This is a genomic window from Citrobacter sp. UYEF32, assembly GCF_040546205.1.
Classification (GTDB): Bacteria; Pseudomonadota; Gammaproteobacteria; order Enterobacterales; family Enterobacteriaceae; genus Phytobacter; species Phytobacter diazotrophicus.
This window is the reverse complement of the sequence record NZ_JBEPNI010000006.1, coordinates 173015-230685: the sequence shown is the minus strand read 5'-3', so window position 1 is coordinate 230685 and position 57671 is coordinate 173015. Positions and strand designations below refer to the sequence as shown.

General features: G+C 55.5%; 54 protein-coding genes (2 of these 54 running past the window's edge). 31 read left to right on the top strand and 23 right to left on the bottom strand.

Going from position 1 to position 57671, the window contains the following annotated elements:
* On the bottom strand, positions 1–624 hold the 5' portion of the coding sequence (gene glyQ, locus ABIB59_RS18585) for a glycine--tRNA ligase subunit alpha (protein ID WP_004126458.1). 288 nt of this gene lie to the left of the window's left edge; only the first 624 of its 912 coding nucleotides appear in the window; the start codon lies at positions 622–624; its stop codon lies off the left edge, out of view.
* A 105-nt stretch (positions 625–729) separates the two neighbouring features.
* Positions 730–1035, bottom strand: coding sequence for a YsaB family lipoprotein (locus tag ABIB59_RS18580; protein ID WP_178107387.1), 306 nt, complete (start codon positions 1033–1035; stop codon positions 730–732).
* 175 nt (positions 1036–1210) lie between these two features.
* Between ABIB59_RS18580 and ABIB59_RS18575 the strand changes: the two genes are divergently transcribed.
* Positions 1211–2206 (top strand): acyltransferase, encoded by a 996-nt coding sequence (locus tag ABIB59_RS18575; protein WP_354036531.1) that lies wholly within the window; start codon positions 1211–1213, stop codon positions 2204–2206.
* A 36-nt stretch (positions 2207–2242) separates the two neighbouring features.
* Here ABIB59_RS18575 and yiaA read toward each other — a convergent pair whose 3' ends face one another.
* The 5 genes from yiaA to xylA all read right to left on the bottom strand — a co-directional run bounded on the left by yiaA (position 2243) and on the right by xylA (position 7222).
* On the bottom strand, positions 2243–2674 hold the full coding sequence (gene yiaA, locus ABIB59_RS18570; RefSeq protein WP_039080177.1) for an inner membrane protein YiaA: 432 nt from the start codon (positions 2672–2674) through the stop codon (positions 2243–2245).
* Between the two features lie 94 nt (positions 2675–2768).
* On the bottom strand, positions 2769–3689 hold the full coding sequence (locus tag ABIB59_RS18565; protein WP_039080176.1) for a GlxA family transcriptional regulator: 921 nt from the start codon (positions 3687–3689) through the stop codon (positions 2769–2771).
* Entirely contained in the window at positions 3686–4225 is a 540-nt protein-coding gene (locus ABIB59_RS18560) for an isochorismatase family protein (RefSeq protein ID WP_354036529.1), read from the bottom strand. The genes ABIB59_RS18565 and ABIB59_RS18560 overlap by 4 nt, the downstream gene beginning before the upstream one ends.
* Positions 4226–4358: 133 nt before the next feature.
* A complete protein-coding gene (gene xylB / locus ABIB59_RS18555; RefSeq protein ID WP_039080174.1) occupies positions 4359–5813 on the bottom strand; it encodes a xylulokinase in 1455 nt (484 codons plus the stop codon).
* 86 nt (positions 5814–5899) lie between these two features.
* Positions 5900–7222, bottom strand: a complete 1323-nt coding sequence (gene xylA / locus ABIB59_RS18550; protein ID WP_039080173.1) for a xylose isomerase — start codon at positions 7220–7222, stop codon at positions 5900–5902.
* A 360-nt stretch (positions 7223–7582) separates the two neighbouring features.
* On the opposite strand from xylA, the gene xylF reads away from it, so the two are divergent.
* From xylF to xylR, 4 genes are all read left to right on the top strand, one after another.
* Positions 7583–8575: a D-xylose ABC transporter substrate-binding protein gene (xylF, locus tag ABIB59_RS18545; protein ID WP_039080172.1), complete on the top strand. Its 993-nt coding sequence runs from the start codon at positions 7583–7585 to the stop codon at positions 8573–8575.
* 83 nt (positions 8576–8658) lie between these two features.
* A complete protein-coding gene (locus tag ABIB59_RS18540; protein WP_039080171.1) occupies positions 8659–10200 on the top strand; it encodes a xylose ABC transporter ATP-binding protein in 1542 nt (513 codons plus the stop codon).
* Positions 10178–11359 carry a xylose ABC transporter permease XylH gene (xylH, locus tag ABIB59_RS18535; RefSeq protein WP_354036526.1) on the top strand — a complete coding sequence of 394 codons (1182 nt, stop codon included), beginning with the start codon at positions 10178–10180 and terminating at the stop codon, positions 11357–11359. The genes ABIB59_RS18540 and xylH overlap by 23 nt, the downstream gene beginning before the upstream one ends.
* Before the next feature lie 93 nt (positions 11360–11452).
* Positions 11453–12631 carry a D-xylose utilization transcriptional activator XylR gene (gene xylR / locus ABIB59_RS18530; protein ID WP_039080169.1) on the top strand — a complete coding sequence of 393 codons (1179 nt, stop codon included), beginning with the start codon at positions 11453–11455 and terminating at the stop codon, positions 12629–12631.
* A 78-nt stretch (positions 12632–12709) separates the two neighbouring features.
* Here xylR and ABIB59_RS18525 read toward each other — a convergent pair whose 3' ends face one another.
* Positions 12710–13537, bottom strand: a complete 828-nt coding sequence (locus ABIB59_RS18525; RefSeq protein WP_039080168.1) for a protein bax — start codon at positions 13535–13537, stop codon at positions 12710–12712.
* Between the two features lie 317 nt (positions 13538–13854).
* Between ABIB59_RS18525 and ABIB59_RS18520 the strand changes: the two genes are divergently transcribed.
* Positions 13855–15885 carry an alpha-amylase gene (locus ABIB59_RS18520; protein WP_354036523.1) on the top strand — a complete coding sequence of 677 codons (2031 nt, stop codon included), beginning with the start codon at positions 13855–13857 and terminating at the stop codon, positions 15883–15885.
* 220 nt (positions 15886–16105) lie between these two features.
* A complete protein-coding gene (gene avtA, locus ABIB59_RS18515; protein WP_039080166.1) occupies positions 16106–17359 on the top strand; it encodes a valine--pyruvate transaminase in 1254 nt (417 codons plus the stop codon).
* Between the two features lie 65 nt (positions 17360–17424).
* On the opposite strand, the gene ABIB59_RS18510 is transcribed toward avtA, so the two are convergent.
* Positions 17425–17898 (bottom strand): 4Fe-4S dicluster domain-containing protein, encoded by a 474-nt coding sequence (locus tag ABIB59_RS18510; RefSeq protein WP_071195052.1) that lies wholly within the window; start codon positions 17896–17898, stop codon positions 17425–17427.
* 123 nt (positions 17899–18021) lie between these two features.
* Entirely contained in the window at positions 18022–18837 is an 816-nt protein-coding gene (gene yiaJ, locus ABIB59_RS18505; protein ID WP_039080164.1) for an IclR family transcriptional regulator YiaJ, read from the bottom strand.
* Positions 18838–19059: 222 nt separating this feature from the next.
* Here yiaJ and ABIB59_RS18500 point away from each other — a divergent pair, with 222 nt between their 5' ends.
* The 12 genes from ABIB59_RS18500 (at position 19060) to araD (ending at position 31370) form a co-directional block, all read left to right on the top strand.
* The gene (locus tag ABIB59_RS18500; protein WP_039080163.1) at positions 19060–20580 is read left to right on the top strand and encodes a sugar ABC transporter ATP-binding protein; all 1521 of its coding nucleotides are present in this window, start codon (positions 19060–19062) and stop codon (positions 20578–20580) included.
* Positions 20581–20597: 17 nt separating this feature from the next.
* A complete protein-coding gene (locus tag ABIB59_RS18495) occupies positions 20598–21668 on the top strand; it encodes an ABC transporter permease (RefSeq protein WP_071195054.1) in 1071 nt (356 codons plus the stop codon).
* 63 nt (positions 21669–21731) lie between these two features.
* Positions 21732–22799, top strand: coding sequence for an ABC transporter substrate-binding protein (locus tag ABIB59_RS18490; RefSeq protein WP_223878814.1), 1068 nt, complete (start codon positions 21732–21734; stop codon positions 22797–22799).
* Between the two features lies 1 nt (position 22800).
* Positions 22801–23664 (top strand): SMP-30/gluconolactonase/LRE family protein, encoded by an 864-nt coding sequence (locus ABIB59_RS18485; RefSeq protein ID WP_039080161.1) that lies wholly within the window; start codon positions 22801–22803, stop codon positions 23662–23664.
* A gap of 111 nt (positions 23665–23775) precedes the next feature.
* Positions 23776–24774, top strand: coding sequence for a 3-dehydro-L-gulonate 2-dehydrogenase (gene yiaK, locus ABIB59_RS18480; protein WP_039080160.1), 999 nt, complete (start codon positions 23776–23778; stop codon positions 24772–24774).
* A gap of 11 nt (positions 24775–24785) precedes the next feature.
* Complete coding sequence (locus tag ABIB59_RS18475; protein ID WP_039080159.1) at positions 24786–25253, top strand: NanQ anomerase/TabA/YiaL family protein; 468 nt, start codon at positions 24786–24788, stop codon at positions 25251–25253.
* Between the two features lie 45 nt (positions 25254–25298).
* Positions 25299–26234: a DUF4862 family protein gene (locus tag ABIB59_RS18470; RefSeq protein ID WP_079496908.1), complete on the top strand. Its 936-nt coding sequence runs from the start codon at positions 25299–25301 to the stop codon at positions 26232–26234.
* 53 nt (positions 26235–26287) lie between these two features.
* On the top strand, positions 26288–27607 hold the full coding sequence (locus ABIB59_RS18465) for an MFS transporter (protein WP_039080157.1): 1320 nt from the start codon (positions 26288–26290) through the stop codon (positions 27605–27607).
* Between the two features lie 55 nt (positions 27608–27662).
* On the top strand, positions 27663–29168 hold the full coding sequence (locus ABIB59_RS18460) for an FGGY-family carbohydrate kinase (RefSeq protein WP_071195155.1): 1506 nt from the start codon (positions 27663–27665) through the stop codon (positions 29166–29168).
* Entirely contained in the window at positions 29165–29818 is a 654-nt protein-coding gene (gene ulaD / locus ABIB59_RS18455) for a 3-keto-L-gulonate-6-phosphate decarboxylase UlaD (protein ID WP_039080155.1), read from the top strand. The genes ABIB59_RS18460 and ulaD overlap by 4 nt, the downstream gene beginning before the upstream one ends.
* A gap of 2 nt (positions 29819–29820) precedes the next feature.
* On the top strand, positions 29821–30681 hold the full coding sequence (locus ABIB59_RS18450) for an L-ribulose-5-phosphate 3-epimerase (RefSeq protein ID WP_039080154.1): 861 nt from the start codon (positions 29821–29823) through the stop codon (positions 30679–30681).
* Positions 30675–31370 carry an L-ribulose-5-phosphate 4-epimerase gene (araD, locus tag ABIB59_RS18445; protein ID WP_039080153.1) on the top strand — a complete coding sequence of 232 codons (696 nt, stop codon included), beginning with the start codon at positions 30675–30677 and terminating at the stop codon, positions 31368–31370. Before ABIB59_RS18450 ends, araD begins: the two co-directional genes overlap by 7 nt.
* Before the next feature lie 175 nt (positions 31371–31545).
* Here the strand turns inward: araD and ABIB59_RS18440 are convergent, their stop codons facing one another.
* A complete protein-coding gene (locus ABIB59_RS18440; RefSeq protein WP_039080152.1) occupies positions 31546–32364 on the bottom strand; it encodes an AraC family transcriptional regulator in 819 nt (272 codons plus the stop codon).
* 250 nt (positions 32365–32614) lie between these two features.
* Between ABIB59_RS18440 and ABIB59_RS18435 the strand changes: the two genes are divergently transcribed.
* Together ABIB59_RS18435 and ABIB59_RS18430 are read left to right on the top strand one after the other, a co-directional pair.
* Complete coding sequence (locus tag ABIB59_RS18435) at positions 32615–34015, top strand: MFS transporter (protein ID WP_354036517.1); 1401 nt, start codon at positions 32615–32617, stop codon at positions 34013–34015.
* A complete protein-coding gene (locus tag ABIB59_RS18430; protein WP_079496906.1) occupies positions 34002–35975 on the top strand; it encodes a glycoside hydrolase family 127 protein in 1974 nt (657 codons plus the stop codon). Before ABIB59_RS18435 ends, ABIB59_RS18430 begins: the two co-directional genes overlap by 14 nt.
* A 70-nt stretch (positions 35976–36045) precedes the next feature.
* Here ABIB59_RS18430 and dbpA read toward each other — a convergent pair whose 3' ends face one another.
* The 5 genes from dbpA to ABIB59_RS18405 form a co-directional block, all read right to left on the bottom strand.
* Entirely contained in the window at positions 36046–37419 is a 1374-nt protein-coding gene (gene dbpA / locus ABIB59_RS18425; RefSeq protein WP_039080149.1) for an ATP-dependent RNA helicase DbpA, read from the bottom strand.
* Between the two features lie 80 nt (positions 37420–37499).
* Positions 37500–37631, bottom strand: a complete 132-nt coding sequence (locus ABIB59_RS18420; RefSeq protein ID WP_223878750.1) for a hypothetical protein — start codon at positions 37629–37631, stop codon at positions 37500–37502.
* 333 nt (positions 37632–37964) lie between these two features.
* On the bottom strand, positions 37965–39806 hold the full coding sequence (gene selB / locus ABIB59_RS18415) for a selenocysteine-specific translation elongation factor (RefSeq protein ID WP_354036515.1): 1842 nt from the start codon (positions 39804–39806) through the stop codon (positions 37965–37967).
* Positions 39803–41191, bottom strand: a complete 1389-nt coding sequence (selA, locus tag ABIB59_RS18410; protein WP_071195062.1) for an L-seryl-tRNA(Sec) selenium transferase — start codon at positions 41189–41191, stop codon at positions 39803–39805. Before selA ends, selB begins: the two co-directional genes overlap by 4 nt.
* A gap of 97 nt (positions 41192–41288) precedes the next feature.
* On the bottom strand, positions 41289–41897 hold the full coding sequence (locus ABIB59_RS18405) for a glutathione S-transferase (protein ID WP_108700454.1): 609 nt from the start codon (positions 41895–41897) through the stop codon (positions 41289–41291).
* 538 nt (positions 41898–42435) lie between these two features.
* Here ABIB59_RS18405 and ABIB59_RS18400 point away from each other — a divergent pair.
* From ABIB59_RS18400 to mtlR, 3 genes are all read left to right on the top strand, one after another.
* Positions 42436–44346 carry a PTS mannitol transporter subunit IICBA gene (locus tag ABIB59_RS18400; protein WP_039080145.1) on the top strand — a complete coding sequence of 637 codons (1911 nt, stop codon included), beginning with the start codon at positions 42436–42438 and terminating at the stop codon, positions 44344–44346.
* A gap of 136 nt (positions 44347–44482) precedes the next feature.
* On the top strand, positions 44483–45631 hold the full coding sequence (gene mtlD, locus ABIB59_RS18395) for a mannitol-1-phosphate 5-dehydrogenase (protein WP_039080144.1): 1149 nt from the start codon (positions 44483–44485) through the stop codon (positions 45629–45631).
* Positions 45631–46218: a mannitol operon repressor MtlR gene (gene mtlR / locus ABIB59_RS18390; protein ID WP_103245146.1), complete on the top strand. Its 588-nt coding sequence runs from the start codon at positions 45631–45633 to the stop codon at positions 46216–46218. The genes mtlD and mtlR overlap by 1 nt, the downstream gene beginning before the upstream one ends.
* Positions 46219–46220: 2 nt before the next feature.
* Here mtlR and ABIB59_RS18385 read toward each other — a convergent pair whose 3' ends face one another.
* Positions 46221–46439 carry a hypothetical protein gene (locus ABIB59_RS18385; protein ID WP_079496903.1) on the bottom strand — a complete coding sequence of 73 codons (219 nt, stop codon included), beginning with the start codon at positions 46437–46439 and terminating at the stop codon, positions 46221–46223.
* Positions 46440–46576: 137 nt separating this feature from the next.
* On the opposite strand from ABIB59_RS18385, the gene ABIB59_RS18380 reads away from it, so the two are divergent.
* From ABIB59_RS18380 to trmL, 4 genes are all read left to right on the top strand, one after another.
* Positions 46577–46939, top strand: a complete 363-nt coding sequence (locus ABIB59_RS18380) for a YibL family ribosome-associated protein (RefSeq protein WP_354036511.1) — start codon at positions 46577–46579, stop codon at positions 46937–46939.
* Positions 46940–47361: 422 nt separating this feature from the next.
* Positions 47362–48138, top strand: a complete 777-nt coding sequence (lldR, locus tag ABIB59_RS18375; protein WP_107222640.1) for a transcriptional regulator LldR — start codon at positions 47362–47364, stop codon at positions 48136–48138.
* Complete coding sequence (lldD, locus tag ABIB59_RS18370) at positions 48135–49322, top strand: FMN-dependent L-lactate dehydrogenase LldD (protein WP_354036509.1); 1188 nt, start codon at positions 48135–48137, stop codon at positions 49320–49322. The genes lldR and lldD overlap by 4 nt, the downstream gene beginning before the upstream one ends.
* 164 nt (positions 49323–49486) lie before the next feature.
* On the top strand, positions 49487–49960 hold the full coding sequence (trmL, locus tag ABIB59_RS18365) for a tRNA (uridine(34)/cytosine(34)/5-carboxymethylaminomethyluridine(34)-2'-O)-methyltransferase TrmL (protein ID WP_039080138.1): 474 nt from the start codon (positions 49487–49489) through the stop codon (positions 49958–49960).
* Between the two features lie 49 nt (positions 49961–50009).
* On the opposite strand, the gene cysE is transcribed toward trmL, so the two are convergent.
* The 5 genes from cysE to ABIB59_RS18340 all read right to left on the bottom strand — a co-directional run bounded on the left by cysE (position 50010) and on the right by ABIB59_RS18340 (position 53422).
* Entirely contained in the window at positions 50010–50831 is an 822-nt protein-coding gene (cysE, locus tag ABIB59_RS18360; protein WP_047372612.1) for a serine O-acetyltransferase, read from the bottom strand.
* A gap of 181 nt (positions 50832–51012) precedes the next feature.
* The gene (gene gpsA, locus ABIB59_RS18355) at positions 51013–52032 is read right to left on the bottom strand and encodes an NAD(P)H-dependent glycerol-3-phosphate dehydrogenase (RefSeq protein ID WP_039080136.1); all 1020 of its coding nucleotides are present in this window, start codon (positions 52030–52032) and stop codon (positions 51013–51015) included.
* The gene (gene secB / locus ABIB59_RS18350) at positions 52032–52499 is read right to left on the bottom strand and encodes a protein-export chaperone SecB (protein WP_039080135.1); all 468 of its coding nucleotides are present in this window, start codon (positions 52497–52499) and stop codon (positions 52032–52034) included. The genes gpsA and secB overlap by 1 nt, the downstream gene beginning before the upstream one ends.
* A 96-nt stretch (positions 52500–52595) precedes the next feature.
* Positions 52596–52847 carry a glutaredoxin 3 gene (gene grxC / locus ABIB59_RS18345; RefSeq protein ID WP_039080134.1) on the bottom strand — a complete coding sequence of 84 codons (252 nt, stop codon included), beginning with the start codon at positions 52845–52847 and terminating at the stop codon, positions 52596–52598.
* Positions 52848–52990: 143 nt separating this feature from the next.
* Entirely contained in the window at positions 52991–53422 is a 432-nt protein-coding gene (locus ABIB59_RS18340; RefSeq protein ID WP_039080265.1) for a rhodanese-like domain-containing protein, read from the bottom strand.
* 245 nt (positions 53423–53667) lie between these two features.
* On the opposite strand from ABIB59_RS18340, the gene gpmM reads away from it, so the two are divergent.
* The 3 genes from gpmM to ABIB59_RS18325 are packed head-to-tail and all read left to right on the top strand — an operon-like array spanning position 53668 to position 57426.
* Positions 53668–55212 carry a 2,3-bisphosphoglycerate-independent phosphoglycerate mutase gene (gene gpmM, locus ABIB59_RS18335; protein ID WP_039080264.1) on the top strand — a complete coding sequence of 515 codons (1545 nt, stop codon included), beginning with the start codon at positions 53668–53670 and terminating at the stop codon, positions 55210–55212.
* A gap of 9 nt (positions 55213–55221) precedes the next feature.
* Entirely contained in the window at positions 55222–56487 is a 1266-nt protein-coding gene (gene envC / locus ABIB59_RS18330) for a murein hydrolase activator EnvC (protein WP_039080133.1), read from the top strand.
* A 3-nt stretch (positions 56488–56490) separates the two neighbouring features.
* A complete protein-coding gene (locus ABIB59_RS18325; protein WP_354036505.1) occupies positions 56491–57426 on the top strand; it encodes a divergent polysaccharide deacetylase family protein in 936 nt (311 codons plus the stop codon).
* Here ABIB59_RS18325 and ABIB59_RS18320 read toward each other — a convergent pair.
* On the bottom strand, positions 57423–57671 hold the 3' end of the coding sequence (locus tag ABIB59_RS18320) for a glycosyltransferase family 2 protein (protein ID WP_354036503.1). It continues 558 nt past the right edge of the window; the window shows 249 of its 807 coding nt (coding positions 559–807); its start codon lies beyond the right edge, outside the window; it ends in the stop codon at positions 57423–57425. The two genes, ABIB59_RS18325 and ABIB59_RS18320, sit on opposite strands and share 4 nt — an antisense overlap.

Sequence of the window (57671 nt, the reverse complement as noted above, 5' to 3'; positions counted from 1 at the left end):
GGTGGACTGTTCCACTTCGTTCTGATGGAACACGTCGCCGTAGGTGGTTTTACCCAGCGGGCCATCGCTCCAGACCAGGTCGTAAACACTGTCTACGCCCTGAATGTACATCGCCAGACGTTCTAAGCCGTACGTAATCTCACCGGTAACCGGCTTACATTCCAGACCGCCGACCTGCTGGAAGTAAGTGAACTGGGTCACTTCCATACCGTTCAGCCACACTTCCCAACCCAGACCCCAGGCACCCAGCGTCGGGTTTTCCCAGTTGTCTTCCACGAAACGGATGTCGTGGATGGTCGGATCCATACCCAGCTCTTTCAGAGACCCGAGGTACAGCTCCTGGATATTGTCCGGAGACGGTTTAATCACGACCTGGAACTGATAGTAGTGCTGTAAACGGTTCGGGTTTTCGCCATAGCGGCCATCGGTTGGACGACGGGAAGGCTGCACGTAGGCAGTCGCCATCGGTTCTGGCCCCAATGCACGCAGGCAGGTCATTGGGTGAGATGTGCCCGCGCCGACTTCCATGTCCAGAGGTTGAACAATGGTGCAGCCCTGACGAGCCCAGTAATCCTGTAAGGTCAGGATCAGGCCCTGGAAGGTCCTGGTATCAAACTTTTGCATATGATTTCGTGCTGGATACGTGTGGATTTAAAGGAAGGGGCCAGTATACCCGCTGACCGGAAGATATACAGTACGAAACGGGTCTGTTTATGGAAAATTGAAGAACTAGCGCATCGAGAGATGCAAAAACTGGCCTTCCGGGTCAAAAGAGCAGACAAAACCCTCCTTCCGGGGGGTAACACCACGCATTTCATAGCTACTCTGAAACTGTTCGAAGCTGGTAACCGCGATGGCTTGCGAGTCGGTATTATAGCGATGCGCCGCAGATTGCTTGCAGAGCTGTTCCATTTCGAGGGAGTGCGCCGGGCTCACTTTCGCTTTTTGCGCGCGTTGCGCAGGCGTTTCTGGTGGCGCGCTGCATCCTGCCACCAGCAAGACTAACAGGGCTGACGCCATATTTTTGATCATCATTTTTTTACCGTCAGGCTAAGCTGCTGTTATTTTTAGAAGTCAGGAGTGCTAAGCAGTGAATTTTGCAAAACTGCCGTAACATCACAAGTATGGGCAGGAAAACTCAGAATTATCCAGAAAGAAAGTGCGTTAAATCGTAAGTCAGAGGGTATTTAACGGGAAAATTGAGGAACAGATGTCGTCGAAAATTTACTGGATTGATAATCTGCGAGGGATCGCCTGTTTGATGGTCGTGATGATCCATACCACCGCCTGGTACGTGACTAACGCGGCCAGCGTGAGCACTCTCGACTGGGGTGTCGCCAATCTCCTCAATTCTGCTTCTCGCGTCAGCGTGCCGCTCTTTTTTATGATCTCAGGTTATCTCTTTTTTGGCGAACGCAGCGCCCAGCCGCGCCATTTTTTGCGTATCGGTTTATGCCTGCTGTTCTACAGCACGATCGCCTTTCTCTACATCGTCTTATTTACCTCAATTAACAGTGAGTTATCACTACGAAACCTGCTACAAAAACCGGTGTTTTATCATCTGTGGTTTTTCTTTGCGATTATCGTTATCTATCTCGTCTCGCCGCTTATTCAGGTAAAACAGGTGAGCGGGAAGATGCTGCTGGCGCTGATGGTCGTCATTGGCATTGTCGCCAATCCCAATACGGTGGCGCAAAAAATAGGCCATTTCGAATGGCTGCCCATCAATCTGTATATCAATGGCGACACGTTCTATTACGTGTTGTACGGCATGCTGGGCCGTGCGTTAGGGATGAAGGATACGCAGAAAAAGTCACTCACGCTGCTGAGCGCGACTGTTTTTGTCGTCGCCGCATTCGCTATTTCTCGCGGCACCCTGCATGAACTGAAATGGCGGGGTAATTTCGCCGACACCTGGTATGTCTATTGTGGCCCGCTGGTGTTTATCTGCGCCATGTCGCTGTTCACCCTCGTCAAAAACACCCTTAGCGCGCGGGCGCTGCCGGGGCTGGCGATCATCTCCCGCCACTCGCTGGGAATCTATGGTTTTCATGCCCTTATCATTCATGCGCTACGCACCCGTGGCGCTGAAATTCAGGTCTGGCCCGTGCTCGATATCCTGTGGATTTTTACCGCAACGCTGCTCATCAGCCTGGGCTTGTCGATGCTGTTGCAGCGTATTGATACGCGGCGCTATGTGAGCTAAACGAGCAGCCCGGCCAGCAACGCCGGGCGATTGAACTTATTCCTCCGCCTCAGCGGGTACGACTTCCGGCTCGGTTTGATCCCAGCCATCACGGACATTTTTTTGCACGGCGACAATGCCAAACAGACTAAGAAAGAAGGCCAGTCCGTAAAACCCTTTCTCACTGAGCAGCAGTGTCGCATTCCACAATCCGACAAGCAGCAAGCCGATAGAAAGAATAAACGTTATCAGGCACATAAAGTAATACATCTGCGTGGTGGGAATACCTTCGTAGCGGTCTCTGACCGTTTTTTGATAGGACGCTGCGGCAAAAAGTCCAAGAAGCAGCACCGCAAAATAATAACCCCGCTCATTCAGTTGCATCTCGGCATTCCACAGACCTACCAGATAAGATGCGACGCCCCCCATCAGGGCAACCCACGACACGATATTGAACGCGGGAGAAACATGTACTGCGTTTTTTTCCATAAATAACACCCTCCGTTTTTGGTAACCCATAGTAAAGGCACGGGGGCGAAGCGGGAGAGGGAGAGCAGTTTTTCAGAAAACACCAATAGTGACGTTACCCGGCGGCGCGCTGACGCGCGCGGTGCAACTGGCGGGGTGAAGAAAACCCGGCGGCCATCGCAGCCTGCTCCGTACCCCGCCCCTGCAATAGCCACTGTTCGGCCACCGCCAGACGTAGTTGTTCCAGATAATCACGCACGCTGATGCCCAGATGTTGCTGAAACAGACGTGTTAAATGCCGTGGACTCACGTGCGCCTGCTCAGCAATATCCGCCAGTTGCCAGGGTTTTTGCGGCTCGGCGGTAAGCACATCCTGCGCGCGGTGAACCGCCGGGTGGAGATGATTGCGATAGCGCAGCCACGGTGAGAGCTGTGGGTCATCGCCGGAACGACGGAACCAGACCACCATCTCGCGAGCCACCGCCAGCGCCGTTTCCGGCCCGCACAGTCGGTGAATAATGTGCAGCGTCAGGTCAATACCGGAGGTGATCCCCGCACTGGTCCAGATCCCTCTGTCTTCAATAAAAATCCGGTTCTCTTTGACCAGCGCGGCGGGTGCCGCCGCCCTCAGACGAGCAATCACATCGTGGTGCGTGGTGCACTGAATCCCCGTCATCAGCCCTGCTTTTGCCGCTAATAGCGAGCCGGAACAGACACACATCAGCAGCACCTTCTGGCTGTGGATCAGCGGTTGCATACGCATCAGCCAGTGGCGGACGGTATCAGCCTGGGGCGTGGCAAAATAGCGTGCGGACTGATGAACGCCGGGCAATACCAGCAGGCTACCTTCCGGCAGGCTGTCCGGCAGCGGCGCAATATTGCCCATCGTCAGGCCGATAGAGGTCGGCACCTCTGCGTCCGGTCCAATGTAATGCAAGCGAAAGGCCTCTCCCGCCAGGGAGAAGGTTTCTGCCGGGCCGGTCATATCCAGCGCCAGCACGCCCGGCAACATCACGAACCAGACATCGGTGGTCATAGGGATCCCAGAGTTTCACTGACAGTTTTCACGGTGGCGAAACGGCCTTCGAGCACCGTTTCTGTACGATGACGCAGCGCGTCGCAGTCCAGCGTAATCCCTTTATGCGTCATCGGAAAGGTTAACGTCGCTTCACTGACAAAGGTCACTCTGTAGCCAAGATCTGACGCCACGCGGGCCGTCGTTTCGCAGCACTGTTCGGTGCGCATCCCGCAAATAATGACATGATTAATATCCTGTTTACGCAGCCAGTGATCCAGCCCGGTATCGGTAAAGGCATTGTGCACATGCTTGTAGAAAGTCACCGCAGGCTGATGTTGCAAAAAGGCCATTGGCGCGACATAACCACTTTCCAGCGCGAACGGCCCGCCGTCAGCGACATGAAAAATGTCTACCACCGGCACATCCCGCGCAATACAGCCGACAATCAGGTTCAACATGGCGTCGCGAAAAGCGGGAAAATTGTCCTCCTGCCAGCTATCGCGATGCAGGAAAGAGTTCTGAGTATCAATATTGATAAGGGCGGTACGTGACATTTTGGGACTCCTTACGCAGTGGGTGTAGGGCTATTCTGGCAAGGAACGGGCAAGGTGCTAAGACCAAAAAAGGACATCATCAGGTGGATTACAGACGAACATCCTCCCCGCGCAAACGGGGAGGACACAGACGTTACGACATCAGCGGTAAAAGCTGCTGATAAATACGACGGAAGGTTTCGCGGCGCGGTTGATACAACGCATGACGTGCGGCATCCGGCTGGTGCTGCTGTTCAATCGGCAGTTGTGGCAACAGGCGGGTCACCGGGACATCCGGGTTGGCGGCAATTTGCGCCAGACGTGCCGCGCCTAAAGCCGGGCCGACATCGCCCCCCGTGCGGTAATCAAGCTGCTGGCCGCTGATGTCCGCCAGCATCTGTCGCCAGTAGCTGCTACGCGCCCCACCGCCGATAAGCGTGATGCTTTGCGGCTTCACGCCGCAGGCGTGCACCACATCCATCCCGTCTGCCAGCGCATAGCCCACCCCTTCGAGCACCGATTTCGCCAGCTCATTCGGCCCGTGCTGATGGGTCAGGCCAAAGAACACGCCTTTGGCTTCCGGGTTGTTATGCGGCGTACGCTCGCCGGAAAGATAGGGTAAGAACCAGAGATCGCCCGCGCTGTCATCCGCCTGTTCCGCTGCGGCAATTAGCGCCTGTACAGAATCCAGCCGGGTCAGCTTCGCGGCCCAGTCCAGGCAGGAAGCGGCGCTCAGCATGACCGACATCAGATGCCAGCGTCCCGGTAGCGCATGGCAGAAACTGTGCACCGCGCTTTCGGGATTACTGAGGAAACCTTCGCTGACCGCAAAATAGACGCCGGACGTTCCCAGGGAGAGCATCGCCTGCCCGGCGTCCGCCATGCCAACGCCGACGGCACCCGCCGCGTTATCGCCGCCACCTGCGACGACGGCAACCTGTGCCATGCCCCAGCGCGCTGCCACCTCCGGCAGCAAGGTGCCTGTGATGTCGCTGCCTTCGAACAAGGCTGGCATATGGTCGCGGGTCAGCGCGCAGGCGGCGAGCATCTCGTCGCTCCAGTCGCGCTTTGCCACATCCAGCCACATCGTTCCTGCGGAGTCCGACATATCGCTGGCGTACTGTCCGGTCATTTGCCAGCGCAGATAATCTTTCGGCAGCAGGACTTTCGCCACGCGGGCAAACACGTCAGGTTCGTGGCGCTTCACCCATAGTAATTTTGGCGCGGTGAACCCCGGCATCATCAGGTTGCCGGTTATCGCCCGTGCGTTTTTTACCTGCGCTTCCAGCAGCGCACACTCTTCGGCGCAGCGCCCGTCATTCCACAAAATAGCCGGACGAAGTACCTGATTTTCGTTATCAAGCAGCGTGGCGCCGTGCATCTGCCCGGCCAGGCCAATGGCCTTCACCTGCTGTAATGAATGCTGTTCGCCGAGGGCGCGAATCGCCCGGTCCGTGGCCTGCCACCAGTGCAACGGGTCCTGCTCCGACCACAAAGGGCGCGGGCGCGACACCGTTAACTTTTCCGTTTGTGAGGCCAGTACGGTGCCCTGCTCACTGAGCAAAATTGCTTTTACCCCTGATGTGCCAAGATCAACCCCGATATACATAGATGGCTCCTTAAAAAAACCTGCCCGGTAACGCAACGCGTTCCGGGCCTGGTCGGTGTGCAGGCCCGAATGCAGGCCAGCGCCGGTTACTTGTCGAACAGGTAATGGTTTACCAGATTTTCCAACAGTTCCTGATGCCCGCTCTGATGGCGCGGCGCCAGGTTTTGCTGTTCAGCGTACTTCGCCAGTTCAGCAAGCGTTAGCTGGCCCTGCAGAATTTGCTGGCCAAGTTCACCATTCCAGCCGGCATAGCGTTTCGCGACGCGTTTATCCAGCTCACCGTCTTCACTCATCCGCGCGGCCACTTTCAGCGCCAGCGCCATGGTGTCCATTGCGCCAATGTGGCCATAGAACAGATCGTATTTGTCGGTGCTCTGACGACGCACTTTGGCGTCAAAGTTCAGGCCGCCAGTGGTAAAGCCGCCCGCTTTGATGATTTCATACATCACCAGCGCGTTCTCTTCCACGCTGTTCGGGAACTGGTCAGTATCCCAACCCAGTTGCGCGTCGCCGCGGTTAGCATCGACCGAACCGAAGATACCCAGCGCGATGGCAGAGGCAATTTCATGGTGGAAAGAGTGGCCGGCCAGCGTGGCGTGGTTCGCCTCGATGTTCACTTTAATCTCTTTTTCCAGACCGAACTGTTTGAGGAAGCCGTACACCGTTGCCACATCATAATCATATTGATGTTTGGTCGGTTCCTGCGGTTTTGGCTCAATCAGCAGCGTGCCACGGAAGCCGATTTTATGTTTGTGTTCGACAACCATCTGCATGAAGCGGCCAATCTGCTCACGCTCCTGACGCAGATCGGTATTGAGCAAGGTTTCATAGCCTTCACGACCGCCCCACAGCACGTAGTTTTCGCCGCCCAACTGATGAGTTGCGTTCATCGCGGTGACGACCTGGGTCGCAGCCCAGCTAAATACTTCGGGATCCGGGTTAGTGGCAGCCCCTGCGCCATAGCGCGGGTTAGTAAAGCAGTTAGCGGTACCCCAGAGCAGTTTCACGCCGCTCTGCTGCTGTTTTTGCGCCAGCACATCCACCATGTGGGCAAAGTTATTCAGGTACTCTTTCAGCGAAGCCCCTTCCGGCGAGACATCGACATCGTGGAAGCAGTAGTAAGGCACATTCAGTTTGTGGAAGAACTCAAACGCTACATCCGCTTTGCGCTCCGCCAGCGCCAGCGCGTCGCCCGGCTGTTGCCACGGTCTGTCGAATGATCCCACACCAAACATATCCGCACCGTTCCAGCAGAAGGTATGCCAGTAGCAGGCGGCAAAGCGCAGGTGATCTTCCATTCGCTTACCCAGCACTAACTCGTCCGGGTTGTAATGACGAAACGCTAAAGGGTTGGTTGTTTTCGGGCCTTCATAACGAACACGTTCGAGCTGGTCGAAATAAGCATGCATAATGAGCTCCATAATCAGGTGTCGGCAAAGATTCATTTTCCAGGTAATACTGGATTCTCTCCTCGCCTTGCTCAATTACGTTATTTCACACTGACATTAAGAGAATACGCAAATGTGCGCCACCTCGCAAAATAAGCCATAACCAGGCCGTTTGCTTAATTGTTGCCGCCTGCAAAACCGTTTCCGCTTATTTTAAAATCAGATCACCGTCAAACTTCCACAAATAAACCAAAAAACATAACGCCGGGATAAAAACCAGGAATTGCCAGCCACCGTTTACGCGTTAAAAATTTGCAACGTTCATCGCAGTGCATGTTTCTTTTATCTCGCTTCGTCACCCTACAAAAAGGTATTACTATTATGAAGATAAAGAACCTTTGCCTTACTTTGTGTGCTTCTTTGCTGCTCGCCAGCATGGCGGGTCACGCAAAAGAAGTAAAAATCGGTATGGCGATTGATGACTTACGCCTCGAACGTTGGCAGAAAGACCGTGATATTTTCGTGAAAAAAGCCGAATCGCTGGGTGCTACGGTTTTTGTCCAGTCGGCTAACGGTAATGAAGAAACCCAGATGTCGCAAATCGAAAATATGATCAACCGCGGCGTTGATGTTCTGGTTATTATTCCCTACAACGGTCAGGTATTAAGTAATGTTGTAAAAGAGGCCAAACAAGAAGGGATTAAAGTGTTGGCTTATGACCGTATGATCAATAATGCCGACATTGATTTTTATATTTCCTTCGATAATGAAAAGGTTGGTGAATTGCAGGCGCAAAGCCTGGTCAGCAAAGTGCCTCAGGGCAATTACTTTTTGATGGGCGGTTCGCCCGTTGATAATAACGCTAAGTTGTTCCGCGCAGGCCAAATGAAAGTATTAAAACCGTACATTGATAGCGGCAAGATTAAAATTGTCGGCGATCAGTGGGTCGACGGCTGGCTGCCTGAAAATGCGCTGAAAATCATGGAAAACGCCCTCACGGCGAACAACAACAAAATCGACGCGGTCGTGGCGTCTAACGATGCGACCGCAGGCGGCGCAATTCAGGCGCTGAGCGCTCAAGGCCTGGCAGGCAAAGTCGTCATTTCAGGCCAGGATGCCGACCTCGCCGGGATTAAACGCCTGATCAACGGCAGCCAGACCATGACGGTCTATAAGCCCATCACCCAACTGGCTAACACGGCCGCAGAAATCGCCGTTGAGCTCGGTAATGGCAAACAGCCAAAAGCGGACTCCACCCTCAATAACGGTCTGAAAGACGTCCCCGCCCGTCTGCTGACGCCGATTGAAGTCACCAAAGACAACATCGACGCCACGGTTATCAAAGACGGGTTCCATCAGAAAGATCAGCTCTAAGCCTCGCGGCGTGTCTCCCGACAGGAGGCACGCCGGAACATGTCTTCAGGCACTGTGAATACCTCGAATTACGTGGAGCAGTTATGCCTTATTTACTTGAAATGAAGAACATCACCAAGGCCTTTGGCGCGGTCAAGGCCGTTGATAACGTGAGTCTGCGGCTCAATGCAGGCGAGGTGTTATCCCTTTGCGGTGAAAACGGCTCCGGCAAATCCACGCTGATGAAAGTACTGTGCGGCATCTATCCCTGGGGCAGCTATGACGGCGAAATTGTTTTTGCTGGCGAAACCCTACAGGCCGGGCATATCCGTGATACCGAGCGTAAAGGCATTGCGATAATCCATCAGGAACTGGCGCTGGTTAAACACCTGACGGTGCTGGAAAACATCTTTCTTGGCACCGAAATCACCCATCACGGCGTGATGGACTACGACACCATGACGCTGCGCTGCGAAAAGCTGCTCGCCCAGGTCAGTCTGACGATTTCCCCCAATACCCGTGTCGGCGATCTCGGGCTTGGGCAACAGCAACTGGTAGAAATCGCCAAAGCGCTGAATAAACAGGTCCGTCTGCTTATTCTCGATGAACCGACCGCCTCACTCACCGAGCAGGAAACAGCCGTCTTACTGGATATCATTCGCGATCTGCAAAACCACGGTATCGCCTGTATTTATATCTCGCACAAACTCAACGAGGTGAAGGCGATTTCTGACATCATCTGCGTGATCCGCGATGGTCAGCATATCGGCACACGCGATGCCACCGGGATGAGCGAAGACGACATCATCACCATGATGGTGGGCCGCGAACTCACCGCCCTCTACCCCAACGAACCGCACACCACCGGCGATGAGATCTTACGTGTTGAGCATTTAACCGCCTGGCATCCGGTCAATAAACACATCAAGCGAGTCAATGACGTCTCTTTCTCCCTTAAACGTGGCGAAATTTTGGGTATTGCCGGGCTGGTGGGCGCCGGGCGAACCGAAGCGGTACAGTGCCTGTTTGGCGTCTGGCCGGGACGTTGGGAAGGCAATATTTTCCTTGATGGCAAACAGGTGCACATCCATAACTGCCAGCAGGCGATTGCCAGTGGTATCGCGATGGTGCCAGAAGACCGCAAAAAAGATGGCATCGTCCCCGTGATGGCCGTCGGTAAAAACATCACCCTCGCGGCGCTGGACCAGTTTTCCGGCACGCTGAGTAGTCTGGACGATGCAGCAGAGCAGCATTGCATTTTGCAGTCACTGCAACGTCTAAAAGTGAAAACCTCCTCCCCCGACCTGGCGATTGGTCGCCTGAGCGGTGGGAATCAGCAAAAAGCCATTCTTGCCCGCTGCCTGCTGCTCAACCCGCGCATTCTGATCCTCGACGAACCGACGCGCGGGATTGATATCGGCGCGAAATACGAAATTTATAAATTAATCAATCAACTGGTACAGCAGGGGATTGCCGTTATTGTCATCTCTTCCGAATTGCCCGAAGTGCTGGGGCTCAGCGATCGGGTACTGGTGATGCATGAAGGCAAGCTAAAAGCCGACCTAATTAATCATCAACTGACCCAGGAGCAGGTCATGGAAGCGGCGCTGAGGAGCGAACATCATGTCGAAAAGCAACCCGTCTGAAATGAAACTATCCGCCCCGGTACCGGGTGCCTTCAAAGGATTGAAGTCTCTGAATTTCCAGGTCTTTGTCATGATTGCGGCCATCGCTGTGATCATGCTGTTCTTTACCTGGATGACCGACGGCGCTTACCTGAGCGCGCGTAACGTCTCAAACCTGCTGCGCCAGACGGCCATTACTGGCATCCTGGCCGTTGGCATGGTGTTCGTCATTATCTCGGCGGAAATCGACCTCTCCGTGGGCTCGATGATGGGTCTGCTGGGCGGCGCGGCGGCGATTTTCGACGTCTGGCTGGGCTGGCCTTTACCGCTGACCATTATGGTCACGCTGGTACTGGGTTTACTGTTGGGTGCCTGGAACGGCTGGTGGGTCGCCTACCGTAAGGTGCCGTCGTTTATCGTCACCCTTGCGGGGATGCTGGCGTTTCGCGGCGTGCTGATTGGCATCACCAATGGCACAACCGTCTCACCCACCAGCGCTGCCATGTCGCAAATCGGGCAAAGTTATCTGCCTGATGGTGTCGGTTTCGGCGTGGGTGCGCTGGGGCTTGTCGCCTTCATTCTGTGGCAGTGGCGTGGACGACTTCGCCGCCAGGCGATGGGGCTGACCACCACCGCATCCACCTCTGTCGTGGGTCGCCAGTCGCTCATCGCCGTGCTGGTGCTCGGTGCCATTTGGCTGCTCAATGATTATCGCGGTGTTCCGACGCCGGTATTGCTGCTCGTCTTCCTGCTGCTGGCGGGGATGTTTATGGCTACGCGTACCGCGTTTGGTCGTCGTATCTACGCTATCGGTGGTAACCTGGAGGCCGCACGCCTGTCCGGGATCAACGTGGAACGCACCAAGCTGGCGGTGTTCGCCATCAACGGCTTGATGGTAGCGATTGCCGGGCTGATTCTCAGCTCACGTCTGGGGGCGGGTTCACCCTCGGCGGGCAACATTGCTGAACTGGACGCTATCGCCGCCTGCGTTATCGGCGGCACCAGCCTCGCGGGCGGGATTGGTAGCGTGGCGGGCGCGGTGATGGGGGCATTTATCATGGCGTCACTGGATAACGGCATGAGCATGATGGATGTGCCCACGTTCTGGCAGTACATCGTGAAAGGAGCCATTTTGCTGTTGGCGGTATGGATGGACTCCGCCACCAAACGTCGGGCGTGAAACCAGGAGCGATCACACTGCCGGAAGATTTTTCTCCGGCAGTGTGCCGAATATGATAATCAGAATTAATGATTAACCAGCGACGGAACCGATATGTTCGAGAAACGCCACCGCATTACGTTGTTATTCAATGCCAACAAAGCCTATGACCGCCAGGTGGTTGAAGGGGTTGGTGAATATTTGCAGGCGTCACAATCTGAGTGGGATATCTTCATCGAGGAAGATTTCCGTACCCGCATCGAAAACATCAAAGAGTGGCTCGGCGATGGCGTCATTGCCGACTATGACGATCCTGAAATTGAGCGCCTGCTGGCCGATGTCGACGTGCCGATTGTCGGCGTCGGCGGCTCCTATCACGCACCGGAAAACTACCCGCCGGTGCACTACATCGCCACCGATAACTTTGCCCTGGTCGAGCAGGCCTTTTTGCATCTCAAAGAGAAAGGGGTGCACCGTTTTGCGTTCTATGGTCTGCCCACCTCCAGCGGTAAACGTTGGGCCGTTGAGCGAGAGCATGCGTTTTGTCAGTTGGTCGCACAGGAGAAATACCGCGGGGTGGTCTATCAGGGGCTGACTACCGCGCCTGAGAACTGGCAGCACGCCCAAAATCGGCTGGCGGACTGGCTACAAACGCTGCCACCGCAGACGGGCATTATTGCCGTTACCGATGCCCGCGCCCGTCACGTGCTCCAGGTGTGCGACCATCTGCATATTCCGGTGCCGGAGAAACTCTGCGTGATTGGCATCGACAACGAAGAGCTGACTCGCTACCTGTCACGCGTGGCGCTCTCGTCGGTTGCGCAGGGAACCCGGCAGATGGGCTATCAGGCAGCGAAACTGCTGCATCGCCTGCTGGACAACGAGCCGATGCCACTGCAGCGTCTGCTGGTTCCACCGGTACGTGTGGTGGCGCGACGCTCAACGGATTACCGCTCCCTGAATGACCCGGCGGTCATTCAGGCGATGCATTACATCCGTAATCACGCCTGTAAGGGCATCAAAGTAGAGCAAGTGCTGGATGCCGTCGGGATTTCACGTTCGAATCTGGAAAAGCGCTTTAAAGAGGAAGTGGGCGAAACCATCCATGCGGTGATCCATGCGGAAAAACTGGAAAAAGCACGCAGCCTGCTGGTTTCCACCTCCCTTTCCATCAACGAAATTTCGCAGATGTGTGGCTATCCGTCACTGCAATATTTCTATTCGGTATTTCGCAAAGAGTACGACAGCACGCCGAAGGATTACCGTGAACGCTACGGTGAGACACTGATTTAACGCGGCATTCAGGAACAGAGTATTCAGAAAAGAAAAACGCCTTCCGGGTGGAAGGCGTTATGCGATGACATGTAACTATTACATGTGCGAGGCGATGAGCTGCTGGTTGTCCTGATACATGGCAAACAGATAATTGTTATAACTCGCGCCCTTCGTTGAGTAGCCCTTCAGCTTATGAATCATGTTGCTGGCTGTCACTTCCTGGTCCGCTTTACGCAACTGCGCACGGGACTTACGGAAAGAAGCATAAGCCGGGTGAGTGTTCAGATTCACCACATAAGCATCCACGGACTCTTTCACCGATTCAAAGTGCGAATAACCTTTCACTTTGCCTGGACCGTTTTTACAACTGCCTTTCCCGCATTTCATGCCGAACAGGTTGTTGTTGGTACGCGCCAGTTTTGAAGTACCCCAGCCGCTTTCCGCCGCCGCCATGGTCGCGACCATGCTGTCCGGGATGATATCCACGCGTTCCATCAACGCATTCCACGGAATACGGCGGGTATTGCCAGACCAGCTCACCTTGTAGCGTTTGGCGATATCCTTCAAGCGTGTACGGTCCGCCGTCGACCATTGTTGGCTATATTGACGTGACATCAGCCAGTTACGGTCAGCGGTAATCGCTGCATTTTGACTGGTAATATAAGGCATGACCGTCCGGAGAAACGCTTTCTTTCTTGGTGCTCCGGAAGGGTATTTTCGCAAGTCAGGAAGTGAACTGCTATTTACACTATTGCGAGAATACTCTTGTTTACTGCTTGCCTGTTTTGTACCGGTCGTCTTTGAGATTGGGGCTTTGTGACTCGCTGTTTTGCTGTGCGTCTGCGCAAGCACCTCACCTGAAAATGCGATGGTGAGTAACATGAGTATCGTGGCCCCTAGTCGTCGCAAGGGAGTCGATATCATTAAGTCTCCTGGTCGGATATAAACATTCCAACACCTTATTTTTTACACAATTTTGAGAGCTGAATCTCAAATCATATCAAAAATAGCGCTTCAGGGCACGTACAGAAATAATCCAATTCCGAAAGCCTGTCATCTCAAACCTGCTACGTCACGAAAACAACAGCATAGATTTGTGGCGGTTATCGCAAATTCTGCGCAAAATTTGCGCACGATCACTCACCCGGCGCTCTCCACCCTGGCGATTGCGCTCACGGGATGAGTTGCCCGCGCCGGGCTAATGACACAATGGTAAAAACGGATGCCTCGGGAAGGATCAGATGAAATACAGTGCCCTTTTTCTCCTGCTTATACCGGCCTTCGCCAGCGCTAACTGGTCGGCTCCCGGTCTCTCTGCCTTTTCCGATGATGGTACCGGAGTCTGGCGTAGCAACAGCACATTACAGAAAGGGTCATACCCGCTGACGCTGCATCTTGATCAGCAATGCTGGCAGCCTGCCGCCGACATCAAACTCAACCAGATGCTCTCCCTTAAACCCTGCACAGGCGATGCCCCCCAGTGGCGCGTTTTTCGTGAAGGGAATTATCAGATTCAACTCGATACCCGCTCCGGCACGCCAACGCTAATGCTGTCGGTAAAAAGCGAAGCCGTCACCCAGGCCGTTAATGTCGTGCGCCAGTGCCCCACCTGGGACGGTAAAGCCCTGACGCTGGACGTCAGCAAGACATTCCCGGAAGGGAGCATGGTGCGCGATTTCTACAGCCAGAAAACAGCGATGGTGCAAAACGGAAAGATAACGCTGCAACCGGCTAACGGTAGCGGCGGCCTGCTGCTGCTCGAACGCGCTGAAACCACCGCCCCTGCCCCCTTTAGCTGGCAAAACGCGACGGTCTATTTCGTGCTGACTGACCGCTTCGTCAACGGCGATCCGTCGAATGACAACAGCTACGGACGCCACAAAGACGGGATGCAGGAGATTGGCACCTTTCACGGTGGGGATCTGAAGGGGCTTACCAGCAAACTCGACTACCTGCAGCAGCTTGGCGTCAATGCCCTGTGGATCAGCTCACCGCTTGAGCAAATCCACGGCTGGGTAGGCGGTGGAACAAAAGGCGATTTTCCGCATTACGCCTACCATGGCTACTACACGCAGGACTGGACCCGTCTGGACGCCAACATGGGCAGCGAAGCGGATTTACGTACTCTGGTCGATGAAGCCCATAAGCGCGGTATCCGTATCCTTTTTGACGTGGTGATGAACCACACCGGCTACGCGACGCTGGCAGATATGCAGGAATTTCAGTTCGGCGCGCTCTATGTTCAGGGTGAAGAGCGCAAAAAAGTGCTCGGCGAGCGCTGGACAGACTGGCGGCCAGGCCCGGGGCAAAGCTGGCATAGCTTTAACGACTTTATCAATTTCAGCGACAAAGCGGCCTGGGAGAACTGGTGGGGCAAAAAGTGGATCCGCACCGATATTGGCGACTACGACAACCCCGGCTTCGATGACCTGACCATGTCGCTGGCCTTTCTGCCGGATCTGAAAACCGAATCCACCACGCCGTCAGGATTACCGAACTTTTATCGTCATAAACCCGATACCGCCGCACGAGAGATCCCTGGCTACACGCCGCGAGATTACCTGACCCACTGGCTAAGTCAGTGGGTGCGTGATTACGGCATTGACGGTTTCAGGGTCGATACCGCCAAGCATGTCGAACTCGCGGCCTGGCAGCAGTTGAAAACCCAGGCCACCGACGCGCTGGCCGAATGGAAAAAAGCGAACCCGCAGAAAAAACTCGACGACGCGCCGTTCTGGATGACCGGAGAATCCTGGGGGCACGGTGTCATGCGCAGCGATTATTACAACCATGGCTTCGACGCGATGATCAATTTTGATTACCAGGAACAGGCCGCGGGTGCGGTGAAATGCCTGGCGAATATGGATCTCGTCTGGCAGCAGATGGCAGAAAAGCTGCAGGGCTTTAATGCGCTGAGTTATCTCTCTTCCCATGACACGCGTCTGTTCCGCGACGGCGATCAGGAAGCGGCAGAGTTGCTGATGCTGGCGCCAGGGGCAGTACAGATTTTTTATGGCGATGAAACCAGCCGGCCTTTCGGGCCGACCGGCTCCGACCCGCTACAGGGGACACGTTCGGACATGAACTGGCAGGACATCAACGGCAAGGCGGCGCCAACCCTGCAACACTGGCAAACGCTGGGGCAATTCCGCGCGCGTCACCCGGCACTGGGGGCGGGTAAGCAGACAACGCTTAGCCTGCCACAAGGATACGGCTTCGTGCGCGAGCACAACGGCGACAAAGTGATGGTGGTCTGGGCGGGGAATCGCTAATTCTCTTCCTGCGTAGCGTTTACGCCGCCTTCCAGTATATTCCCCGGCGGCGCTGCGCTGACCGGGACGACAAACTCATCGGCATCACAATATAAAAACCCACCAAAACATAAATTCACAAAATAAAACGTCACCACACCCCATCTCATCCGATTTGCACAGCAGGGTATGTAGCGCTATGGTTAGCCATTTTTAAAATCGGCCCGACAGAACATCAGCTATGACATTTTCACTTTTCGGCGACAAATTTACCCGTCACGCTGGCATCACCCGCCTGATGGAAGACCTTAACGATGGCCTGCGCACACCGGGCGCCATCATGCTCGGCGGCGGTAACCCGGCGCAAATTCCGGCGATGACCGACTACTTCCATAATCTGCTGGCAGAAATGGTCGAAAACGGCAAAGCCACTGATGCGCTGTGTAATTACGATGGCCCACAAGGGAAGACCGAACTGCTGACGGCGCTGGCAAGCATGCTGCGCGATGAACTGGGCTGGGACATTGAACCACAAAATATTGCACTGACAAACGGCAGCCAAAGCGCGTTTTTCTACTTATTCAATCTGTTTGCTGGTCGCCGTGCCGACGGAACCACCAGTAAGGTGCTGTTTCCATTAGCGCCTGAGTACATCGGCTACGCCGATTCCGGGCTGGAAGAAGATCTATTTGTCTCCGCACGCCCGAATATCGAACTGCTGCCGGACGGCCAGTTCAAATACCATGTCGATTTCGAACACCTGCACATCGGTGAAGAGACCGGGATGATCTGCGTATCGCGCCCGACCAACCCAACCGGTAACGTCATTACCGATGAAGAGCTGATCAAACTGGATGCGCTGGCCAATCAACACGGCATTCCGCTGGTTATTGATAACGCCTATGGCGTCCCCTTCCCGGGCATTATTTTTAGCGAAGCGCGGCCTTTATGGAATCCGAATATTATCCTCTGCATGAGCCTGTCGAAGCTGGGTCTGCCGGGAAGCCGTTGCGGTATTATCATCGCCAACGACAAGGTGATATCCGCCATCCGTAATATGAACGGCATTATCAGTCTCGCACCGGGCGGTATTGGCCCGGCCATGATGTGCGAAATGATTAAGCGCAACGATCTGCTGCGCCTGTCGGAAACCGTGATTAAGCCGTTTTACTACCAGCGTGTGCAGGAAACGATCGCGATTATTCGCCGCTATCTGCCGGAAGAGCGCTGCCTGATCCACAAGCCCGAAGGGGCCATCTTCCTCTGGTTGTGGTTTAAAGACCTGCCGATCACGACCGAGCTGCTGTACCAGCGTCTGAAAAAGCGCGGCGTGTTAATGGTCCCCGGCGACTATTTCTTTCCTGGGCTGGATAAGCCATGGCCGCATACGCACCAGTGTATGCGCATGAACTATGTGCCAGACCCGGAAAAAATCGAAGCCGGCGTGAAAATCCTCGCCGAGGAAATTGAAATCGCCTGGCGTGAGCACGCGTAATCAGCAATCCGGCCCTCTTGATGAGGGCCTCCTCTTCGCATCTCTTAACCAGAAACGTCAATACGTTACGCTAAATGACTGTTGAGGCGGCTTTGTCGCAGCCTGATGGGATCGATGCATGCTAATGCGCTGGTCGGGCAGGCTTCCACACAGGCAGGTCCGGTTTCACGGTGCAGACACAGATCGCATTTTTGCGCCTGTACCTGGTCATTTTCCATCGTCACCTGCATGGCGCCGAACGGGCAGGCCAGCATGCAACTCTTACAACCGATGCACAGCGTCTGCTCCACATACACCGCGCCATTGACCCGGCTGATGGCCCCCACCGGGCAAACATTGGCGCATGGGGCGTCTTCACAGTGACGACAGGTGACCGCCGTGGAAAAAGAGCCGGTTTTTACCACGCGAATCCGTGCGCTGAAGGTTTGCGGGGAGATCGCCGCGCAGTCCTGATCCTGCTGGTGTGAGACCACACAGGCGACTTCACAGGTACGACAGCCGATACATTTGGTCGAATCCGCAAGTATAAAACGGTTCATTCTCCACACCCCTGATACAGAAAAATTCCGTTCAGAGTGCCAGAGAATGAACCGTCTTCGCTTTGATCCCGATGGGGAAAGCGGGTAAATCGTTCATTTGCCTGATCACATCTGGCCTTCTGCCTACACGCGCAGCGTAAATCCCAGCTCGTTAGAGATAGCCTGCGCCGTATCACGCAGCGGTTTGAGCAGGTTTTTCTCGCCAATCTGTTTCAGGCGTGATGTAGAAAGCGAAATAGAGATGGCGTATGGCACGCGGTGGTGAATATCAAACACCGGGACAGCAATGCAGGAGACGCCCAGCTCATTCTCTTCACGATCCATCGCCATACTGGTTTCGCGGATCTGCGCCAGCTCATCGTACATCGCGGGCAGGCCGGTAATGGTATTACGCGTCAACGGTTGAATCTGTTCCTGATGCGTCTCCCAGTACTCTTTCACATAATCGGGCTGACCGAAGGCCATATAGATTTTACCCATCGCCGAGCAGTACAGCGGCATATGCTGACCAATATAGGCGCGCGTACGCAGCATGCCCGTCGTCGGTTCCAGTTTGTAAATCAGAATGGCGTGATCGTCTTCGCGGCTGGAGAAATTGATGGTTTCCCCGGTCGCCAGGTTCAGCGCTTCCAGATGCGGCGCGGCAACATGGATAATATTCAGCGACGTGAGCGCCTTTTGTCCGACAGCGATAAATTTTGTGGTTAAGCGATAACTCCCGGCAGCGGGCGCGGGGGTCACGTAGCCACAGGATTGCAGCCCTTGCAGCAATCGGTGCACGGTACTTTTATTCAGCCCCGCCAGTTCGGACAAATGCGCCAGCGGACAACCGTTCGGGTAATTGCTCAGTATCTCTATCAACATCAAACCGCGAAACAAGCTCTGGCTTCCTGCCGGCCTCTCTTTCTCCTGCGTGTTTTCACTCTCTTTGGTGTTCATCGCTTTCGCCTCCTTTTTGTGGCGACCTGATGGTAGCGCAAAGTGTGTTTCACTTCACGATCTGAACAGAAAATTTGTAATTTATTGATTTTATTACATTTCAAAAATATATCCAGCAATTGCTTTGTCAAATTATGATCGCTATATTTGAAATCAGATTTCGCATAGTGAAATTTACAGGTCGCACAACGTTCTCATTCCCTCGGTGGGAGGTCATCTTAAATGGCAGAAGCAGCAGTGTTATCTCCTTTGTTATCCATGCGCCATATCGTTAAGCGCTTTGGGGGAAATGTGGCGGTCAACAACGTCAGCCTGGATATCTATCCGGGCAAGGTTGTGGCACTGCTGGGGGAGAACGGTGCGGGCAAATCCACGCTGATCAAAGTGCTGGCCGGTGTCTATTCCCGCGACGGTGGCGAAATCCTGTTTCGCGGTGAGCCAGTGGATTCTGCCGCCGCGCTGCGCCGGGGCAACGAGCAGCCTATTGCCTTTATCCATCAGGACTTAGGTCTGGTGGAGTGGATGACTGTCGCGGAAAACATGGCGCTGGTGATGGGTTTTCCCCGTCGCTTTGGGCTGATTGACTGGGCGGCAACACGCCGTCAGGCGCAAAAAGCGCTGGAAGATATCGGCATTCAGCTTGATCCGGATGACCGCGTGTTCGACCTCTCCCGCACTGAAAAATCGCTGCTGGCAATAGCCCGTGCGGTAGCGGTAGATGCCTCGGTGCTGGTGCTTGATGAGCCGACGGCCTCCCTTCCCGCGGACGATGTTCGCCACCTGTTTCGGGTAATGAACATCCTGCGGGAAAAACAGGTCGGCATGATTTATATCACCCATCGTCTGGATGAGGTGATGGAGATGGCCGATTCCGTCTGCGCCATGCGCGATGGTTGCTATGCAGGTGGTGGTGACATCGACCACTACACCCTGCGTGGTCTGGTCGAACTGATTGTTGGCGAAAGTCTGCGTGACGACCAGCGCCAGGCGTTACCCGACGGTGATGCGCCGGTGCTGTTAAAGATGGACAACGTCAAAGTGGGTGATACCGGCCCCGTCTCTTTCGAGCTTCGTGCCGGTGAGATGGTGGCGCTCGCCGGTCTGCGCGGCGCCGGACAGGAAGAGATTGGACGTTTGCTGTTTGCCTGCCGTACGCAGGAAAGCGGGCAAATCACATTAAATGGCGTGCCGTTTACGGCGACAACACCAGGGGAGGCGATGTCTGCGGGCGTCTCTTTTGTCGCAGGCGATCGCCTTCATGAAAGTCTGATTCCGGGCATGATGGTGCGTGAAAACTTGTTTATGAACCCGTGTAAACACGGTCACGCCCCGCTGTCCCGCTATAACGAAAAAAGCGAAGCGCCGATGAGCTGGGAGAAAATCCGCCAGTTCGATGTCCGGCCAGCGCAGATCAACATTGAAATCAGCGCGTTGTCCGGCGGCAACCAACAAAAAGTCGTGATGGCGCGCTGGCTTTCACTCAATGCTCCACTGCTCATTCTGGAAGACCCGTCCGCGGGCGTTGATGTCGGCGCGCGTGCGGAAATCTATGACCTGCTCAATCAGGCGCTGCAAAACGGCGTCGCCATTCTGGTCATCTCCAATGACCTGGAAGAGGTGGCGCATATCTGCAACCGGGCGCTGGTATTTAACCGTGGGCAAATTGTCGGCGAGCTTCTCAACCAGGATGTCACCTTCGCCAGATTGCTCGAACTGGCGTCAGGCAGCGGCACACTACATTAAGTCGGAGTGCGTTAGTTATGGCTAAAACATCAATGAAATCGACGGCCCTGGAATCACGCGTATCGCTTCATGAACACGGTGCCGCCGCCTGGCTTGGACAATTAACCACCCGTTACGGCCTGCCCGTGATCTGCGTGGTACTGGTTATCGTTTTTTCGCTGACGACGCCCTCATTCGCTTCACTGCTGACCTTACAGGCCATTCTCGACAGTAAATCGAAAATCGCCCTGCTGGCGCTGGCGGCGACCATCCCGATGATTGTCGGGAAAATTGATCTTAACGTCGGCTTTGGCATCGTGCTCTGGCACATCCTCGCCATCACGTTGCAGGTGGAATATGGCTTTTCCTGGCCGGTGGCCGTGGCCATCGTGCTGGCGCTCTCCGCGCTGTATGGCCTGCTGAACGGCATTCTGGTGGCGCTGGCCGACATCGATAGCTTCGTGGCTACGCTCGGCTCCGGCACCGTGCTCTACGCCATCGCGCTCTGGCACTCCGGCGGACGGCAGATTGTCGGCGACTTACCGGACGCCTTTATTGCCCTGCACCATTCAGACCTGTTTGGCATTCCGGTGGTGGCTTTTTATGTCCTGTTTGCCGCCGTGGTGCTGTGGATCATCACCGAACACACCCCGATTGGTCGCTGCATGTATGCGGTGGGCGGTAACCCGGTCGCGGCTGCGCTCAACGGCATCGCCGTTAACCGTTACACCATCGGCGCCTTTATCGCCTCCAGCACCTTAACCGGGTTTACCGGGGTGATCATTGCCGCCGAGCAGGGCGTGGGCCAGGCCAGCGTCGGCATGGACTATCTGCTGCCTGCCCTTGTGGGGGCGTTCCTTGGCAGTACCACTATTCGTCCGGGGCGCGTGAACGTCTGGGGCACGGTGGTCGGGATTGCGGTACTGGCGATTGGTATCGCCGGGATTCAGCAGTTTGGCGGCGCATTCTGGGTCGAACCGCTGTTTAACGGTGCGACGCTACTGTTGTCGATTACCCTGGCCGGTTATGCACAGCGCCGCCGGGCATTAAATAAAAAACTGGTGCAGCGTGCTCAAACGACCGCACCGGGCTCCTCTGTTACCCAATGACTCTCGCGTAAGGAACTGAAAATGTATAACAAAATAGTTCAATGCTGTCTGGCTGCCGGGTTGATGATGGCAAGCGGTTTCGCCCTGGCCGATGACAGCTATGTTCAGCAGGCGCAGGCGGCGATTGCCAAAGCGACCGCGCCCGTCACCGTGTGGGATGGCCCAACGCAGGGCCCGGCGTTACAGCCGAACAAAAAGATTATCTTCATCGCGTCTGACATGAAAAACGGCGGCGTGCTGGGCGTTAAAGAGGGGCTTGAAGAAGCGGCAAAAATCGCGGGCTGGCAACTCGACGTGCTGGACGGTGCGGGTTCGGTAAAAGACCAACTGGCGGCGCTGAACCAGGCGATTGCCCGCAAACCGGACGGTATCGTGATTGGTGGCTGGAACCCGAACGTCGCCAAAATCCCGCTCAAAAAAGCGGTGAAAGAGGGCATTGTACTGACCGCATGGCACGCTGTTCCGGCGCCGGGTCCGGTTCCGGCTTACAACATTTTCTACAACGTGACCTCCGACTCTAACGAAGTGTCACGCATGGCGGCACTCTACGCCGTCGCGAAATCCAACGGCACGGCAAAGGTGCTGATTTTCACCGACTCGCTCTACCAAATCGCTCTGGATAAAGCCAACGCGATGAAGAAAGTGATTGAGCAATGCAGCGGCTGCCAGGTGGTTGAATTTATCGATACCCCGCTTGCCGACACCTCTAACCGCATGCCGGGCATGACCTACAGCCTGATGCAAAAATATGGTGATAAGTTCGAATACTCTTTGGCCATCAACGACCTGTACTTCGACTTTATGGCCCCGGCCCTGCAAACCGCGGGTAAAGGCACGGATGGCAAGCCGCCGTACAACATTTCGGCTGGCGACGGTTCCGTTACTGCCTACCAGCGCGTACGCGATGGCAAAGCGCAAGTCGCGACCGTGCCAGAGCCGCTGAAACTGCACGGCTGGCAGTTACTGGATGAGTTCAACCGCGCCTTCGCCGGTAAACAACCTTCTGGCTATGTTACCCCGGCGCACCTGGTCACCAAAGAAAACATCAGCGCCGACGGCGGCCAGAACAATGAGTTCGACCCGGGTAACCAGTATCGCGATCACTACAAAGCCATCTGGGGAGTGAAGTGAGATGTTAGCCGTCGCGGGCAGTTTTGAACGCCTGTGTTCTCCGGCAATCTGGGCGGAAGGCCCGGTGTGGCTGGCAGAACAGCAGAGCGTGATTTTCAGCGATGTAAAGGGCAACAAGATGTACCGCTGGAGTGCGCAAAACGGCGTCAGCGTGTTTCGCGCTGAGTCCCACTTTGCCAACGGCAACGCGCTGGATAACGAAGGGCGTTTGTTAACCTGCGAACATGGCCGTCGCGGTATCAGCCGGACAGATAAGCAGGGGAATCACACCCTGCTGGTGGACAAAATCGACGGGCTGCGTTTCAACTCGCCCAACGATATCGCAGTGCGCCAGGACGGGTCGATTTGGTTTACCGACCCACCCTACGGCATCGTCGGCGACGAAGAGGGTTATCGCGCGGCAAGTCAGGTCATCGGCTGCTACGTCTATCGTTTTGATGAAGCGAACAAGCGGGCGACGATCGCCATCAGCGATACTCAGCGCCCTAACGGGCTGGCCTTTTCGCCGGATGATAAATGGCTCTACGTGGCGGATATGTCGATTATTGATTTTCCGACGCAGGGCCGCCGGGAAATTCGCGCCTACCGTCTCGACGGCGATAGTGCGGTATTTTCTCACGTGGTCACCCAGGTTGCTCCGGGTATTCCGGATGGCTTTTGCGTTGACCCGGCGGGGAATATTTTCTGTAGTTGCGAGACCGGCGTTTTGATTTTCTCGCCGCAGGGGACGCTGCTGGAAACGATTCCCGTCCCTGAGCGCGTCTCTAATTGCACGTTTGGTGGGCCTGACGGAAATACGCTGTTTATTACCGCGACCACATCGCTTTACCGGGTGACCATCGCCCCCTCCCGTATTCAGGGATAAACAGGATTAATACCGAAGCGCACCGGCCCTGCCGGCGCGTTTTCACAACCCAACATAGTTTAGTGGAATGCAATTCCACTATGTAAAACAAAGATGTGATGGAGAAAGCGTATGTTATTGAGTTTTTCTGATCTTAAAAATGAGTTTAACCGTGTCCTGCTGGCACGCGGTGTGGCGGCAGAAACCGCCGATGCCTGTGCGGAGATGTTTGCCCGCACCACCGAGTCAGGGGTCTATTCACACGGCGTAAACCGTTTCCCGCGCTTTATCCAGCAACTGGAAAATGGCGACATCATTCCGGATGCGCTGCCAAAACGCATCACGTCGCTGGGGGCGATTGAACAGTGGGATGCCCAGCGTTCTATCGGCAACCTGACCGCGAAAAAGATGATGGACCGCGCGATTGAACTGGCTTCCGACCACGGTATCGGCCTGGTGGCGGTACGTAACGCTAACCACTGGATGCGCGGCGGCAGCTACGGCTGGCAGGCAGCGGAGAAAGGCTACATCGGTATTTGCTGGACCAACTCCATCGCCGTTATGCCGCCGTGGGGTGCGAAAGAGTGCCGTATCGGGACTAACCCGCTGATCGTTGCCATTCCGTCCACGCCGATCACCATGGTAGATATGTCCATGTCGATGTTCTCCTACGGCATGCTGGAAGTGAACCGCCTGGCGGGCCGCCAGTTGCCGGTTGAGGGTGGCTTTGACGACGAAGGTAAGCTGACCAAAGACCCGGCGCCGATTGAGAAAAACCGCCGCATTCTGCCGATGGGCTACTGGAAAGGTTCTGGCCTCTCTATCGTACTGGATATGATTGCCACCCTGCTGTCCGATGGTTCTTCCGTGGCCGCCGTCACCGAAGACAACAGCGACGAGTTCAACATTTCGCAGGTCTTTATCGCCATCGAAGTGGACAAACTGATCGACGGTGCCACCCGTGATGCCAAGCTGCAACGCATCATGGATTACATCACGACCGCTGAACGTGCCGATGAAAATGTCCCTGTGCGTCTGCCGGGCCATGAATTTACGCGTCTGCTGGAAGAAAACCGCCGCAACGGTATCACCGTTGACGACAGCGTGTGGGCGAAAATCAAGTCGCTGTAAGGATTATCATCATGATTTATGGACATATTTCTCAACCCAACGCCTGCCGGTATCCGGCAGCGATTGAAAAGGCACTGGAATTCCTGCGCACCACGGATTTCAGCAAGCTGGAGCCGGGCGTGGTGGAAATTGAGGGGCGCACGATTTACGCGCAGATCCTCGACCTGACCACTCGCCCTCACGATGAGCTGCGCCCGGAAGTGCATCGCCGTTATCTGGATATTCAGTATTTATATTCCGGCGAAGAACAAATCGGTGTCGCCATTGATACCGGTAATAACGTGGTGAGCGAAGAATTACTTGAGCAGCGCGATATTATTTTCTATCACGACAGTGAAAACGAATCGTTGATTGAAATGGTGCCAGGGAATTACGCCATATTTTTCCCGCAGGATGTCCATCGTCCTGCCTGTAATAAACACAGAGAAACAGCGATCAGAAAAATAGTCGTTAAAGTTGCGGTTTCCGCATTGAATTAATCCGTTATTTATTTATCGATACCTGATAAATAAAAGGAGCGAAACATGAAAACGAATGACGCCGGTTATATTATCGGCGCATACCCCTGTGCGCCTTCGTTTCACCAAAAAAGCGAACAGGAAGAGAAGGAATTCTGGCGTTTACTCGCGGATACGCCGCACATTCGCGGTCTGGAGCAGCCGTGCCACGAAAACCTGCACGCTTATGGCGATGAATGGCTGTTCCGGCACACGCCGGGCGAATGGCAGATTGTGGTCACCGCGATCCCGGAGACCATGCGTCGTCGCAGCGGCGGCAATCTGGCCTTCGGTCTGGCCTCCAGCGATGAAGAACAACGTCGGGCATGCGTCGAGTTCCATCGTCATTTGCTTAACAAAATCAATGGAGTAAACCAGCGCTTCGCCAATAAAGTGATATCGCTGGAACTGCAGGCTGCCCCGCTGGGCGGTAACGCTGATGTGACACAGGCAACCGATGCGTTTGCCCGCTCCATCAAAGAAATCGCAAGTTGGGACTGGTCATGCTCGCTCGTACTGGAACACTGCGACGCCATGAACAAACCCGCACCGCGCAAAGGTTTCCTGCCGCTGGAAAACGTGCTGGATACCCTCGCCGGTTACAACATTGATGTATGCATTAACTGGGCGCGTTCCGCAATTGAAGGGCGTAATACCACCCTGCCGCTGGAACATACTCAGGCGGTGAAAGCCGCAGGAAAACTGGGGGCGCTGATGTTCTCCGGCACCGCCACCGAAGGGCCGTATGGTGAATGGACTGACCTGCATACGCCTTTCGCCCCTTTCTGCCCGGAAAGCCTGCTCACGGTAGAAAGTGCTAAAGAATTATTTAATGTGGCTGACACAGCAAAATTACAGTTTGCCGGTATTAAGTTACTGGAAATTGATGCTAATGCTGATGCGAATCATCGCATAGCCATATTACGCGATGGCATTACCGCGTTAAACAAAGCCAGACAATAAATATAAAGCGTCAATTTAATCGCAAGGCCTGTTACTTTTAACGAGAGATTAATATGAACACTTCCTCTTACGCTACATCTGCGGATATTCCGCGCCAACGCTGGTTAAGAATTATTCCCCCTATTCTTATCGCGTGTATTATTTCTTATATGGACCGCGTGAATATCGCATTCGCAATGCCTGGCGGGATGGACAAGGATTTAGGCATTACCGCCACCATGGCAGGTTTGGCTGGCGGTATTTTCTTCCTCGGTTACCTCTTCTTGCAGGTACCGGGCGGTAAAATCGCCGTGCACGGCAGCGGTAAAAAATTCATCGGCTGGTCACTGGTCGCCTGGGCGGTCATCTCTGTGCTTACCGGTATTGTCACCAACCAATATCAACTGTTAGCACTGCGTTTCCTGCTCGGTGTGGCGGAAGGCGGCATGCTGCCTGTGGTACTCACCATGATCAGCAACTGGTTCCCGGATGCCGAACGTGGTCGCGCAAATGCCATCGTCATTATGTTCGTCCCGATTGCCGGGATCATCACCGCCCCGCTCTCCGGCTGGATCATTACCGCACTCGACTGGCGCTGGCTGTTCATCATCGAAGGTCTGCTGTCACTGGTTGTTCTGGTGCTGTGGGCGCTGACCGTGTATGACCGTCCGCAGGAAGCCCGTTGGATTAGCGAAGCCGAGAAGAAATATCTGGTGGAAACCCTGGCCGCTGAGCAGCGTGCCATTGCGGGTAAAACCGTGGTCAATGCCTCGCTGGGCGCGGTGTTGTCTGACCGTACCATGTGGCAGTTAATTGCCCTGAACTTCTTCTATCAAACCGGGATTTACGGCTACACCCTGTGGCTGCCCACCATCCTCAAAGAGTTGACCCACACCAGCATGGGCCAGGTCGGAATGCTTGCCATTCTGCCTTACGTTGGCGCTATCGCCGGGATGTTCCTGTTCTCTTCTCTGTCCGACCGTACCGGTAAACGCAAGCTGTTCGTCTCCCTGCCGCTGATTGGCTTCGCCACCTGCATGTTCCTCTCCGTCACCCTGAAAGAGAGCATCTGGCTGTCGTATGCCGCACTGGTTGGCTGTGGCTTCTTCCTGCAGTCCGCTGCCGGGGTGTTCTGGACCATTCCTGCTCGTCTGTTCAGCGCGGAAATGGCCGGTGGCGCACGCGGCGTGATTAACGCCCTGGGTAACCTGGGTGGCTTCTGCGGTCCGTATGCCGTGGGTGTGCTGATCACCATGTACAGCAAAGATGCGGGCGTCTACTGCCTGGCGGTGTCTCTGGCGATTGCCGCGCTGATGGCGCTGCTGCTGCCGGCGAAGTGTGATGCCAACAGCTCAAGCGTGGGCGCGACGAATACGGCCAAACGTGCGGTCTGATGCCCTCACCCCATCCCTCTCCCACAGGGAGAGGGTGAAAAAACAGGACAAAAAGATGAGTGAAAAAGAGACCTTCTGGCTGGGTATCGATTGTGGCGGTACTTATCTGAAAGCAGGACTGTACAACAGCCAGGGTAAAGAATTTGCTATTGAACGCCAGTCCGTCCGCACTCTTAGCCCGTATCCGGGCTGGGCGGAGCGCGACATGGCGGAACTGTGGCAGCACTGCGCGGCGACCATCTCCCGCCTGTTGCGACGTACCGGCATTGGCGGTGAAAACATTAAGGGCGTGGGCATCTCCGCTCAGGGTAAAGGACTGTTTTTACTTGATAAGAATGACAAGCCGCTGGGCACCGCGATCCTCTCTTCCGACCGCCGCGCCATGGAAATCGTCAAGCGCTGGCAGCAGGACGGCATTCCGCAAAAGCTTTACCCGTTAACGCGCCAGACCCTGTGGACCGGGCACCCGGCCTCGCTGCTGCGCTGGGTAAAAGAAAACGAGCCGCAACGTTACGCACAGATTGGCTGCGTGATGATGGGCCACGACTACCTGCGCTGGTGTCTGACTGGCGTAAAGGGGTGTGAAGAGAGCAATATCTCTGAATCCAACCTCTACCATATGACCACCGGGCAGTATGACCCCTGCCTGACACAATGGCTGGGCATTAGCGAGATAGACCCCGCGTTGCCGCCGATTGTGGGTTCTGCAGAAATCAGCGGGGAAATCACCGCTCAGGCAGCCGCCATTACCGGTCTCGCAGCGGGAACACCCGTTGTGGGCGGTCTGTTTGATGTGGTTTCCACCGCGATCTGCGCCGGTCTGAAAGACGAATACACGCTCAATGCCGTGATGGGCACCTGGGCTGTCACCAGCGGTATTGCCGAAGGCCTGCGCGACAACGAAGCGCATCCCTATGTGTATGGCCGCTACGTCAATGACGGGCAATACATCGTGCACGAAGCCAGCCCCACCTCGTCCGGCAACCTGGAATGGCTGACCGCGCAGTGGGGCGATATCAGCTTTTCTGAGATCAATCAGCTCGTCGACAGCCTGCCGAAAGCCGCCAGCGATGTCTTCTTCTTACCTTTCCTGTATGGCAGTAATGCCGGGCTGGATATGACCAGCGGCTTTTATGGCATGCAGGCGCTACATACCCGCGCGCACTTGTTGCAGGCGGTCTACGAAGGGGTGGTGTTCAGCCATATGACGCACCTCAACCGCATGCGCGAGCGCTTTACCGACGTGCGCGCCCTGCGCGTCACCGGCGGCCCGGCCCATTCCAGAGTCTGGATGCAGATGCTCGCTGATGTCAGCGGCCTGCCCGTTGAGTTGCCGCAGGTGGAAGAGACCGGCTGCTTTGGCGCGGCCATCGCCGCACTGGTCGGCACCGGCGTCTATCAGAATTTTAGCGATGCCCAGCAGACGCTCAACTACGAGATGCACACCCTGACGCCGGACATGAACGCCCATGCGGCCTACCAGCGCAAATATCACCGTTACCAGATTTTAATTGAAGCACTTCAGGGCTTTCATGCCCGTATTAAGGAGCACTCTTTATGAGCCGACCACTACTGCAACTGGCGCTCGACCACACCAGCCTTGTCGCCGCCCAGCGCGACGTTGCGTTGCTAAAAGATCACGTCGATATCGTGGAAGCGGGCACCATCCTCTGCCTCAGTGAAGGGTTAAATGCCGTGCGCGCCTTACGCGCCCAGTGCCCGGAGAAAATCATCGTTGCCGACTGGAAGGTGGCCGATGCCGGTGAAACTCTGGCCCAGCAGGCGTTGGACGCAGGTGCAAACTGGATGACTATTATCTGTGCCGCACCGCTGGCTACCATCGAAAAAGGCCATGCCGTTGCCGCCGCACGCGGGGGAGAAATTCAGATTGAGTTGTTTGGTAACTGGACCTTCGACGATGCCCGCGACTGGTACAACACCGGGGTGCGTCAGGCCATTTACCACCGTGGTCGTGACGCGCAGGCGAGCGGCCAGCAGTGGGGTGAAGCGGACCTGGCACGCATGAAAGCGCTGTCCGATATTGGCCTCGAACTCTCCATTACCGGCGGCATCACCCCTGCCGATTTGCCGTTATTTAAAGAGATCAATGTGAAGGCGTTCATTGCCGGACGCGCGCTGTCTGGTGCGGCGAATCCGCAACAGGTCGCCGAAGAATTCCACGCCCGCATCCACGACATCTGGGGAGCGTAAACATGCGCAACCATCCGTTAGGTATTTATGAAAAAGCGTTACCGAAAGACTTATCCTGGCCGGAGCGTCTGGTTCTGGCTAAAAGCTGCGGATTCGACTTCGTGGAAATGTCCGTCGACGAAACCGACGAGCGCCTCTCGCGACTCGAATGGACCACCGCCCAGCGCGCCTCGTTAGTGGAAGCGATGCTGGAAACCAATGTGTCGATTCCGTCAATGTGCCTTTCCGCCCATCGTCGCTTCCCGTTCGGCAGCCGCGATGAAACCGTGCGCGAACGTGCCCGCGACATCATGACCAAAGCCATCAAACTGGCGCGCGACTTAGGTATCCGCACCATTCAGCTTGCGGGCTACGACGTCTATTACGAAGAGCATGACGCGGGCACCCAGCAGCGTTTCGCCGAAGGGCTGGCATGGGCCGTGGAGCAGGCCGCAGGCGCACAGGTCATGCTGGCGGTGGAGATCATGGATACCGCGTTTATGAACTCTATTACCAAATGGAAAAAATGGGACGAGATGCTCGCTTCACCGTGGTTCACCGTCTACCCGGACGTGGGCAACCTCAGCGCCTGGGGTAACGACGTACCGGCAGAGCTGGCGCTCGGTATCGACCGTATCGCAGCTATTCACCTGAAAGACACGCAGCCCGTCACCGAAACCAGCCCAGGTCAGTTCCGTGATGTGCCGTTTGGCGAAGGCTGTGTGGATTTCGTCAATGTGTTCAGCACGTTGCAGAACCTGAATTATCGCGGCGCATTTCTGATTGAGATGTGGACCGAAAAAGCCAAAGAGCCAGTGCTGGAGATCATCCAGGCCCGTCGCTGGATTGAAGCCCGTATGCAGGAAGGAGGATTCGTATGTTAGAGCAACTGAAAGCCGAGGTGCTGGCGGCAAACCTGGCGCTACCCGCACACGGGCTTGTCACCTTTACCTGGGGAAACGTCAGCGCCGTCGATGAAACCCGCAAACTGATGGTAATTAAACCGTCCGGCGTGGAGTACGACGTGATGAAAGCCGAGGATATGGTGGTGGTGGATATCGCCACTGGCAACGTGGTCGACGGCAGTAAAAAGCCCTCTTCTGATACGCCAACGCACCTGGCGCTGTATCGTCGTTTCCCGGAGATTGGCGGCATTGTGCATACCCACTCCCGCCACGCGACGATCTGGTCGCAGGCGGGTCTGGATCTGCCCGCCTGGGGCACTACGCACGCGGACTACTTCTACGGCACCATTCCCTGCACGCGCCTGATGACCACCGAGGAAATCAACGGCGAGTACGAATACGAAACCGGCGAAGTGATCATCAAGACCTTTGAAGCGCGCGACCTGAACCCGATGCAGGTTCCGGCCGTGCTGGTGCACTCCCACGGCCCGTTCGCCTGGGGCAAAAACGCGGCGGATGCGGTGCACAACGCGGTGGTGCTGGAAGAGTGCGCCTATATGGGCCTGTTCTCCCGTCAACTGGCGCCGCAGTTGCCGGATATGCAGTCTGAATTGTTGGATAAGCACTATCTGCGTAAGCACGGCGCGAACGCCTACTACGGGCAGTAAGTTTTCTGCGGTCTGGGCCCCTCACCCTAACCCTCTCCCCAGAGGAGAGGGAACCGATCGAGCCCGGTTGCACCTTAGCACCGGTTTGCTGGGCCGGGGTGAGGGCTCCGGTTTCTCCCTCTCCCTGTGGGAGAGGGCCGGGGTGAGGGCATCAGACCGCACCACATCAAAACATTCACCCCGAATTAATATGCTCCTTACAATACCGCCGCTTCCATGCGGCGGGCGTCAGCCCGGTGTGTTTGCGAAAAATCTGCCGGAAATAGCCCACATCATGAAACCCACACTGCCCCGCCACCTCTTTTAACGATAACGAGTCGCTGATCAGTAATTTTTCCGCCGCCCGTACTCGCTGGCGATGAATGGCTTCGGTCAGCGTCAGACGAAAGGCGCGCCGGTACACCCGCCCCAGGTAGTCGGCGTTGCAGTGCAGCTCTTTTGCCAGCGTCGAGGCCGAAATCGGCAGATGAAATTGCGTACCAATCATTTGCCGGGCTTTCCAGGCAAGCGCCATTCCTGGATTATCCACGGCACGCTCGCTGAGCGCAGAGGCTGATATTTGTTGCAGAATCAGCAGTAAAATACATTCCATTGCCACGCTGCGATGGACATTTTCCTGCTCATGTAAAAACTGGCGAAATAATGCCGTCATATATTGCGGATCATTTAATGCTGTATGTTGCGGCAACATAAGCACACTGTTTTGTCCTGTTTTTTCCACCGCAGCCGTTAATTCAAAATGCAGCCAGTAGAATTTAAGATCTGCCGGAAATTCCCCCACACCAACATGTCGTCGTTGCGGCCAGAGTAAAAGTGTTTCGCCGGCATTAACCGTAAAGAGTTTCTCTTCTTCGCGGATCGTTAATGTCCCCTTTTCGACGAAAATCACCTCCCAGGAATGCAAAGTCCGTGACGGATGGCTTCCCACACCGCGCGAGATAAATAAGCCGCCATTTTGCACACGAAGCGGAAATATTATGGATAATTCAAGCATAAATATGTCAATTCTCGCTACAGAAGAGCCATTACACTGCATCTTGTTTTTGATTATTAACGAAATATAAGCCCCGCGCCGGATCAAAATCACACTTTGCGCATCAGGTCGGAATCATCATCTTTTTGTACTTTTCCCTTCCCTTGTTGTGTGGTCAATTCAATGCAAAATAAATAACGTACTTTGCAAACTACACAACAAAATCTGCAAATAAGCGGGTTACTTTTGGAATATCCGTGAGGCGTTTTCCATGACTTCAACATTAATTTCCAATACCGATTCAGCGCAAAAAGCGCTGGACGATAAATTATCCGTACGTGAAAAAATAGGCTATGGGTTGGGTGACGCAGGCGGAACGGTAATTACCTGCTTAATCATGAATTTCCTGACCTTTTTTTATACCGATATTTTTGGCTTAACCCCGGCGCTGGTCGGCACACTGTTTATGGCATTACGTGTATTCGATGCCATATCCGACCCGGTAATGGGGATCATTGCTGACCGCACCCAAAGTCGCTGGGGCCGTTTTCGCCCCTGGCAGCTATGGATTGCCCTGCCTATCGGCATTATCGGTGTGCTGACCTTCACCGTCCCCGATGCCAGCATGAACGTGAAAATTGCCTGGGCGTTTGGCACTTATCTTCTGCTTTCTGTGGGTTATACCGCCATCAACGTGCCCTACTGCGCGCTGATCAATACGATGACCACGCGTCATAGCGAAGTGATCTCCTGCCAGTCCTGCCGTTTTGTGCTCTGTGGCGTGGCGGGTTTTCTGGTCTCAGTTGGCCTGCCGTGGCTGGTCTCCTCCTTGGGTAAAGGGAATGCCGCGCAGGGTTATCAGCTCGGTGTCGGCGTGCTGTGCGCCATCGCCGTAGTGATGTTCCTGTGCTGTTTCTTCTGGGTGCGCGAACGGGTGCCGCTGTCGACGATGGGTAAATTCACCCTGCGTGAACATCTGGCGGGGCTGCGTAAAAACGACCAGTTGTTACTGATGCTGCTGATGTCTTTCCTGCTGATCAATGTGTTTAACATTCGCGGCGGCGGCTACATGTACTTCATCACCTATGTACTGCAAGGCAGCACCGGTTATACCTCGCTATTTTTCACCATGGTGACCTTTGCCTCGATTCTTGGCTCGGTGCTGGTTAACCCGCTGTCAAAACGCTTCGACACGGTGAAATTCTACTACTACACCAACCTCGTGCTGGCCGCGCTATCGGTGATGATGTGGCTCCTGCCTACCGGACCGGCCTGGCAGACCCTGTGGCTGGCGGTCATTCTGGGTAATGGCGTGATCCTCGGCTTTACCCTGCCGCTGCACTTCTCACTGATGGCCTTCGCCGATGATTACGGCGAGTGGAAGACCGGCGTGCGTTCGTCCGGTATGAACTTCGCCTTCAACCTCTTCTGCATCAAGCTCGCGTGGGCGTCCAGCGCCGTCATCATCAGCCTGGTGTTCGTTTTCGTCGCCTATCAGCCCGGCGCAGGAAATCAGACACCCGCTTCGTTACAAGGCATCACCGCAATGGAGACGCTGCTGCCTGCCCTGTTCCACCTGCTGCTGGCGTTCGCTATCCGCGCCTGCAAGCTCAACAATCCCATGATGGCGCGTATTGCCACCGATCTGCGCCAGCGTCATGTTCAGTCTTAAGGAGTCTGTAATGGAAGTCGATCTGCACAAACTGAAAGTCAGCGATGCGTTTCTCGGCCAGTATCAACAACTGGTGCGCGAGGTTGTTATTCCCTACCAGTGGGATGCGCTGAATGACCGTATCGCCGAAGCCGACCCCAGCCATGCGATTGAAAACTTTCGTATCGCCGCCGGACTGCAAGAGGGGGAGTTTTACGGCATGGTCTTTCAGGACAGCGACGTCGCCAAGTGGCTGGAAGCGGTGGCCTGGTCACTGTGCCAGAAGCCGGATGCGGAACTGGAGAAGACCGCCGATGAGGTGATCGAGCTGGTCGCCGCAGCCCAGTGTGACGATGGTTACCTCAACACCTATTTCACGGTCAAAGCGCCGCAGGACCGTTGGACCAACCTGGCCGAATGCCATGAGCTCTATTGCGCCGGGCATATGATTGAGGCGGGGGTGGCTTATTTTCAGGGCACCGGGAAACGCCGTCTGCTGGAGGTGGTCTGCCGCCTGGCGGATCATATCGATTCGGTCTTCGGCCCCGGTGAACAACAGTTGCACGGCTACCCGGGGCATCCGGAGATCGAACTGGCGCTGATGCGTTTGTACGAAGTTACTCAGCAGCCCCGCTATCTGGCGCTGGTGAATTACTTTGTTGAGCAGCGTGGCACGCAGCCGCATTTCTACGATGTCGAATATGAAAAGCGCGGGCGGACCTCTTACTGGCATACCTACGGCCCGGCGTGGATGGTCAAAGACAAAGCCTACAGTCAGGCACACCAGCCGTTAGCCGAACAGCAAACGGCTATCGGCCACGCGGTACGCTTCGTCTACCTGATGACCGGCGTGGCCCACCTGGCGCGCTTAAGCCAGGACGAAGGGAAGCGTCAGGATTGCCTGCGGCTATGGAACAATATGGCGCAGCGCCAGCTTTACATCACCGGCGGCATCGGCTCGCAGAGCAGCGGCGAGGCGTTCAGCAGCGATTACGATCTACCCAACGACACGGTGTATGCCGAAAGCTGTGCCTCCATTGGGCTGATGATGTTCGCCCGCAGAATGCTGGAGATGGAGGCCGACAGCCAGTACGCCGATGTGATGGAGCGTGCGCTCTACAATACGGTGCTCGGCGGCATGGCACTGGACGGGAAACACTTCTTCTACGTTAACCCGCTGGAAGTGCACCCGAAGTCACTGAAATTCAACCATATCTATGACCATGTGAAACCGGTTCGTCAGCGCTGGTTTGGCTGTGCCTGCTGCCCGCCGAATATCGCCCGCGTGCTCACCTCGCTCGGCCATTATCTCTACACTCCGCGCGAAGATGCGCTTTACATCAACCTCTACGTTGGCAATAGCGTGGAGATCCCGGTGGGCGGCCAGGCGCTGCGGCTGCGGGTCAGCGGCAACTATCCGTGGCAGGAGCAGGTCACTATTACCATCGAGTCACCGCAGGCGGTTGACCACACGCTGGCGCTGCGTCTGCCGGACTGGTGCGCCGATCCGCACATCACGCTGAACGGCGCGGAGATGGCCAGCGATATCCGTAAAGGCTATTTGCATATTCAGCGCCGCTGGCAGGAGGGCGATACCCTGACGCTCACCCTGCCAATGCCGGTACGCCGGGTTTATGGCAATCCGCTGCTGCGTCATGTGGCGGGTAAAGTGGCGATTCAGCGCGGGCCGCTGGTTTACTGCCTGGAGCAGGCGGACAACGGGGAAGAGCTGCATAATCTGTGGCTCTCACCACAGGCGACATTCAGCGTTTTTGAGGGTAAGGGGATTTTCGCCCATAAAATGCTGATTCAGGCGCAGGGCTATAAGCAAACAGCGGCTGACGCGGGGCAGCAGGCTCTGTGGCGTTATGACAAAACGCCAGGCGAACGTCAGGCGCAGACGCTGACCTTTATTCCGTGGTTTTCCTGGGCAAATCGCGGCGAAGGGGAGATGCGGATTTGGGTTAACGAGGAAAGGTAACCGGATGCCGTAATCGCCGGAATGTCCCGGATGTCGGCGTAACGCCTTATCCGGGTTACCGTTCACCGTCTTACTTGAGCAGACGCACCCGGCAGGCTTTGCCTTTGATTTTGCCCTGCTGGAGTTGCTTCCAGGCCTGTTTTGCCACGGACTGACGCACGGCAACATAGGCATGCATCGGGTGCATATCAATCTTGCCGATATCCGCGCCATCCAGGCCAATATCACCGGTCAGTGCGCCCAGAATATCACCGGGGCGCATTTTGGCTTTCTTACCGCCATCGATGCACAGGGTCGCCATCTCCGCTTCCAGCGGCTTGATGTTGTTGCTGATAACCGGGGATTGCCAGTCGAGCGAAATAGCCAGCATTTCACCGAGAATAGCCGCACGCTGCGCTTCTTCCGGTGCGCACAGGCTAAGCGCCATACCGCTCTGCCCGGCACGCGCGGTACGGCCAATGCGGTGTACGTGCACTTCCGGGTCCCAGGACAGCTCGTAGTTGATGACCATTTCCAGCGCTTTGATATCCAGCCCGCGCGCGGCGACGTCGGTAGCCACCAGAACACGGCTACTGCCGTTGGCAAAGCGCACCAGCGTCTGGTCGCGGTCACGCTGTTCCATATCACCATGCAGCGCCAGCGCGCTCTGATTACGCTCATTCAGCGCATCGCACACTTCCTGGCAATCTTTTTTGGTGTTGCAGAACACCACACAGGAAGCTGGCTGATGCTTGCTTAACAGACTCAGCAGCAGCGGAATTTTTTCCCGGCGCGAGACTTCATAGAAATGCTGTTCCACCGCCGGTAAGGCTTCGACCGAGTCGATTTCAATGGTTTGCGGATCGCGCTGGAAACGGGTGCTGATGGCCGCAATGGCCGCAGGCCAGGTGGCGGAAAAGAGCAGCGTCTGACGACGTTCCGGCGCATGACGCAGGATGGCGTCAATGGCGTCGCTAAAGCCCATATCGAGCATGCGATCGGCTTCATCCAGGACCAGCGTTTTCAGGGCGTCCAGGGTGACGGTGGCTTTTTCCAGATGATCCAGCAGACGACCCGGCGTGGCGACGATGATATGCGGCGCATGCTGGAGCGAATCGCGCTGTGCACCAAAGGGCACACCGCCGCACAAGGTCAGAATTTTAATGTTGGGCAGATAACGCGCCAGACGACGAAGCTCTTTGGCGACCTGGTCGGCCAGCTCACGCGTTGGGCATAGCACCAGAGATTGGGTCACAAACTGGCTGGCATCGATGTGCTGCAGCAATCCTAAGCCAAAAGCGGCGGTTTTGCCGCTGCCGGTCTGCGCCTGTACGCGCACGTCTTTCCCTTCAAGGATCGCCGGCAATGCCGCCGCCTGGACCGGGGTCATGGAGTGATAACCCAGCTCATCAAGGTTGGCGAGGAGTTCAGCGGGCAAAGCATTTAAGGTTGAAAAGGCGGTCACGGTGTTATCTCTGAGTAGTTGCAGGCCGCTATGCTAGCAGACTCTGTGTGTCCGGTCATTGCGGCTACATATGTTTGCCTTTAGCTCGCTTTAAAAGGGTCTTTCTGGTCGTCCTTGCTGTCATCGCGCTTACGAGGGATTTCCCCCTGTTTGTTTGGCGCGTCTTTAACATCTTTGGTGTGTTGGTCATCGGACTGGTGATGTGTGGCCATATTTTCCTCCCGTGTTGTTTTATCGAGTATAGACAATCGGGATCGGGGACCGGAGGAATGGCGAATATTCCCTGTCATTCAGTCTGTTCCCCACCCGGTCGTAACCCCGGATGGCGGCGCAAACGCCTTATCCGGGCTACACCCGGTTTTCTCCCTCTCCCCCGGGGAGAGGGTTGGGGTGAGGGGAATATGCGGCTCAGGTGGAGGGTTCCGTTCCCTTTATGTTTATGGCGAAATGGACCTCCTGAACACGTGAACGGGTAAAGGGGAACACCGCGTTCCCCTTTACAATCCCCGTAGCCCCGATAAGCGCAGCGCCACCGGGGGTTCAGGCTATTTCGTAAACAGCGCTTTATCGCGCAGCACGTGGTCATTGCCGCGACGGCGGGTAAAACCGATGCGGTCGAAGTATTCCAGGATCTGAATCGCCAGCTTACGCCCGACGTTAAGGGTGTCGCGGAAATCCGCTGCGCTGGTCGAACCGTGAATCGGATCGCGGTCGCGGATCATACTGGCGAAAGCGACAATCCGATCGTTGCGGTAATAACGATCTTTGACGATCGCCGTTATCAGCCCTTGTTGTGCCGCCTGGCGCAATACGCTGCGCATCGCCTGCTCATCCGCGCCCGTCTCACGCGCTAAATCACGTACCCACCAGGGTTCGTCGCCGAACAACGGCTCGGCACGCTGCCAGATGGCGGCCTGCTCGTCGGTAAAGCCCGCTTTATGATCCGGCAGATGCAGCCAGCCGTGGTGGCTGTGGATCTCGCCGCTGTCGCGCATCTGCTCAATCAGCGTCAGCACCAGCGCTTCATCTTCCATCGGCAGGGCCATACGCCGTAAACGCTCGCGTCCAGGACCGGGTTCATCCGCATGCTGATCGTGATATTGGGCAAGCGTCGCCAGCAATTTACGCTGCCAGCCTGCGGCCACGGGCGCACTGAGCAGGTTGTCTCCCGCACGAATAAACCCAGGTTCGTTCACCAACGCCTCAAGCCCGGCATCGTTCAACTGCCGCGCCCAGGCAAAGGCCGGAAGGTTCACCGCCCCGCGTTGCAGATGCACGGCCAGCGCCTGCGCATCGCTTTCTGTTGCCGCCAGTGCGCCAAGCCACTGCTGATACTCTGGTTTGCGCTTGCCGCGACGCGGTGGGTGCAACGCCACCACGCGCGCGCCTGCCAGCGTTTCACGCGCGGAAATGTCCCGCAGCACCAGTCTGTCGTTATCTGCCAGCCATAACGGCGTATCGAGCACCAGCTCCGCCAGGTTGTTATCCAGCAATGATACGCGCCCGGTGATATGACTCGCAGCGTGGTGAATATGCAGCGGTTGCCACTGGGTCAACGGCGTATGGGTTTGCAGCGCCACAATGACACGCTCCGAAGGTTCGGGCGGCGTGACGGAAAGCAGCCAGTCCCCACGGGTCAGGGCCTCTTTTTCCGCATCACCGGCGATATTCAGGGCGATGCGTTGCCCGGCATACGCCCGCTCGGTCGGCTGATTTTGGGCATGCAATCCGCGCACGCGCATCGGCTTATTCACCCCGGTGAGCCACAGCGTATCGCCCACGCGCACTTCACCCGACAGCGCGGTTCCGGTCACCACCAGCCCCGCCCCTTTCACCGTAAACGCCCGGTCGAGTGCCAGGCGAAAACGTTGATACTGCGGATGCGCACGCGCAGGCAGTTGCAGCAGGTGCGCGCGCAGTTCGTCAATGCCACGCGCTTCGGTTGCCGCCGTCACAAACAGCGCCGCCTCTTTCCAGCCAAAGTCGTTTAACGTCGCCAGTACCTCGTGGCGGACGGCATCAATACGCGCCTCATCCACGCGATCGGCTTTGGTCAGCGCAACAGTCAGCGCCGGGTTACCGGTGAGTTGCAAAATAGCCAGATGCTCGCGGGTTTGCGCCATCACGCCATCGTCGCAGGCCACCACCAGCAGCGCATGGTCGATACCGCCCACACCTGCGAGCATATTGGACAGAAACTTCTCGTGGCCCGGCACATCAATAAAGCCTGGCACACTGCCATCCGGCTGCGGCCAGTAGGCATAGCCAAGATCGATGGTCATACCGCGCGCTTTCTCTTCCGGCAAACGGTCAGCATTCACGCCGGTAATGGCCTGTAGTAATGTCGTTTTGCCGTGGTCGACGTGCCCGGCGGTGGCAATAATCATTTCAACAACATCTCCAGAAATCGGGGTTCATTCTCAAGACAGCGTAAATCCAGCCATAAGCGGCCATCAGAGATCCGCCCCAGCACCGGCTCTGGCAGGTTACGCCAGGATGCCGCAAGCGCTTCCAGGCGACGCCCGCTGCCGTCACGCGGGGTAAAAGTCAGCGCGGCGCTGGGCAGCCTGTCCACCGGCAGGGAACCGCTGCCGATTTGCGATAAACAAGCTTCCACACGCAGGTCGAACGCATCGTAATGGTCGGCAAGTACCCCGGCAAGGCGCAACGCTTGCTGGCGAATCTCGTCTGGTTTTCGCGTCAGCAAACGCAGGGTGGGTAAATTGTCCCGCAGCTTTTCCGGGTGCAGATACAGACGCAGCGTCGCTTCCAGTGCTGCCAGCGTCATTTTATCTGCCCGCAGCGCACGCTTGAGCGGGTGGCGCTGCAACTGCGCGATCAGCGCTTTTTTTCCCACAATGATGCCCGCCTGCGGGCCGCCAAGCAGTTTATCGCCGGAAAAACTCACCAGACTCACGCCTGCGGCAATCAGTTCCTGCGGCATCGGCTCTTTTGGCAAACCATAGAGACTTAAATCCACCAGCGAGCCGCTGCCTAAATCCGCAATCACCGGCACATTTAACTCATCACCGAGCGTCACCAGCTCCGCTTCGTCTACCGTTTTGGTAAAGCCTTCAATGTGATAGTTGCTGGTATGAACCTTCATCAGCAGCGCGGTATTGTCGTTGACCGCCTCACGATAATCTTTCGCATGGGTGCGATTGGTGGTGCCGACTTCATGCAGAAAGCAGCCCGCCTGGCGCATGACATCCGGAATGCGAAACGCGCCGCCGATCTCCACCAGCTCGCCACGGGAGACCACCACTTCTTTACCACTGGCCGTTGCCGCCAGCATCAGAAGAACCGCCGCTGCATTGTTATTGACGATGCAGGCATCCTCCGCGCCCGTCAGGCGGCAGAGGATATCGGCGAGCGCCTGGTCGCGGTGGCCGCGCCCGGCGTCATCCAGCGAATACTCCAGCGTCACGGGTGAACGCATCACCTGCGCGACGGCGTCGATCGCCGCTTGCGCCTGCAACGCGCGCCCAAGATTGGTGTGTAACACGGTGCCCGTCAGGTTGATAACCGGGCGCAGCGCGCTGGCATTTTCATCCCACAAGCGCTGGTACGTTGCCTGTGCCCAGTCATTACACCAGACGGGCAGTGCCTGGCGCTGGCGGATGTCATCACGGGCTTCGTCCTGCAACTGACGCAGCGTCTGCGCCACACGGTTGTGCCCAAATTCGGTCAGTAACAGAGTGAACGCCTCATCACGTAACAGGCGATCGGTTGAGGGGATCTGGCTGTAAAGCGAGTGATTTTCCGTTGTCATGAAATGGCCTGGCTGAGGGTTGCCCCCTCCCGATGGGAGAGGGATTCGACATGAGGGGGATTGTACAGCGACTTGGTTCAGCCTGACATAACGGGCGTCAATCCTTTGGCGGTTCTGTGCGCGCAAAGCTTTCACGCTGAAAGAGATTTTCCACCATTTTAACCAATTGCGGACGATCGACACACCAGCCAGGGGAGACACGGCGGAAATTGAGATAGCTAATGGCGCAGGCAATGGCGATAGTGGCGAGGTTCATCTCATCAACGCGTAATGCCCCTTCGTTGATATAGCTCTCCAGGGTGTCGAGGCCGCGATTGATTTTTTCGCGCTGGCGTGAGAGCTCCGTTTCCGATTGCTGGGCCACCGGACGCGCCTGCTCACGCACGGAAACCAGCGCCGCATCCATGATACCGTCCGCCAGCGCTTCAATCTGACGAATTTTCAGCGCGGCTTTGGGATCGGCAGGCAGCATGGCCGGAGCGATACCCAACAGGTCGATATATTCGGCAATGATCGGCGAGTCGTACCACACTTCACCGTCATCGGTTACCAGGGCCGGTACTTTTCCCAACGGGTTGTAATGCGCCACGCCGTTAATAGCGTTGTAGGGTTGTTCATTCACAAATTCGAAGGTGATGCCCTTCTCAAGCAGGATGACCGATATTTTTCGTACAAAAGGGCTGGTATAGCTGCCGATAAGTTTCATTGCCTTCTCCTCTTCGCCAACAAAACAGTAAGTATGTACTACCCGACCAAAGCGCGCGCTGACCATTTCATAAATGTGAAAACTGCTCTGACTATAGTGCGTTACGTCTTGCCTTCGCAGCCACGCGAAAAGTGAAAGGGAATTACAGTGGCTCAGGCCAGGAAAAACCACAGTTTGCGACCGATCACACTCGGAAAACTCCTGGCAAAAATATCTTGTGATTTAGATCACAAACAAACAACAAACTCACCGCTAACAATTGTGATTAACATCACATTAACAGGCACATGGCGGTGAAATTTTAGCCTTTGTTCTTTTTTTACACATAATTTTTGTGACGAAGATCACTTCATTGGATGGTGTACCCCCTGCATTAACGTGATCTTTATCACACAAATTAGCACCATCTGGACAGTTCATCGATTCGGTGCGAGATTTCGCAGCACAGATCATGGGTCCGGCTACCTCTGCCGCCACGTTAACAACAAAACCTCGGGCTTCCGGCCTGTGAGATAGCAAACATAAGAAGGGGTGTTTTATGTCATCCGATATCAAGATCAGAGTGCAAAGCTTTGGTCGCTTCCTCAGCAACATGGTAATGCCCAATATCGGCGCGTTTATCGCGTGGGGTATTATTACCGCATTGTTTATTCCTACAGGATGGTTACCAAACGAAACGCTGGCGAAACTCGTCGGCCCAATGATTACTTTCCTGCTGCCGCTGCTGATCGGTTTTACCGGTGGTCGTCTGGTGGGTGGCGATCGTGGTGGTGTGGTAGGTGCAATCACCACCATGGGTGTTATCGTCGGTGCTGATATGCCGATGTTCCTTGGTGCAATGGTTGCCGGTCCTCTGGGCGGCCTGTGCATCAAGAAATTTGACGCCGCTGTTGACGGTAAGATCAAATCCGGTTTCGAAATGCTGGTGAATAACTTCTCCGCTGGCATCATCGGTATGATTCTGGCACTGCTGGCGTTTAAAGGCATCGGCCCTGCGGTTGAAGTTCTGTCCAAAGGCCTGGCTGCTGGCGTTAACTTCATGGTGGCGCACGACATGCTGCCGCTGGCGTCTATCTTTGTTGAACCGGCGAAAATCCTGTTCCTCAACAACGCCATCAACCACGGTATCTTCTCGCCGCTGGGTATTCAGCAGTCTCATGACCTCGGCAAGTCTATCTTCTTCCTGATCGAAGCCAACCCGGGTCCGGGGATGGGCGTTCTGCTGGCGTACATGTTCTTTGGTCGTGGTAGTGCTCGTCAGTCTGCTGGCGGCGCGGCTATCATCCACTTCCTGGGCGGTATCCACGAAATTTACTTCCCGTACGTGCTGATGAACCCACGTCTGCTGCTGGCGGTAATCCTCGGCGGTATGACTGGCGTGTTCACGCTGAGCGTGCTGAACGGCGGCCTGGTTTCTCCGGCTTCTCCGGGTTCCATCCTGGCCGTACTGGCAATGACGCCGAAAGGCACTTACTTCGCGAACCTCGTGGCTATCTTTGCTGCGCTGATCGTCTCCTTCGTTATCTCCGCGATTCTGCTGAAAACCAGCAAAGTGAAAGAAGAAGATGACGATATCGAAGCGGCTACCCGTCGTGTACAGGACATGAAAGCACAGTCTAAAGGCGCTACCCCGCTGGCCGCTGGCGACGTGACCAACGACCTGAGCCACGTTCGTAAAATCATCGTTGCGTGTGATGCCGGTATGGGCTCCAGCGCAATGGGTGCCGGTGTGCTGCGTAAGAAAGTTCAGGATGCCGGTCTGACCAACATCTCTGTGACCAACAGCGCTATCAACAGCCTGCCGTCTGACGTTGACCTGGTGATTACGCACCGTGACCTGACCGAGCGCGCTATGCGTCAGGCTCCTCAGGCACAGCACATTTCGCTGACCAACTTCCTGGACAGCGGCCTGTACACCAACCTGACTGAACGCCTGGTTGCCGCACAGCGCCACGTGGACAACAGCGTAAAGGTTCAGACCAGCTTGCAGGATAGTTTTGATGCTGGCGACAGCAACCTGTTCAAGCTGGGCGCAGACAATGTGTTCCTGGGTCGTACAGCCAGTAACAAAGAAGAAGCTATCCGTTTTGCCGGCGAACAACTGGTGAAAGGCGGTTATGTTCAGCCGGAATACGTTGAAGCGATGCTGGAACGCGAAAAACTGACCCCGACTTACCTGGGTGAGTCCATCGCGGTACCGCACGGCACCGTTGAAGCGAAAGATCGTGTGCTGAAAACCGGCGTAGTATTCTGCCAGTACCCGCAAGGCGTGCGCTTCGGTGAAGAAGAGGATGACATCGCCCGTCTGGTTATCGGTATCGCTGCGCGCAATAACGAGCACATTCAGGTGATTACCAGCCTGACCAACGCACTGGATGATGAAACCGTTATCGAGCGTCTGGCAAATACCAACAGCGTTGAAGAAGTGTTGGCGCTGCTGAAAGCGTAACCCTGGTCCCGGATAAGCGAAGCGCATCCGGGAGACACCTCCCCTCTCCCTCAGGGAGAGGGTTAGGGTGAGGATAATTTCATGTGGTTCCTCACCCCAGCCCTCTCGGGTAAAAACATTGATTAAGGTTAATTCTATGAAAGCATTACATTTTGGCGCAGGTAATATCGGACGTGGCTTCATCGGCAAACTGCTGGCTGACGCGGGGATTACGCTGACATTCGCCGATGTTAATCAGGTGGTTCTCGACGCCCTTAATGCCCGTCATAGCTATCAGGTTCACGTTGTTGGTGAAAAAGAGCAGGTAGACACCGTTTCCGGCGTCAATGCGGTGAGCAGCATCGGCGACGATGTGGTTGATCTGATTGCCTCTGTTGATCTGGTGACAACCGCCGTTGGTCCAGTGGTTCTGGAGCGTATCGCCCCGGCCATCGCCAAAGGCCTGGCAAAACGTAAGGCGCAGGGCGTAGAAGCCCCGCTGAATATCATCGCCTGTGAGAACATGGTGCGCGGCACCTCTCAGTTAAAAGGCCATGTGTTCAATGCGCTGGCAGCAGAAGATAAAGCGTGGGTTGAAGCCCATGTCGGCTTCGTTGATTCCGCAGTGGACCGCATTGTTCCGCCTTCTGAATCTGCAACTAACGATCCGCTGGAAGTGACCGTAGAAACCTTTAGCGAGTGGATTGTTGATAAAACCCAATTTGTTGGCGACCTGCCAAACATTCCAGGCATGGAATTAACCGACAATCTGATGGCGTTTGTTGAGCGCAAGCTCTTCACGTTGAACACCGGGCATGCTATAACCGCGTACCTTGGACAACAGACCGGTCATCAGACCATTCGTGACGCCATTCTGGATGACAGCATCCGTGCAGTGGTGAAAGGCGCAATGGAAGAGAGTGGCGCGGTTCTGATCAAGCGCTACGGCTTCGATGCTGCCAAACACGCCGCGTATATCGAAAAAATCCTTGGTCGTTTTGAGAACCCATACCTGAAAGATGATGTTGAGCGCGTAGGCCGTCAGCCGCTGCGTAAACTGAGCGCAGGCGATCGTCTGATCAAACCGCTGCTCGGCACGCTGGAATATGGTTTACCGCACGCGAACCTGGTAAAAGGTATCGCCGCTGCCATGCATTACCGCAGTGAACAGGATCCGCAGGCGCAGGAATTAGCGACCTTAATTGAAGAAAAAGGCCCACAGGCCGCGCTGGTGCAGATCTCCGGTCTGGACGCAGCAAGCGACGTGGTAGCCGAAGCTGTTAACGCATACAACGCAAAGGCATGATGCCGAGTTTGGCGCGGGACATCCCGCGCCTGTTAACAAGATTGTCAGATATGCAGGCAATAATGGAACTAACACAGGCTTTCGAAAACCGTGTGCTCGAGCGTCTGAATGCTGGCAAAACCGTACGAAGCTTTCTGATTGCCGCCGTCGAGTTATTGACCGAGGCGGTGAATATCCTGGTGCTTCAGGTCTTCCGCAAAGACGACTATGCAGTGAAATATGCTGTAGAGCCGTTGCTTGACGGAGATGGACCGCTGGGCAATTTGTCCGTGCGCTTAAAACTGATTTATGGGCTTGGCGTAATCAGTCGGCATGAGTATGAAGATGCGGAATTGTTGATGGCGTTACGTGAAGAACTGAATCACGACGGCACTGAATACGCCTTCACGGATGATGAAATCCTGGGGCCGTTTGGCGAACTGCACTGCGTGGCGGCGCTGCCTGCAACACCGCCCTTTGATACCAGCGACCCCGACCTGTTTGCTATGCAAAAACAGCGTTACCAGCAGGTCGTTCGTTCAACCATGGTGCTTTCCCTGACGGAGTTGATTTCCCGAATCAGCCTGAAAAAAGCATTCCAGAAATAAGCTTACTCTGTCTCTTCTTCATGAACACATGCAGGCCGATAAAGATGGCGATAATATTCCAGCCTTTCACGGTACATATCGACCTTATCTGTGGGAATATCATCAGGAACACGGTCTTTCTTATGCTGATGCGCCAGGTACTCACGGAACGCCTGGCTTGAAGCCATAAAATCGATCGCTTTATCGATGATTTGTGGGGTGTAGTCACCTAATTTAGCCATTTTCTCCTCTCCTTTTTGCCCAACCGTAAAACAAAGATGGACCTGCATGCGGGATACTTTTAGTGTTTCCGTGCTTTTCTGGGGTTGTTCGCCGCAATGCGGTATCCTTATATTTTAATCTGCAGAAATACATTCCTATGAAAGAAGTTGAAAAGAACGAAATTAAACGCCTGAGTGACCGTCTGGACGCTATCCGTCACCAGCAGGCCGGTTTGCCGCTGGTGGAATCCGCCGAAAAATATGCGGAGCTGGAGAAAGAAAAAGCGACTATCGAAACTGAAATTGAACGTCTGTGTGGCCAGTACAGCCAGAAACTCAGTAAAGAAGCACAAAAGCTGGTAAGCATGCCGTTCAAGCGCGCCATCACCAAAAAAGAGCAGGCCGATCTGGGCAAGCTGAAAAAAAGCGTGCGGGGTATTATTGTTGTGCACCCGATGACCGCGCTGGGCCGCGAAATGGGCCTCAAAGAGATGACAGGCTTCTCGAAAACCGATTTCTGATCCCGCTTCCCCTTCTTCACCGAAGGGGAGCCCTTTTTCTGCGTAAAAATCCATCCCACCAGGCGTAATCGGCGCAGGAAGTTTAAGCCTGGACTGCGCGGAAAAACCGGAGCGTACACGGAGCACGTGAGGATTCTGCGCTTCGCTTATCCCTACGGGACAGCCTGAGGGCGTTCAAAACGCTCTGCGTTTTGTTTGAGCACTACCCAGGTTCAAACGGGCAAGCAAGAGAGTCTGATGAAATGGATTTCAAGTGGCCCTACCACTTTACGCATTTATGCGCGTCACTTCACACCCCGCAAAATCACATAAAATTAACATTGCCATTACAAACCAGCCAATTAACCTTGTGCTAATGGCATTGTGCTGCCGCTAACTGGCAGTACCACTTTCCCCCGAATTTGACTGACACGGAGCAGACCATGACCGCGATTGCTGAACGGCTTTCTGAGGATGTTGCCCGGCGAATCAGAACGCTTATTCGTGAAAAAGGGCTTGAGGCGGGCATGCGTTTGCCCTCTGAGCGCCAGCTCGCCCTGCAACTTGGCGTGTCGCGCAACTCTCTGCGCGAAGCCATCGCAAAACTCATCAGCGAAGGCGTTTTGCTGAGTCGCCACGGCGGCGGCACGTTCGTGCGCTGGCAGCATGAGGCATGGTCGGAACAGAACATTGTGCAGCCGTTAAAAACGCTGCTTGAAGATGACCCGGATTACAGCTTCGATATCCTTGAAGCGCGCCATGCCATTGAAGGCAGCACCGCCTGGCATGCGGCCTTACGCGCCACACCCATCGAGAAAGAAAAAATTCGTCTGTGCTTTGAGGCCACCCTGGCCGAGGACCCGGATCTTGCGTCACAAGCGGACGTCCGCTTTCACCTGGCAATTGCCGAAGCGTCGCACAATATCGTACTGCTGCAAACCATGCGCGGCTTTTTCGACCTGCTGCAAAGCTCGGTGAAACAGAGCCGCCAGCGCATGTACCAGGTTCCCCCGGTCTTTACGCAGCTCACCGTGCAGCACCGTGAAATTATGGACGCCATTTTTGCCGGAGATGCCGATGGCGCCCGCGAAGCGATGATGGCGCACCTTGGTTTTGTTCACACCACGATTCGTCAGTTTGATGAAGACCAGGCGCGCAGCGCGCGCATCACTCGCCTGCCCAATGAACGGCATCCGCATTCTTTTGGAGACCCAGCATGATCATTTCCGCCGCCAGCGACTACCGCGCTGCCGCCCAACGCATACTGCCCCCCTTCCTGTTCCACTACATTGACGGTGGTGCCTATGCAGAATACACGCTGCGTCGGAACGTGGAGGATTTGGGTCAGGTTGCTCTACGCCAGCGGGTGCTGAAAAACATGTCAGCGCTGAGCACGGAGACCACCCTCTTTGGCGAGAAACTGTCTATGCCAGTTGCGCTCGCCCCGGTGGGATTATGCGGCATGTACGCGCGGCGGGGGGAAGTCCAGGCGGCAGGCGCGGCGGATGCGAAAGGCATACCGTTTACCTTATCGACCGTATCTGTTTGTCCGATTGAAGAGGTAGCACCGACCATTAAGCGCCCGATGTGGTTTCAGTTGTATGTTCTGCGCGACCGTGGATTTATGCACAACGCCCTGGAGCGCGCCAAAGCGGCGGGGTGTTCCACGCTGGTCTTTACTGTCGATATGCCCACACCCGGGGCGCGATACCGCGATGCCCATTCCGGCATGAGTGGACAAAACGCCGCATTGCGCCGCTACTGGCAGGCAGTGACGCATCCACAATGGGCGTGGGATGTGGGTCTGCATGGCAGACCGCACGATTTAGGCAATATCTCGACCTACCTGGGTAAACCCACCGGGCTTGAAGATTATATCGGCTGGCTGGCCAACAATTTCGATCCCTCTATATCCTGGAAAGACCTTGAATGGATCCGCGAGTTTTGGGATGGCCCGATGGTGATCAAGGGGATCCTCGATCCCGAAGATGCGCGGGACGCGGTGCGCTTTGGCGCAGACGGGATTGTGGTGTCGAACCACGGCGGGCGTCAGCTTGATGGCGTGCTCTCTTCCGCGCGAGCATTGCCCGCCATTGCCGATGCGGTGAAAGGCGATATCGCAATTCTGGCGGACAGCGGTATTCGCAACGGGCTGGACGTGGTGCGGATGATTGCGCTGGGCGCAGATACGGTGCTGCTGGGCCGCGCTTATCTATACGCGCTGGCGACACATGGCCGCGCCGGGGTGACAAACCTGCTGAATCTGATCGAAAAAGAGATGCGGGTGGCGATGACCCTGACCGGCGCGAAATCCATCAGCGAAATCAGCAAAGACTCGCTGGTGCAGGAGCTGAATAAGATCCCGGCGGCGCTGGCACCGTTGTCGCAGGGGGATGCGGCTTAAATAAGAGCTGCCTGATGCCCTCACCCCGGCCCTCTCCCACGGGGAGAGGGAGAAAAAAGCACCCAGTCTCACACCGGGCAGAGGGAAAGTTCCCTCTGCCACAGGGAGAGGGTTAGGGTGAGGGCAAAATTCTGCTATGCTCCCCCCGCTATCAAGGGGGCAGCATGTTAAATATCGTTTTATTCGAGCCAGAAATACCACCGAATACCGGGAACATCATCCGCTTATGCGCTAACACCGGCTTTCGCCTGCACATTATCGAGCCCATGGGATTTACCTGGGATGATAAGCGCCTGCGCCGTGCCGGGCTGGATTACCATGAGTTTGCCGCCGTGAAGCGTCACCACGATTATGCCGCGTTTGTTGAGGCCGAAAAGCCGGAACGTCTGTTTGCTCTCACCACCAAAGGAACGCCAGCACACAGCGCGGTGAGTTATCAGGACGGCGATTATCTGATGTTTGGCCCGGAAACGCGCGGATTACCGATGTCGATTCTGGACGCGCTACCTTCAGGACAAAAAATCCGTATTCCGATGATGCCGGACAGCCGCAGCATGAACCTGTCTAACGCGGTGTCGGTAGTGGTGTATGAAGCCTGGCGCCAGTTAGGATATGCTGGCGCGGTATTGCGAAGCTGAGTCAGCGCTCTCCCGGGGGCGGCGCGTAGCATCGCCTCCGGGCACTCAATCAAATCCCGTCGCCGTACTCAAACCCGTGGTTAATCCCATTAAAATGCTGATCCATATCCATCGCGGGTTTGTCTGATTCCGGTTTGCCGACAATGCGCGCCGGAACGCCTGCAGCGGTGGTGTGCGGCGGTACAGGTTGCAACACCACGGAGCCTGCGCCGATTTTCGCACCGCGGCCAACTTCGATATTGCCGAGGATTTTCGCCCCGGCGCCAATCATTACCCCTTCACGGATTTTCGGGTGACGGTCGCCGCTGGTTTTGCCTGTCCCGCCCAGCGTCACCGACTGCAGAATCGACACATCATCTTCAATCACCGCGGTTTCACCCACCACAATGCCTGTAGCATGGTCGAGCATGATGCCACGCCCGATTTTAGCCGCCGGGTGGATATCAACCTGGAACGATACGGAGACCTGATTTTGCAGGAAAATGGCCAACGCGCGGCGTCCCTGGTTCCACAGCCAGTGGCCGATGCGGTACGCCTGTAGCGCGTGAAAACCTTTCAGATACAAAAGCGGCGTAGAGTATTTATCCACCGCCGGATCGCGGGTGCGCACCGCCTGAATGTCGCAGGCCGCTGAGGCGATCATCTCTGGGTCAGCCGCATAGGCTTCCTCGACCACTTCACGAATGGCGATGGCAGGCATAATCGGTGATGCCAGCTTATTTGCCAGCATATAGCTTAGCGCGCTGCCCAGGTTTTCATGCTTGAGTAACGTTGCGTGGTAAAAACTGGCCAGCATTGGCTCACAGTCCGCCAGCGCCCGGGCTTCGGCTTTAATATTATTCCAGACGATATCCAGTTCTTCACACGGCATTGCTTACTCCAGACGTAATAAGTTCAGCCAGTCACTGCTTAACTGGCTGAGGACATAAACACAAAATCATTCTTACTGTGTCGCGACGACGAGGCTGGAAACCCCAGACGCTTACATAAGTAAATGACTGAGGTACGCAGCCGAAGCCAACAACCAGGCAGCATGAAGGATGACGTATGTGCTAAATACTACTGCGCTCGTCCTTGCGCGCACGACCTAATAAGGTCAATGCTGCCTCGCGCGCATTTTTTCCGCAATACAATACCTGATAAATTTCCTCGGTTATTGGCATTTCGACACCAAACCGATGCGCCAGAGCGCGAACTTCTTTGGTATTGCGGTAGCCCTCGACGACCTGACCAATCTGGTCCTGCGCCGTTTGCACGTCCATCCCCTGCCCCAGCGCCATACCGAAACGACGGTTGCGCGACTGATTATCGGTACAGGTCAGCACCAAATCCCCTAAACCCGCCATGCCCATAAAGGTGGCAGGATCGGCACCCAGCGCCGCGCCCAGACGTGACATTTCGGTCAAACCACGGGTGATAAGCGCTGTTCGGGCGTTAGCGCCAAAACCGATGCCGTCCGACATGCCTGCGCCAATCGCAATGACGTTTTTCACCGCGCCGCCAAGCTGCACGCCAATGAAATCCGGATTGCTGTAGACGCGGAAGCTTTTACCACAGTGCAGCAATTGCTGGAGATCATCGGCAAAGACCGGGTCAGTCGACGCCAGAGAAATCGCCGTTGGCAACCCTGCCGCCAGCTCCTTCGCAAAGGTCGGCCCGGAGATAACCGCCAGAGGAATCTCATCGCCCAGCACTTCACGCGCCACGTCCTGCAACAGGCGCCCCGTCTCAGCTTCCAGACCTTTGGTGGCCCAGACAATGCGCGCATCGCTGCGCATCAGCGGTTTAATCTGCTGTAAAACAGTGCCAAACACGTGGCTTGGCACAACCACGAGAATGTTACGGCTGGCCGCCAGAGCACAAGCGAGATCGCTTTCCAGCGCAAGCGTATCAGGAAAAGGGACATCGGGAAGGAAAGCGGCGTTACAACGGTCATGCTGTAAGGTCGCAATATGTTTCGGGTCATGGCCCCAAAGAACAACCTGGTGGCCATTTCTTGCCAGTGTGATGGCAAGAGCGGTGCCGTAAGAGCCGGCACCGATCACAGTCATTTCAGCATTGCGTGCGTTCATCAGGCATCCTGATGTTGTTCAGCACCTTCGCCAGCCTGCTGCTGCAGATAGTTCATGAACAGCGCATCAAAGTTCACCGGCGCAAGGTTCAGTTGCGGGAAAGTACCGCGGGAAACCAGGCTGGTGATGCACTCACGCGCGTAAGGGAACAGAATGTTCGGGCAATACGCACCGAGGCAATGCGCCAGTTGGTTACCATCGATACCGTCAATGGAGAAGATACCGCCTTGCTGTACTTCGCACAGGAAGCCCGTTTCTTCACCCAGGGAAGCGGTAACGGTAACACGCAGTACCACTTCATAAACACCTTCAGCCAACTGAGTGGATGCAGTATCCAGATCCAGTTTCACTTCCGGCTGCCAGTCTTTCTGAAACACATGCGGAGCATTCGGTGCTTCGAAAGAGATATCTTTAGTGTAGATGCGTTGAATCTGGAAAGTCATTTCCGTGTTGTTTTGTTCAGACATGTCTAAAACCCTTAAGTGTTGTCCTTAATACGCTTTATTCTTCAGGCTGCCTCTGTTTGTCGGCCTTGACGCAACGTGAATCACTTCTTCTATGCATTAACGCAACAGGGGATCGAGCCCACCGCGCGCGTCCAGCGCATATAAATCATCACAGCCGCCAATGTGCTGTGCATCAATAAAAATCTGCGGTACCGTCGTACGGCCACTACGCTTAATCATCTCTTCGCGTTTCACCGCGTCGCCATCGATCGGCAGTTCTTCAAAAGAAACACCTTTGCTGCTCAGTAGCGCTTTTGCGCGATGGCAAAACGGGCAGGTTGCTTTGGTGTAGATCTCAATATTGGCCATGACTTTGCTCCAGTTGTTTCACCCAATGGATTTCATATTGCAGGAAGGCGGCAAAATTATGAATCCCAGGAGCTTACCTTAGTAAGTGACCAGGTTGAATAATTGCAGCCAACGCCCCTGCGGCATGAAAGACGACGGGTAAATTACTTACCGCGTACCAGCGGAAGATTCTCACCGCTCCAGCCTGCGATGCCTTCTTTGAGCACGAAAACTTGCTCGAAACCGGCTTTGATCAGTGCGTTTGCAGGTTCCTGAGCCTGCATCCCGGAGCCGTCCACGACGATAACCGGTTTGCTTTTGTGTTTCTCAAGCTCACCTACATTATTGGCCTTGATTTCGGTTGGCAGCAAATTCACTGAGCCTGCGATGTGACCTTTTCGGAAATCATCGCGCTGGCGCAAGTCCACGATAACAGCATCTTCTTTGTTGATCAGACGCGTCGCTTCACCACGAGTGATCACTTTCACTTTCGATGCGAGGCCTTTGAACGTCATGAACAGCACCGCCCCCAGTAATACAACCCAGGCGAGGCAAAGTACGGGGTGGCGACTAACAAATTGCATAATTTCTTGCATGGGGGGTAACAGCTCCCGAATCAGTGAGTAAAAACCAGGAAAGGAGTATACCTGTGCGGTGTAGCAAATACAGCCAGCGAGCGTAATGGAATGCATTTTCTGCGGACTGTTACGAAAAAAATTCATCAACGCCGTGAAATCCTCACCTCCTGCGGCGGTATTCTTTGATCTTCTGCGGCTATTTTATCGATTCAGCTGTAGTAAAATTACGCAAATTTTTCGTCTTTGAGCATGAGGTTGTCGCAATGTCGGTTTCTAAAAAACCTATGGTACTGGTGATCCTGGATGGCTATGGCTACCGTGAAGAGCAGCAGGATAACGCAATTTACAGCGCAAAAACTCCCGTTATGGACGCATTGTGGGCCAAACGTCCACATACTCTGATTGACGCTTCTGGTCTGGAAGTCGGCCTGCCGGATCGCCAGATGGGTAACTCCGAAGTGGGTCACGTCAACCTGGGTGCTGGCCGCATCGTGTATCAGGATTTGACCCGTCTGGATGTTGAAATCAAAGAGCGTACCTTCTTCACCAACCCGGTACTGGCGGGCGCGGTGGATAAAGCCGTTGCTGCGGGCAAAGCCGTTCATATCATGGGTCTGCTGTCTGCCGGTGGCGTTCACAGCCATGAAGATCACATCCTGGCCATGGTAGAGCTGGCCGCTGAGCGCGGTGCGGAAAAAATCTACCTGCATGCATTCCTGGATGGTCGCGATACGCCGCCGCGTAGCGCTGACTCCTCACTGAAACGTTTTGAAGACAAGTTTGCCGCCCTGGGCAAAGGCCGGGTGGCATCTATCATTGGCCGTTACTACGCCATGGACCGCGATAACCGCTGGGACCGCGTTGAACAAGCCTATGACCTGATGACGCTGGCAAAAGGTGAATTCCAGTTCGCGACCGCGGTTGAAGGCCTTGCTGCTGCCTATGCTCGTGACGAAAACGACGAATTCGTGAAAGCCACCGTGATCCGCGCCGAAGGCCAGCCTGATGCGGCAATGGAAGACGGCGACGCGCTGATTTTCATGAACTTCCGCGCAGACCGCGCGCGTGAAATCACCCGTGCATTTGTTAACAGCGATTTCGACGGTTTCGCCCGTAAGAAAGTAGTGAACCTCGATTTTGTCATGCTGACCGAATATGCCGCAGACATCAAAACCGCCGTTGCATACCCGCCTGCCTCCCTGGCGAACACCTTCGGCGAATGGATGGCGAAGAAAGACAAAACGCAGTTGCGTATCTCTGAAACGGAAAAATATGCTCACGTGACGTTCTTCTTCAACGGCGGCGTTGAAGAGCCGTTCCCGGGCGAAGATCGTATTCTGATTAACTCTCCGAAAGTGGCGACCTACGATCTGCAGCCGGAAATGAGCTCCGCAGAGCTGACAGAAAAACTGGTTGGCGCTATCACCAGCGGTAAGTACGACACCATCATCTGTAACTACCCGAACGGCGACATGGTCGGCCATACCGGTGTGATGGAAGCGGCAATCAAGGCAGTTGAAGCGCTGGACCACTGTGTTGAGCAGGTAACCAAAGCGGTGGAATCCGTTGGCGGTCAGTTGCTGATCACCGCTGACCACGGTAACGCTGAGCAGATGCGTGACCCGGCAACCGGCCAGGCGCACACTGCCCATACCAACCTGCCAGTCCCGCTGATTTACGTTGGCGATAAAGCGCTGAAAGCGGTCGAAGGTGGCAAACTTTCCGATATCGCACCGACCATGCTGACCCTGATGGGCATGGAAATCCCGAAAGAGATGACTGGTAAGCCGCTGTTCATCGTGGAATAATCGCTCCCCATGAGGGGAAAGGCGATTTTTTCTGTCACATTGGCCGCAGTCAGGCCTTTGCTTTGCGCCAGCGCTTTTAGCGCTGGCGCATTGTTGTGCGCCTTTTCTGCCCACGCGGATGACCGCGACCAGTTAAAATCCATTCAGGCGGATATCGCCGCAAAAGAACGCGACGTACGCCAGCAGCAACAGCAGCGTTCCGGCCTGCTTGCGCAACTCAAAGAGCAAGAAGTCGCCATCTCCGCAGCCACACGTCAGTTGCGCGAAACGCAGAACACCCTCGCCCAGCTCAATAAGCAAATCGATGCCATGAACGCATCTATCGCCAAACTGGAAAAACAGAAGGCGACACAAGAGCATAACCTGGCAGCCCAGTTGGATGCCGCGTTCCGCCAGGGTCAACATACTGGGGTTCAGTTGATTCTCAGCGGGGAAGAAACCCAACGCGGGCAACGTCTGCAGGCCTACTTCGGCTATCTCAACCAGGCCCGGCAGGAGACCATCGCGCAACTCAAGCAAACGCGCGAAGAGGTTGCCACGCAAAAAGCGGAGCTGGAAGAGAAGCAGAGTCAGCAGCAAACGCTGATGTACGAACAAAAAGCACAGCAGGCGAAGCTCGAACAAGCGCGCAACGAGCGTAAGAAAACGCTCGCCGGGCTGGAGTCATCTATTCAGGAAGGGCAGCAGCAGTTAGGCGAACTGCGGGCGAACGAATCCCGTTTGCGCGATCGTCTGGCCCGTGCCGAAGCCGCAGCCAAAGCCCGCGCCGAGCGTGAAGCTCGCGAAGCGCAGGCCGTGCGTGAAAAACAGCAGGATGCATCCCGTAAAGGCACCACCTACAAACCGACCGAAGGCGAACGTTCACTGATGTCCCGTACAGGTGGGCTGGGCGCGCCATCCGGCCAGGCTTACTGGCCTGTTCGCGGTCCGTTGCTACATCGTTATGGCGAACAACTGCAGGGTGAGCTACGTTGGAAAGGGATTGTTATCGGTGCGTCTGAGGGTAGCGAAGTCAAAGCCGTGGCCGACGGGCGGGTGATCCTCGCCGACTGGCTGCAGGGGTATGGCCTGGTGGTCGTGGTTGAACACGGCAAAGGCGATATGAGTTTGTACGGCTACAACCAGAGCGCGCTGGTGAGCGTAGGCGCGCAAGTCCGCGCCGGTCAGCCGATAGCCCTTGTCGGGAGCAGTGGCGGTCAGGGTAGACCTTCACTTTATTTCGAAATTCGCCGCCAGGGTCAGGCGGTCAATCCACAGCCGTGGTTGGGAAGATAAGTTTTGCTTCAATTTCGTCGCGTTGTTGTTGTCGCTGCCAGCATGCTGGCTTTTTCTGTGTCAGCGTTTGCCGGCAAACTCGCCATTGTTATTGATGATTTCGGTTATCGTCCACAGACCGAAAATCAGGTTATTGCCATGCCTGCGGCGGTCACCGTTGCCGTGCTGCCAAACGCGCCACACGCAAAAGAGATGGCCACCAAAGCCCATAATGCCGGGCATGAGGTGCTGATCCATCTGCCCATGGCGCCGCTCAGCAAACAGCCACTGGAAAAAGATACCCTGCGCCCGGATATGAGCAGCGCTGAGATTGAGCGCATCATCAGCGATGCGGTCAGCAAAGTGCCGTATGCCACCGGGTTAAACAACCATATGGGCAGTGCCATGACCTCCAGCCTGTTTGGCATGCAGAAGGTAATGCAGGTTCTGGGTCATTACGATCTCTACTTTCTGGACAGCATGACCATCGGCAACAGCCAGGCGATGCGCGCCGCAAGCGGTACGGGCGTGAAGGTCATCAAACGTAAAGTGTTTCTTGATGATACGCAAAACGAGAGCGATATTCGCTTTCAGTTTAATCGTGCCGTCGATCAGGCGCGTCGTAGCGGTTCAGCCATCGCTATCGGCCACCCGCACCCAACCACAGTACGTGTGCTGCAACAGATGCTTTACAACCTGCCTGCGGATATCACCCTGGTTCGCGCGGGAAGCCTGCTGAATGAACCGCAAACGGATACCTCAACGCCGGGCCAGGTGCCGCCACGCAATCAGCCACCGCGTAACCCGTTCCGGGGCGTGAAGTTGTGCAAAGCGCCGCATAAACCGCAGCCCGTTTATGCCAGCTATTTCTTTACGGTCGTGAAGGACAGCATCAGTGAGAGTACGCTGGTGAAATATGTCACGAATGAGTGGCAAGGCTGGGGTAAAAAACACCCCTAAACCGTACGGGTGTTTTTCTTTTCTTCTGCCACAGCGTTTTTTTCATCGTTGTGGCCATTGTGGGCATACCAGGCTTTGAAATATTTAAGAAAGCTGTACAAGGTGGCATATAAACCTGTCACCGCGCCCACTTTGCCGTTACGCCATGCGCCGCTAAATAAATACCATTTAAAGAACGCACCGATGGCGCTAATAATTCCACGGCCAATGGAGGGGCAGACTTTCTGATATTTCACCAGTCGCGT

Coding starts and splice junctions, on each gene's coding strand:
- ABIB59_RS18580 (WP_178107387.1), bottom strand. CDS start 1,035: ATGATGATCAAAAATATGGCGTCAGCCCTGTTAGTCTTGCTGGTGGCA.
- ABIB59_RS18575 (WP_354036531.1), top strand. CDS start 1,211: ATGTCGTCGAAAATTTACTGGATTGATAATCTGCGAGGGATCGCCTGT.
- yiaA (WP_039080177.1), bottom strand. CDS start 2,674: ATGGAAAAAAACGCAGTACATGTTTCTCCCGCGTTCAATATCGTGTCG.
- ABIB59_RS18565 (WP_039080176.1), bottom strand. CDS start 3,689: ATGACCACCGATGTCTGGTTCGTGATGTTGCCGGGCGTGCTGGCGCTG.
- ABIB59_RS18560 (WP_354036529.1), bottom strand. CDS start 4,225: ATGTCACGTACCGCCCTTATCAATATTGATACTCAGAACTCTTTCCTG.
- xylB (WP_039080174.1), bottom strand. CDS start 5,813: ATGTATATCGGGGTTGATCTTGGCACATCAGGGGTAAAAGCAATTTTG.
- xylA (WP_039080173.1), bottom strand. CDS start 7,222: ATGCATGCTTATTTCGACCAGCTCGAACGTGTTCGTTATGAAGGCCCG.
- xylF (WP_039080172.1), top strand. CDS start 7,583: ATGAAGATAAAGAACCTTTGCCTTACTTTGTGTGCTTCTTTGCTGCTC.
- ABIB59_RS18540 (WP_039080171.1), top strand. CDS start 8,659: ATGCCTTATTTACTTGAAATGAAGAACATCACCAAGGCCTTTGGCGCG.
- xylH (WP_354036526.1), top strand. CDS start 10,178: ATGTCGAAAAGCAACCCGTCTGAAATGAAACTATCCGCCCCGGTACCG.
- xylR (WP_039080169.1), top strand. CDS start 11,453: ATGTTCGAGAAACGCCACCGCATTACGTTGTTATTCAATGCCAACAAA.
- ABIB59_RS18525 (WP_039080168.1), bottom strand. CDS start 13,537: ATGATATCGACTCCCTTGCGACGACTAGGGGCCACGATACTCATGTTA.
- ABIB59_RS18520 (WP_354036523.1), top strand. CDS start 13,855: ATGAAATACAGTGCCCTTTTTCTCCTGCTTATACCGGCCTTCGCCAGC.
- avtA (WP_039080166.1), top strand. CDS start 16,106: ATGACATTTTCACTTTTCGGCGACAAATTTACCCGTCACGCTGGCATC.
- ABIB59_RS18510 (WP_071195052.1), bottom strand. CDS start 17,898: ATGAACCGTTTTATACTTGCGGATTCGACCAAATGTATCGGCTGTCGT.
- yiaJ (WP_039080164.1), bottom strand. CDS start 18,837: ATGAACACCAAAGAGAGTGAAAACACGCAGGAGAAAGAGAGGCCGGCA.
- ABIB59_RS18500 (WP_039080163.1), top strand. CDS start 19,060: ATGGCAGAAGCAGCAGTGTTATCTCCTTTGTTATCCATGCGCCATATC.
- ABIB59_RS18495 (WP_071195054.1), top strand. CDS start 20,598: ATGGCTAAAACATCAATGAAATCGACGGCCCTGGAATCACGCGTATCG.
- ABIB59_RS18490 (WP_223878814.1), top strand. CDS start 21,732: ATGATGGCAAGCGGTTTCGCCCTGGCCGATGACAGCTATGTTCAGCAG.
- ABIB59_RS18485 (WP_039080161.1), top strand. CDS start 22,801: ATGTTAGCCGTCGCGGGCAGTTTTGAACGCCTGTGTTCTCCGGCAATC.
- yiaK (WP_039080160.1), top strand. CDS start 23,776: ATGTTATTGAGTTTTTCTGATCTTAAAAATGAGTTTAACCGTGTCCTG.
- ABIB59_RS18475 (WP_039080159.1), top strand. CDS start 24,786: ATGATTTATGGACATATTTCTCAACCCAACGCCTGCCGGTATCCGGCA.
- ABIB59_RS18470 (WP_079496908.1), top strand. CDS start 25,299: ATGAAAACGAATGACGCCGGTTATATTATCGGCGCATACCCCTGTGCG.
- ABIB59_RS18465 (WP_039080157.1), top strand. CDS start 26,288: ATGAACACTTCCTCTTACGCTACATCTGCGGATATTCCGCGCCAACGC.
- ABIB59_RS18460 (WP_071195155.1), top strand. CDS start 27,663: ATGAGTGAAAAAGAGACCTTCTGGCTGGGTATCGATTGTGGCGGTACT.
- ulaD (WP_039080155.1), top strand. CDS start 29,165: ATGAGCCGACCACTACTGCAACTGGCGCTCGACCACACCAGCCTTGTC.
- ABIB59_RS18450 (WP_039080154.1), top strand. CDS start 29,821: ATGCGCAACCATCCGTTAGGTATTTATGAAAAAGCGTTACCGAAAGAC.
- araD (WP_039080153.1), top strand. CDS start 30,675: ATGTTAGAGCAACTGAAAGCCGAGGTGCTGGCGGCAAACCTGGCGCTA.
- ABIB59_RS18440 (WP_039080152.1), bottom strand. CDS start 32,364: ATGCTTGAATTATCCATAATATTTCCGCTTCGTGTGCAAAATGGCGGC.
- ABIB59_RS18435 (WP_354036517.1), top strand. CDS start 32,615: ATGACTTCAACATTAATTTCCAATACCGATTCAGCGCAAAAAGCGCTG.
- ABIB59_RS18430 (WP_079496906.1), top strand. CDS start 34,002: ATGTTCAGTCTTAAGGAGTCTGTAATGGAAGTCGATCTGCACAAACTG.
- ABIB59_RS18420 (WP_223878750.1), bottom strand. CDS start 37,631: ATGGCCACACATCACCAGTCCGATGACCAACACACCAAAGATGTTAAA.
- selB (WP_354036515.1), bottom strand. CDS start 39,806: ATGATTATTGCCACCGCCGGGCACGTCGACCACGGCAAAACGACATTA.
- selA (WP_071195062.1), bottom strand. CDS start 41,191: ATGACAACGGAAAATCACTCGCTTTACAGCCAGATCCCCTCAACCGAT.
- ABIB59_RS18405 (WP_108700454.1), bottom strand. CDS start 41,897: ATGAAACTTATCGGCAGCTATACCAGCCCTTTTGTACGAAAAATATCG.
- ABIB59_RS18400 (WP_039080145.1), top strand. CDS start 42,436: ATGTCATCCGATATCAAGATCAGAGTGCAAAGCTTTGGTCGCTTCCTC.
- mtlD (WP_039080144.1), top strand. CDS start 44,483: ATGAAAGCATTACATTTTGGCGCAGGTAATATCGGACGTGGCTTCATC.
- mtlR (WP_103245146.1), top strand. CDS start 45,631: ATGCCGAGTTTGGCGCGGGACATCCCGCGCCTGTTAACAAGATTGTCA.
- ABIB59_RS18385 (WP_079496903.1), bottom strand. CDS start 46,439: ATGGCTAAATTAGGTGACTACACCCCACAAATCATCGATAAAGCGATC.
- ABIB59_RS18380 (WP_354036511.1), top strand. CDS start 46,577: ATGAAAGAAGTTGAAAAGAACGAAATTAAACGCCTGAGTGACCGTCTG.
- lldR (WP_107222640.1), top strand. CDS start 47,362: ATGACCGCGATTGCTGAACGGCTTTCTGAGGATGTTGCCCGGCGAATC.
- lldD (WP_354036509.1), top strand. CDS start 48,135: ATGATCATTTCCGCCGCCAGCGACTACCGCGCTGCCGCCCAACGCATA.
- trmL (WP_039080138.1), top strand. CDS start 49,487: ATGTTAAATATCGTTTTATTCGAGCCAGAAATACCACCGAATACCGGG.
- cysE (WP_047372612.1), bottom strand. CDS start 50,831: ATGCCGTGTGAAGAACTGGATATCGTCTGGAATAATATTAAAGCCGAA.
- gpsA (WP_039080136.1), bottom strand. CDS start 52,032: ATGAACGCACGCAATGCTGAAATGACTGTGATCGGTGCCGGCTCTTAC.
- secB (WP_039080135.1), bottom strand. CDS start 52,499: ATGTCTGAACAAAACAACACGGAAATGACTTTCCAGATTCAACGCATC.
- grxC (WP_039080134.1), bottom strand. CDS start 52,847: ATGGCCAATATTGAGATCTACACCAAAGCAACCTGCCCGTTTTGCCAT.
- ABIB59_RS18340 (WP_039080265.1), bottom strand. CDS start 53,422: ATGCAAGAAATTATGCAATTTGTTAGTCGCCACCCCGTACTTTGCCTC.
- gpmM (WP_039080264.1), top strand. CDS start 53,668: ATGTCGGTTTCTAAAAAACCTATGGTACTGGTGATCCTGGATGGCTAT.
- envC (WP_039080133.1), top strand. CDS start 55,222: ATGAGGGGAAAGGCGATTTTTTCTGTCACATTGGCCGCAGTCAGGCCT.